This is a genomic window from Rubritalea marina DSM 17716, from assembly GCF_000378105.1.
GTDB classification, from domain to species: domain Bacteria; phylum Verrucomicrobiota; class Verrucomicrobiia; order Verrucomicrobiales; family Akkermansiaceae; genus Rubritalea; species Rubritalea marina.
The window spans coordinates 1-57,671 of record NZ_KB899262.1; the positions used below are offsets into that span (position 1 = coordinate 1).

Annotated in this window: 33 protein-coding genes (1 of these 33 running past the window's edge); 6 read left to right on the forward strand and 27 right to left on the reverse strand. The window is 51.7% G+C overall.

Annotated elements, in window-relative coordinates; translation table 11 throughout:
• The first annotated feature begins 225 nt into the window (after positions 1-225).
• Together F454_RS0111495 and lgt are read left to right on the forward strand one after the other, a co-directional pair.
• A complete protein-coding gene (locus tag F454_RS0111495; protein WP_018970807.1) occupies positions 226-804 on the forward strand; it encodes a flavodoxin family protein in 579 nt (192 codons plus the stop codon).
• 85 nt (positions 805-889) lie between these two features.
• The gene (lgt, locus tag F454_RS15895; RefSeq protein ID WP_018970808.1) at positions 890-1,951 is read left to right on the forward strand and encodes a prolipoprotein diacylglyceryl transferase; all 1,062 of its coding nucleotides are present in this window, start codon (positions 890-892) and stop codon (positions 1,949-1,951) included.
• A gap of 239 nt (positions 1,952-2,190) precedes the next feature.
• Here the strand turns inward: lgt and F454_RS0111505 are convergent, their stop codons facing one another.
• Positions 2,191-9,708 carry a sialate O-acetylesterase gene (locus tag F454_RS0111505; protein ID WP_083912999.1) on the reverse strand — a complete coding sequence of 2,506 codons (7,518 nt, stop codon included), beginning with the start codon at positions 9,706-9,708 and terminating at the stop codon, positions 2,191-2,193.
• 270 nt (positions 9,709-9,978) lie between these two features.
• Between F454_RS0111505 and F454_RS0111510 the strand changes: the two genes are divergently transcribed.
• A complete protein-coding gene (locus F454_RS0111510; RefSeq protein WP_169334389.1) occupies positions 9,979-12,177 on the forward strand; it encodes a beta/alpha barrel domain-containing protein in 2,199 nt (732 codons plus the stop codon).
• A gap of 29 nt (positions 12,178-12,206) precedes the next feature.
• Here the strand turns inward: F454_RS0111510 and F454_RS0111515 are convergent, their stop codons facing one another.
• From F454_RS0111515 to F454_RS16160, 17 genes are all read right to left on the reverse strand, one after another.
• On the reverse strand, positions 12,207-12,677 hold the full coding sequence (locus F454_RS0111515) for a nuclear transport factor 2 family protein (RefSeq protein WP_018970811.1): 471 nt from the start codon (positions 12,675-12,677) through the stop codon (positions 12,207-12,209).
• 98 nt (positions 12,678-12,775) lie between these two features.
• The gene (cynS, locus tag F454_RS0111520) at positions 12,776-13,222 is read right to left on the reverse strand and encodes a cyanase (RefSeq protein ID WP_018970812.1); all 447 of its coding nucleotides are present in this window, start codon (positions 13,220-13,222) and stop codon (positions 12,776-12,778) included.
• A 533-nt stretch (positions 13,223-13,755) separates the two neighbouring features.
• Positions 13,756-14,583, reverse strand: a complete 828-nt coding sequence (locus F454_RS0111530) for a formate/nitrite transporter family protein (protein WP_018970814.1) — start codon at positions 14,581-14,583, stop codon at positions 13,756-13,758.
• Between the two features lie 282 nt (positions 14,584-14,865).
• Entirely contained in the window at positions 14,866-17,049 is a 2,184-nt protein-coding gene (locus tag F454_RS0111535) for a ComEC/Rec2 family competence protein (protein WP_018970815.1), read from the reverse strand.
• Between the two features lies 1 nt (position 17,050).
• Complete coding sequence (locus F454_RS0111540; RefSeq protein ID WP_018970816.1) at positions 17,051-17,647, reverse strand: tetratricopeptide repeat protein; 597 nt, start codon at positions 17,645-17,647, stop codon at positions 17,051-17,053.
• Between the two features lie 213 nt (positions 17,648-17,860).
• Positions 17,861-18,439 carry a pseudouridine synthase gene (locus F454_RS0111545; protein ID WP_018970817.1) on the reverse strand — a complete coding sequence of 193 codons (579 nt, stop codon included), beginning with the start codon at positions 18,437-18,439 and terminating at the stop codon, positions 17,861-17,863.
• Between the two features lie 8 nt (positions 18,440-18,447).
• Positions 18,448-19,482 (reverse strand): hypothetical protein, encoded by a 1,035-nt coding sequence (locus tag F454_RS0111550; RefSeq protein WP_018970818.1) that lies wholly within the window; start codon positions 19,480-19,482, stop codon positions 18,448-18,450.
• Positions 19,483-19,597: 115 nt separating this feature from the next.
• Positions 19,598-20,266 (reverse strand): response regulator, encoded by a 669-nt coding sequence (locus F454_RS0111555; protein WP_033367934.1) that lies wholly within the window; start codon positions 20,264-20,266, stop codon positions 19,598-19,600.
• A 9-nt stretch (positions 20,267-20,275) separates the two neighbouring features.
• A complete protein-coding gene (locus F454_RS0111560; protein ID WP_018970820.1) occupies positions 20,276-22,270 on the reverse strand; it encodes a histidine kinase in 1,995 nt (664 codons plus the stop codon).
• 79 nt (positions 22,271-22,349) lie between these two features.
• Complete coding sequence (locus F454_RS0111565; protein WP_018970821.1) at positions 22,350-23,738, reverse strand: sulfatase-like hydrolase/transferase; 1,389 nt, start codon at positions 23,736-23,738, stop codon at positions 22,350-22,352.
• Entirely contained in the window at positions 23,735-26,179 is a 2,445-nt protein-coding gene (locus F454_RS0111570; protein WP_018970822.1) for a hypothetical protein, read from the reverse strand. Before F454_RS0111570 ends, F454_RS0111565 begins: the two co-directional genes overlap by 4 nt.
• Before the next feature lie 307 nt (positions 26,180-26,486).
• On the reverse strand, positions 26,487-27,161 hold the full coding sequence (locus F454_RS0111575) for a hypothetical protein (RefSeq protein ID WP_156817257.1): 675 nt from the start codon (positions 27,159-27,161) through the stop codon (positions 26,487-26,489).
• A gap of 20 nt (positions 27,162-27,181) precedes the next feature.
• The gene (locus F454_RS0111580; protein ID WP_018970824.1) at positions 27,182-30,715 is read right to left on the reverse strand and encodes a hypothetical protein; all 3,534 of its coding nucleotides are present in this window, start codon (positions 30,713-30,715) and stop codon (positions 27,182-27,184) included.
• A gap of 338 nt (positions 30,716-31,053) precedes the next feature.
• Positions 31,054-32,889 carry an arylsulfatase gene (locus tag F454_RS0111585; protein WP_205619040.1) on the reverse strand — a complete coding sequence of 612 codons (1,836 nt, stop codon included), beginning with the start codon at positions 32,887-32,889 and terminating at the stop codon, positions 31,054-31,056.
• 58 nt (positions 32,890-32,947) lie between these two features.
• Entirely contained in the window at positions 32,948-34,162 is a 1,215-nt protein-coding gene (locus F454_RS0111590) for an acetylxylan esterase (protein WP_018970826.1), read from the reverse strand.
• A 236-nt stretch (positions 34,163-34,398) separates the two neighbouring features.
• A complete protein-coding gene (locus F454_RS0111595) occupies positions 34,399-35,292 on the reverse strand; it encodes a PEP-CTERM sorting domain-containing protein (protein WP_083913001.1) in 894 nt (297 codons plus the stop codon).
• Positions 35,293-35,461: 169 nt separating this feature from the next.
• Positions 35,462-35,593, reverse strand: coding sequence for a PEP-CTERM sorting domain-containing protein (locus F454_RS16160; protein ID WP_018970828.1), 132 nt, complete (start codon positions 35,591-35,593; stop codon positions 35,462-35,464).
• 352 nt (positions 35,594-35,945) lie between these two features.
• On the opposite strand from F454_RS16160, the gene F454_RS15035 reads away from it, so the two are divergent.
• Together F454_RS15035 and F454_RS0111615 are read left to right on the forward strand one after the other, a co-directional pair.
• Complete coding sequence (locus F454_RS15035; protein ID WP_156817258.1) at positions 35,946-37,982, forward strand: sensor histidine kinase; 2,037 nt, start codon at positions 35,946-35,948, stop codon at positions 37,980-37,982.
• A gap of 21 nt (positions 37,983-38,003) precedes the next feature.
• Positions 38,004-38,657, forward strand: a complete 654-nt coding sequence (locus F454_RS0111615) for a response regulator (protein WP_018970831.1) — start codon at positions 38,004-38,006, stop codon at positions 38,655-38,657.
• 27 nt (positions 38,658-38,684) lie between these two features.
• Here the strand turns inward: F454_RS0111615 and F454_RS15900 are convergent, their stop codons facing one another.
• From F454_RS15900 to F454_RS0111635, 4 genes are all read right to left on the reverse strand, one after another.
• Positions 38,685-40,076, reverse strand: coding sequence for a GDSL-type esterase/lipase family protein (locus F454_RS15900; protein ID WP_018970832.1), 1,392 nt, complete (start codon positions 40,074-40,076; stop codon positions 38,685-38,687).
• 123 nt (positions 40,077-40,199) lie between these two features.
• Complete coding sequence (locus tag F454_RS0111625) at positions 40,200-40,979, reverse strand: hypothetical protein (protein ID WP_026292868.1); 780 nt, start codon at positions 40,977-40,979, stop codon at positions 40,200-40,202.
• A gap of 233 nt (positions 40,980-41,212) precedes the next feature.
• Complete coding sequence (locus tag F454_RS0111630; RefSeq protein WP_018970834.1) at positions 41,213-41,998, reverse strand: PEP-CTERM sorting domain-containing protein; 786 nt, start codon at positions 41,996-41,998, stop codon at positions 41,213-41,215.
• 81 nt (positions 41,999-42,079) lie between these two features.
• Positions 42,080-44,020 carry a dienelactone hydrolase family protein gene (locus F454_RS0111635; RefSeq protein ID WP_018970835.1) on the reverse strand — a complete coding sequence of 647 codons (1,941 nt, stop codon included), beginning with the start codon at positions 44,018-44,020 and terminating at the stop codon, positions 42,080-42,082.
• Between the two features lie 531 nt (positions 44,021-44,551).
• Between F454_RS0111635 and F454_RS0111645 the strand changes: the two genes are divergently transcribed.
• Entirely contained in the window at positions 44,552-45,205 is a 654-nt protein-coding gene (locus tag F454_RS0111645) for a response regulator (RefSeq protein ID WP_018970837.1), read from the forward strand.
• A gap of 106 nt (positions 45,206-45,311) precedes the next feature.
• Here F454_RS0111645 and F454_RS0111650 read toward each other — a convergent pair whose 3' ends face one another.
• The 5 genes from F454_RS0111650 to F454_RS0111670 form a co-directional block, all read right to left on the reverse strand.
• Positions 45,312-46,136 carry a PEP-CTERM sorting domain-containing protein gene (locus tag F454_RS0111650; protein ID WP_018970838.1) on the reverse strand — a complete coding sequence of 275 codons (825 nt, stop codon included), beginning with the start codon at positions 46,134-46,136 and terminating at the stop codon, positions 45,312-45,314.
• Positions 46,137-46,341: 205 nt separating this feature from the next.
• Positions 46,342-47,118, reverse strand: a complete 777-nt coding sequence (locus F454_RS0111655) for a PEP-CTERM sorting domain-containing protein (protein WP_018970839.1) — start codon at positions 47,116-47,118, stop codon at positions 46,342-46,344.
• A 116-nt stretch (positions 47,119-47,234) separates the two neighbouring features.
• On the reverse strand, positions 47,235-48,068 hold the full coding sequence (locus tag F454_RS15050) for a sialate O-acetylesterase (protein ID WP_018970840.1): 834 nt from the start codon (positions 48,066-48,068) through the stop codon (positions 47,235-47,237).
• 1 nt (position 48,069) lies between these two features.
• A complete protein-coding gene (locus F454_RS0111665) occupies positions 48,070-49,608 on the reverse strand; it encodes an MGH1-like glycoside hydrolase domain-containing protein (protein WP_018970841.1) in 1,539 nt (512 codons plus the stop codon).
• A 144-nt stretch (positions 49,609-49,752) separates the two neighbouring features.
• A protein-coding gene (locus tag F454_RS0111670; RefSeq protein ID WP_083913005.1) for a sialate O-acetylesterase crosses the window boundary here: on the reverse strand, positions 49,753-57,671 show its 3' portion. Its footprint extends 625 nt past the window's final position; 7,919 of the gene's 8,544 nt are visible here — the last part of the coding sequence; its start codon lies off the right edge, out of view; it ends in the stop codon at positions 49,753-49,755.

Sequence of the window (57,671 nt, forward strand, 5' to 3'; positions counted from 1 at the left end):
CGAAGAGGAATTGTCGGTCGACGACACGCGAGACACAGTGGTAGATGGCGGGCCTGAGTTCTTTACCGACCCAAGGCGCTAGGGTTCTAGGGGAGGACATAGAGCAGATTGTAACACGGGAAGCCCTGTGGCATCAACGATCCTCTCAATTTAGTCTGTCTAAAAAGAAAAAGAAAAAGAAAAAACCAAATTGTCTAAATACGAAAAACCTCATTACATCATCCTATGGGAAACATACTCGTACTTTTTCAGAGCAATACAGGTAATACCGCAAAGATGGCGGAGCTTGTCGCCGAAGGCGCTGGACGCGTGCCCGACATTGAACTGCGGCTAAAAAGCATCAAGGAGGCGGATGTCGAAGACTTGAAATGGTGCGACGGTATCGCGCTTGGGGCTCCAACCAACTTTGGCACCGTTCCTTGGGAAATGAAGAAGTGGTGGGACGATCTGGTCGATAAGAACATCTGGCCTTATATGGATGGTAAGATCGGCTGCTCTTTTTCTAGCGCAGGAGCTATCGGCGGTGGCCAGGAACTGAACTGCATGACCTTGAATGTCATTCTGATGAACTTCGGCTTCCTCGTCTTTGGCATCACCGACTACACGGGGCCGGGCATCTCGGCGCACTACGGTGCGGTGCAGCAGGGAGAACCACGTAGCGATGGCGAGAAGGAAGCCTGCGCCCGCCTGGGCCAGCGCCTCGCCGAGTGGGTGTCGACCTACATTGACCAGAACACCGCCTCCCACCCACTGAAGCAAAACTACAAAAGGCTACCGGATGAGTTCAAGCAGCGGAAAAGCTGAAGTGACTACCACACTCATCATTGTTGATAGCTGATTCCTGATCCGCTGCCTCGACATCTGCTTTGGATTATTCTAGCAAGTAATCGTGATTGCAACCTACATCCACGACCTCAATCCAGTGATTCTTGAAATCACTGACACGCTCAAGCTTCGCTGGTATGGTCTCGCTTATTTACTCGCCTTTGTCTGTGGCTATTTGTTACTGAAGTTTTTAGGGGATCGCAAGCTTTGGGTTCTGCCAGGCAAGGTGGCTGGTGACTTCATTGCTTATGCGGCGATCTTTGGAGTCTTTTTGGGCGGGCGCATCGGCTCGGTGGTATTCTACAACTGGGATAGCTTTGTAGCAGATCCGCTATCGATCTTGCGCGTGTGGGATGGCGGGATGGCGAGTCACGGCGGGATATTGGGTTTGATGATATTCACCTTTATCTATGCGAAGAAGCATCACCTTTCATGGACGGGCTTAGGTGACGGGCTTTGTGTGGTGGCCCCGCTGGGTATCATGTTTGGTCGCATTGCGAATTTTATCAATGGCGAGCTCTACGGTCGCATTGATCGGAGCTTCCACTGGGCGATGAAGTTTCCGAATACTCTGTGGGACTCCAACATGGTGGAATCCAAAAGTGCTGGGCTTAGCCAGCAGGTGGCAGCACATGCTGACGCTGGGGGTGAGTACGCGGTATTTTACCAGCAATTGCTCGATAGTTACGATCATTACATCGAGGGTGCTTATGCCGAAGGCAGCCCAGAGCACCTCGCCTTCCTCGAGCTGAACCAGCAGAAGGTCGAAATGCTCAACCAGGCAATCCGCGAAAATGAAGTGGTTCGTGAAGCGGTAGGCAACTACCTAGAGCCTCGTTATCCTTCCCAGCTCTTTCAGGCAGCGCTTGAAGGTCTGGCACTCTTCGCCATCCTTTTCACTCTGCGTATCACCTGGCGCAAGGCTCCGCACGGTGCTCTTACTGGCCTGTTCTTTATCCTCTACGCCATTTTTCGCATCAGTATGGAACAATTCCGCGAGCCAGAGATCTCTGGGATACGCTTTCTGGGTGGTAGCTGGACGATGGGACAGTTCCTCTCACTATTCATGATCGCTATCGGTGTGGGCTTTCTCATCCGTGCCTTCACGCGCAAGGAAAAGGTATGAGCCTCACGCACGCCATCCTCATCCTGAGGTGATCCATAGCTCACGGGCTTGCTGAGGCGCAGTGCCTAGCAGGGTCATTCTGGCGCTGGTGCCTACGCTGGTAGCGGCTGCCCTCCTGCATCTGAATTGCTGGCAGAGCGCCATTCTCTACGGCAGCATTGGAGTGGCTCTATCAAGCCACAAAAAAGGGACCCAGTACGCTGAGTCCCTTGGAAGTTTGTCTGGTCTGCTGTGTCTCGCTAGTTTTGCTCTACGGCAACTCGCAGGAAGAGATCATCCACCTCGACGCTTGACACCGTGGTGACGGTAGTGACGCCTCCCGAGGAGATGGTGCTAGCGTTGACCGTTGGGCCGCCATCTGGGCCATCCACGCCGTCTGCAGCGTACCAGTTCACCAGGTCAGGTGACCACTCGTAGCTTCCGCTGATTCCTGTTGGGAGATCGGAGTTGTGTGGGTGGGTGAAAGAGCTAGTGGTACCATCGGTGCTAAGGTTCTCAATACCCACGCTGTTGCTGGATGGGTCCGTACCGAAGTATGCTTCTACGATATTCGGGATGTTATCACCATCAGCATCGTCCTCTGGATCTAGCTGGTCAGCCGGTAGGTTCAGAGTTGGATCCTTTGCCCAGTAATCATAGCTTTCTGTGAGGTCGAGCGCCTCAATGGCATTGAACCATTGCTGAGCCATGGTGTCGTAGCCTGCACCGTCTACCGCGTCATTCCAAGGATGGTTGAAGTCATTGGAGTGTCTGCCTGTCGCAGGGGCTGAGGTGTAGTCACTCGGGTTCGTGAGGAACATGGAGTACATGTCCACGGTGCTTACCTTGTAACCATTGGCGGCGTAGGTTGGCACCAGAGTGTCACGAATGTAGACGTTGTAGTTGTACAAATCTGTGTTCTTCGATTGCTTGCTGTTGGGGTCACCGTTGCTGTAGTCACCATCGTAAGGAATGATCTGCGCCACGATGACGTGTGCATCTGGCTTGAGGGTCACGATCTCATTCACCAAAGTATTGAGCGTATCCGGGCTCGCAGAGCTGATGCCATTGATACCAATCTTGAGCAAGATCACATCGGGGTCTGACTGTGAAAGCCAGCCTGAGATCGCTCCGATCGGTGCGCCGCCACCAGCCTGGTGGTAGCCTTGATCGAGATCGCGCAAGTCAAAGCCTGGCTTGTAGCTATCACCAATCGTTGGGTTCGTTCCGAGGGTTGTTCCGTATGGTTGGTCAGAGGCTCCCACGTACTGGAATACATAGCCCGCATCGTTGAGCAAGTTGTAGAGGTGCCCTCGATAACCGAAGTTGAACGGATCACCAGTGAGATCATCGGTGTAGCCCACGGTGATCGAGTCACCGATACAGAGGATCTTGATCGGCTCTTCACCGCGTGTCTTGAAGGTCCAAGTAGCGTTGTTGGCGATGCCACCATAGTTGTTGCCTGATCGATCCGTCACGACGGATGAATCCAGCTGAACAGCATAACGTGTGTTCTCAAGCAGCTCCACACTTGGCTCAATCACTAGCTGGGATGCTTCGATAGTATCTATGGAAACTTGAGCATCCGGAAGGCTAATGACTGTTTGCGCATTGGTGTCGAGGTTGACAATCGTCACGTTACCCGAGCCGAGCTCGATAGCTTCGTCAAATGTTGCCACGAGCTTCGTCTTGGTGGAAATATTCGAACGGTAGCTGCTCTCGATGCTTGTGTCTGGAAGCATGCTTGTGATGGCCGGAGCCGTAGGAGTGGACTCAGCTGCGGAGTCTGATCCGAAGACGTCAATCTCACGCCACTGGAAGCTCCCACTATTCACGATGTTCGTCACCGAATTTGCAGTAAATCGGATGCGTTCAATCCCTGCGGCTAGCGTGCCACTCGGATCGTTCACAGTCACCTTGGAAGCACCTACTGTGATCGTATCAAATTCTTGGCAATCCACGGTCGCAAGAAGTTCCCAATCACCACCTACAGGCTTCACATCGACAGTCCAACCTTGATTGTTGAACCCGGCGCCAGCCCAGGCTGCGATCGACTGGATCGAGGTGATGTCATAGCCGGTACCATTCGCACCATAGCCCAAACGGTATTCAGCAATGGCACCCACCACTGTCGAAGCCGCAATGACGGCTCCTGGATCGTTGCTGTCGTAGGTTGCACCATGGACACCGTCGTTGAGTGCCTGAGGATTGATATACTTGAGGAATGGATCTGGATAGAGGTGACCCGGCTGCGAAGGAGTCAGTCCGTGAAGCAAGTCGCTCGCACTGACATCCGCCGTGTACTCGAGCTCGGTAGTACTGGACACACAGGTGATCTGTGGGCCACTCGCTGGGGCAATGCTGGAAGTGATCACCATATTGTCGACAGCCGCACCATAGAAGACATTCTCATCGAGATCTACAGAACTCACATCATCATAATCTACAGCATCTGCTGTGAAACGAAGCCCGAGGTTATTGCCTGCTTCTGAAGAACCTGCAGTGTAGGAGAGAGTGCGCGTTTCCGCGTTGTTGTAGTCACTCACCGCGGCAAACACCTCACTCGCCAACACCGTGGTGGTGTCCACATCATAGAGCTCTACTGTCAGAGCTCGTGCACCGACAGCGGTGTTTTTAGGCTGGTATTGTAGGAAACTCAGCGCATAGGTCGTGCCATTGGCCATGCTCACACCTGTGTCTGCCGAAGCCACCTGGCTACGACCCAGTGAACCATAGTATCTACCGCCAATGAAGGGCCCAGGGTTGTCGTTGTCTACGATGTTGTTGATGCTGCTGCTCGCCACACTGTTGGTGACGCTCACATCGAGCGTGAGACCAGTGGAGGTGAAGGACGTACCAGCCCAACCAACTGAAAACGCAGCATCTGACCAAGCGAACGCACCCGGTGATGAGGACTCAAAGTCCTCCGCAAATTCCTGTGTGGGTGTCGACTCAGTGGATGCGCCGAAGACATCAACCTCACGCCACACAAAACTGCCGTTGTTCGATGAACCCGCCACGCTCGCTGTGGTGAAGCGGATTGCCTCGATACCTGACACGAGGTCGCCAGAATCGCCAGTCAAGGTCACCTTGGTAGCTCCTACCCCACCAGATTCAGTGATCGGCTGATAGTTCACAGTCTCGAGAGTTTCCCAAGTGCCACCCACTGGCTTGACTTCAACTGTCCATGCTTGGTTGTTGAATGGATCAACGTAGGCTGCGATCGATTGGATCGATGAAACATCATAGCCTAGGCCATAGTCGCCGGTACCGAGATTGAACTCAGCCACTGCTCCTACAGTGCCCCAAGCACCCTCCACCACATTGCCTGCCGTGAAGAAGTTACGCCCATGGATGCCATCGTTGATTTGGCTGAGGCCAGAGTTCCAGCCAGTGCCGGTGGCCGTGAGGCCATGGAGTAGGTCTGTGGTGCTCACATCTGCCTCATACGCGAGTTCATCTGTGTCGGAGTAGGCACCCGTGACCGTATTGTCTGAACTAGTTCCCTGGTAGATGTTCAAGAAGGCAGTTGCCATTCTCTCACCTAAGGTCACGGTGCTTGGTCCATCAAAGTGGAGGGTGTCGTACAAGGTAAGGTCGGTGGTGAGAGCAATGCCCACCTTTTCATCAGCAGCCGCCACTGCGATCTGCGCGTCAGCCACCACACCAAGGGGGGCTTCATAGCCTGAGAAGACACGGCCGATCTCACCAATCACGAATGGCAGCTCTGCACCGTACTTTGTGCGGATGTCTGCGATAAAGTCAGTGAGGCGTACCTGGTATTCAGTCGCACGAGTGGCGTCCAAGCCATCGCTTTCACCCTGCATCCATAGCATCCCTGCGATCTCTGGCTCATAACCCGCCGCCTCTAGGGCAGCCAAGCCATCGCTGACCGTGGTCTGGAAATTGGTGTAACTAGCACCCTCAAGATACCCACCAGATCCGTTGTCTACGAACCACGCGCCATAAAGTGAGGTGCCATTTTCACCGTGCTTGATGATGGCCACCCTCTCGCCACTCAGAGTTTCAGCCACATCGTAGCCAAAGCTGACCTCAGGACCAAAGTAATCTGGGGTGCCCGGTGTGAGACCACCACTACCGCGGCGCAAGGTCGTGAGAGCTGGGCTGCTCACCTGATCGTGGAAGTAAAATGGAATTTCACTCTGCGGGTTGAAGAGGTCTTTAGGGCTCGTTGGCAGGGTGTAAACGACCGATGGTGCGTTCGAAATCGCCCCGTTGCCATTGGCTTGACCCACGGAGTTCGATTGCCCACCCAAAAGGATGACCTTGATCGGAGTCGTGGTGCCACCGCCGCCACCATCACTCGTGGTTGAGGTGCCAAAGACATCAAGCTCGCGCCAGATGAAGGCGCCTGAATTGGATGTACCAGTCACGCTGGCTGAGGTGAAGCGTACTGCTTCAATGCCTGTGGCAATCGCAGTACCATTGTTCGCGAGCACCGCCTTCGTAGATCCAGCTGCGTCACCCAATGGCTGGTAATCAACGGTGTCGAGTGTCGACCATGCGCCACCCAGCGCCTTGACTTCGACTGTCCACGCCTGGTTGCTAAATCCACCACCACTCCATGAGACAATCGATTGGATCGAAGTAAGGTCATAGCCTAGGCCATTGTCACCACTCCCAAGATCAAAGGTCGCAGAAGAACCGACAGCGGCCCAAGCACCTTCAATTTGACTTCCCGCATCGGCGTAGGTTCTACCGTGGGCACCATCGTTCAAATAGTTGAGACCGAGGATCCAACCTGATGATGCCGTTGGAGTGAGTCCATTGATCAAGTCAGTCGCACTCGCGTCATCTGAATAAGCCAGCTCTGAAGCGTCATTCACTTCAGCACTGGTGGTCGGAGCATCGCTGGCTGTCGACTCACCAATCACATCAAGCTCGCGCCAGATGAAGGCGCCTGCGTTAGCACTTCCAGTCACGCTTGCACTGGTGAAACGAATCCCTTCAATCCCTGAAGCGAGGTTGCCGCTGCTGGCAGCAAGTACCACCTTCGTAGCCCCTGCGGTGTTTAAGGTGTTTGGCTGATAGTCTACCGTGTCAAGAGTCGTCCAAGTGCCGCCAACAGGCTTCACTTCCACGGTCCATGCCTGGTTACTAAATCCATCGCCACTCCAAGCTGCGAACGACTGAATGCTGCTGATATCATAACCCAGGCCATTGTCACCAGTGCCGAGATCAAACTCAGCGGTGGATCCCACACTTGCCCAGGCACCTTCAACTTGGCTACCTGCCACAGTAAAGTTACGGCCATAATCACCATCATTGAGTAAATTCAACCCCAGTGTCCAACCCGAGGAAGCCACAGGAGTGAGGCCTTCAATCAAATCAGAATCACTTTCCTGACCGTCAAAAGCTAGCTCGTCCGTCGAAAATTCTTCGCTGCCGCCGCTCGGCGTACCGCCGCCGCCAACCGCGATCTCCACGGAAGCAAAATCGGCACCACCAGAGGCGTCTTTCGCCATCACAACAAATTTGTTGGTACCAGAATCACCAGCTGCAGGTGTGCCAGTAAGCGCACCACTGGATGCCACACTGAGCCATGCTGGGCCAGCAATCTTGGTGTAGCTGATCGCAGCAGCTTCTGGATCAGTGGCATCGCCAGCCAAGGTGTCAGAATATGCTGCATCTACGCTTGCTCCCGCTTTAGTCATCTCTTTCGAGCTAAAGGCTGGAGCCTCATTTGAGTTGGTAAGGTAGAAACCACCGGTCCAACGCATGTTGGAAATCACGGGCAAATCACCATTCCAGCCAGTTGCTGACATTTGGAATAGGACAATCGAATCCCAGTCAGTTAGAGTGCTGAAGTTCGTTTGATTGACCATCTCATTCATGGCGATGCTGACGGACGTTGTTCCCGCAGTGGGGAGTGAAACGGTCTTACGGTAGTTTGTGCTACCAGTTCCCCAGCCATCATAGCCATTGAAGTTTACAGTATTGCCGGTGCCTGTGGTGGTCACATCAAACTGAAGCACACCATTCAGTGGGCCAGTGTAACGTAGGTCTGAGAGCTTGAAGGTACCGATGTCGATAGTGCCTGGCCCAAGATTGCTGTAGTCGTGCCAATCAGCATAATCATCCGCAAAGTCGTCTACGACACGGCTGCGTGCGACATCTGGCACAATGCCATTGAGTGTCAGTTCATTCACCCCATTGTCTTCAGCATTGGAGAACTGAACTTCGGAGGAAATACTGTACTCGGCTGATGTACTGAAAAACCCAATGTCTACCGCAGTATCGGCATCGTAGGTCACTTCTGCATAGGCAACCAATGGGTAGCTCGTATCATTGACCGGGCAGGCCGCCTGCCAAACTCCTGGAGAAGTTTCAACTGCTACTGCCTTATGCCAGTAGCGTTCGAGCGGGAAATACTCATAACCGTAATACACATCCACTGACTTCAGCGTGTTGCCAGCAGTCGCTTGGTCCGGAGTCACGGTGAATACCGGAACACCACTCGCGTGAGTCAAATCAAGGGATGAAGTCGGCTCGGATGGGAAGGTGAAATCTTCTTGAAGATGCTCCTTCATCCACAGCACACTGGCAGTCGTCGATTTGGTATTGAGACGGTGATTTGCATGCGGTGTGGTCTGCATCAAGCCCTTCACATTGTTGGGCAACAAGTTGATCGAGCGCGGGGTCGCATCGAATGGCGCGTTGAAATCATTCGTACCATTCATGAACAATGATGGCACTTGAATGAGTGGCCAGTATGCCTCCTGACTGATCGTGCACTTGTACCATTCTAGGTTATCTTCATCCCCCACTGCTGGGCTCAAGCCAAGCTCAGGAAGCTGCCATAGATAGAGCGCTTTGCTTGGGTAATCTAGACCGTAATAATCTTCGTAGTCGTATGCCGTGCCGCCAACAGAAGGGATAATGGTAGTCACACGTGGGTCGGTACCAGTCACCGTGGTAGTAATGCCTCCCATACTAAAGCCCATCACACCAATCTTGGTGGAATCGACTTCTGCCTGCTGCGTTAAAAACGAAATCGCACGACGCGCTGCGTAGGAATTCAGCACAAAGCTACCATTCATCGGGTGAGGCGCGTGCTGGAATAGGGTAGCACCATCAGTAAAGGTCTTTTCGTCGACAGCTTCCGTAGCTGAGTGAACCGCATTGATCACCGGATCGGTCACATTGTAGGCGGTGCCCTGCGTAATGTCGCGAGCAAATCCTGCTGAAAGACCGTCCCAATCCGTGTTATTATAATTGGCTCCAGCCACTCCAAGAGATAAGCCATCAGTTAGAGTAACAAACTCCATGGCACCAGTTCCGGCATTATAATTGAGGGTTGTCCCAAGGTCTTTGGCACCCCAGTTGATGGAAATGACTGCGTAGCCGCGAGCCGCCCAAAGGAAGGTGTCCAATGCACCTGGCACCTGGCCACCACCATGAATATTGACAATCGCTGGAACCTTATTCACCGAGCTCGCGTCACTAGGATATGCGTAAAATGCAGAAATCTTAGGCGACACAGTCTTGCTTGAACCATCAGCATTCGTCCCCGTCAATGTACCTAAATCATAGCGGATTGTCTTGATCGTCACTTCGGGGTAACCAGCGTAGTTGATCGTACCTGTGTTGTAGGTCGTCGCATTCAATGCGTCGTTTTCAATCGCGGTCTGGAGCGCACTCCATAGCTCTGAAGGGTCTTCTGGGTAGCCAGCCCCATTGCTGAAATCAGCGCGTAGAATTTGCGTACACAAGGACACGCAGAGTAGTAAAATGGCAATTGGGGACAATCTATTCATAGTAAACAATAATTTCACTAATTATAGCGCAGGCATTCCCAATTGCATCAATTTAAAAACCACCCTTAATATTTAGTAGTATAAAAATACTAAAGTAAACATACTACCTAACCTAACATTTTATCATCCTTGAGATGGAAAAAGCCTAATTTTCAGCGGCTCTCTGGGGCACCCATATGCTCGACAGAAATATGGTTTGCAATGTCTCGCTTAGGGCACAATGATAGACCCACCATTGCTCTCATTGGAGACTTAGAATCCTCTAGTTTTATGACATCAAAGCCCACCCCAAAACTCACCAACCTCACCATGCGTGATGGCCAACAATCGACTTTAGATGCTAGCGACTGGCTCTTTGAGTCCTACAATTATGCTCGCGTGATTCGCGCCTCCAGAAAAGCAGGATTCGACGGAGCAGAAGTCTCGGGCGGGCAGAGCTTTCAAATCGCGATCAGCCGAGGCTACAATCCCTTCGTAGTCGTAGGCGCGGTCGGGCATGCCTTATGTCACGAAAATGACAACTCGCCATTTGAGCTACAAATGCTCATTCGCGGGGCCAATGCTCTCGGTTTTAGACATTACGATAAAGATCTGATCGAAATCACCCTCAAAGAATTCATCAAACACGGCATCACCAAGATCCGTTGTTTTGATGCACTCAATGACATCCAGAACCTCGAATTACCCACCTCACTGCAAGGGACTGAAGGAGTCACTTTCGAAGGCGCAGTTTGCTTCACCCATTATGCCGACCACCCTGAACGCTATAGTGATGCATACTACTGCAACTACGCTAAAGCACTCGTGGACGCTGGCTACAATGCCATCGCAATCAAGGATATGTCTGGCCAGCTCACTGCCCAGCGCATCCATCGCCTGGTGCCCGCGCTGCTTGAGGTCCTCGCGCCTCAGGGAATCCCCCTCACACTTCACTGCCACTCCACCAATGCCACCCTCTCGAGACAAGCGATCAGTGCCGCGACTGAATACAAGGTGCATGCAATCGAGACTGTAGAAGGTGTCCTCGCTGGAGGCTCGGCGCACCACGACCTAGCCTCGGTAGCACCACAGCTGATTCAAGACCAAAGCTCATACAACGAACTCACCCGTCTCACCGAGCGACTCTGGGGCAATGCGCCGGTGCGCCGCGATCAAGACATCCCACAGGAGTTGAAAGACAAACTATGTGCTGCCGGCGTCCCAGGAGGCGCCATGCCCTTCGTCATTCGTGACCTCCACATGCAAGAGCCAGCAATCCGCGCCAAATTCTCCGCAGCAAAGCACATCGATCAACCGGATTCCTTTCACTCCATCGTCGAGGTATTCATCAGAGAGCTCAAGCGCGTCTGCGTCGATGCTGGGCTCCCGCTACTCGTGACCCCCACCGCAGACATTTGTTGTAAACAAGCGATCATGAACCTCGCCATGGGTGCTGCGCCATACGAGGACTCTCTTGCACAGCGCTACCTCAACCGCAGCGGCCAACCGAATCCCGACCCCCGCTACGCCAAGCTCATTCTCGGTCATTACGGAGAGCTCAAAGCATACGATGAAGCAAACATGGTGCACGGCCCGAGCGATGAAGTCATCAAATTCTTCGAAGCGAATAATGCGCTCCAACTGAAGCAAGTAGAACACCATCCCTCGCAAAATCCGGGTGGCGACGACCTCAGCTCAGCGCAGCACTCCGCTTGGCAGCTGATCCAGAAAAAGGGTGCCAAGGCGCTCTCATTTGCCAGCTTTGACCAGCTCACGATCCTCTATGGCCAAAAACCCGCCACCGCTCAGCAAGGCGAAGACCCGATTGCCAATGCTGTGGAAACATACTACAAACGCGCCGAACTCGCGAAAATCGATGGCCGCGGTCGTACCTTCCCAGACTATGAAGCACTGATGAGCCCGATACTGAACTGTCTCGGCGCTATGTTCGCGCTCAATCCCAGCCTCGACGCTCACGTGATCCCGAAGATGGCACTGAGCGAGCTCGGCAACAACCTCTGCAATCGACTCTTTGATATTTATATCGATCTGCCGATCTGGGCCCAGGTCACAGTCCTCAACAACCACCTCTCAAAGCTGCTCTCCTCCGCCAACACCTCTGATGAGCTCAAGGCTGCAGTGCTCCACGTGGCGGGCTCACTCAAAGCACTCGACCTTCGCCCACACCGCCGCGGCACCGAGGACCTCCCTACCGCTTTAGCGAATTTCAAACAAATCACGATTGTCGAGCTCTTCAATAGCCTCGCGATCATCAATAGCTTCATCAATGATGTGGCAAAATACGCCACCAACCCAAAAGCATACGCCGAGCGCGTATTGAACATCCAAGATATCAGCACCCTCTCTGCACCAGAGAACGCTGGACTCACACTCAATGAGTGGGAAAGCAATATCCAGCAGAGCCTTGCAGGAAAATACCTCCAGCTCGAGGCCGACCTATTGCGCCGCGCCGAGCAGTGGAAAGCCTAGGCGCCTGAGCACTCGGGGCGCCCCACTACTTAAAGGCCGAGCTCAGATAATCCCGGAAAATCATCAGGGCGGACCGCACCATCCCAAAGGAATTTGCGGTCTGCAGCATCGATCTTTACATCATTGATGCTGGCGTGACGTTCAGCCATCAGACCAAGCGCGTCGAACTGCCAATTTTCATTGCCGTAGGAGCGGTACCATTGGCCCTGGTCGTCACGCCATTCATAGGCGAAGCGTACCGCAATCCGATTCCCTTCAAAGGCCCAAACCTCCTTGATCAACTTGTATTCATGCTCCCTCGCCCACTTCCGCTCTAGGAAGCCAACGATTTCTTCGCGCCCCTTGATAAATTCCGAGCGATTGCGCCAAGCACTCTCTGGCGTGTAAGCCATGGAGACCTTTTGCGGGTCACGATTGTTCCATGCATTCTCAGCCATCCTCGCCTTCTGTGCAGCAGTTTCCGCATCATAGGGCGGGAATGGCGGTTTTGATTCATCCATTGTTTTCTTGGTTTCTCGTTCAATAAAAAAAGGCTGGTAGCCCTCGGGGACCGTGCCTCCCCAAAGGAACTACCAACCTATTCTCATCCACAAAGCGACTACCACTTTTTGTAAGGGAGGAATTTCCCGTTCAAAGTAACCACCACACGGTCACCTTTCGGGTCTTCTTGCTTGGCAATGTCACAAGTGAAATCAATGGCGCTCATGATGCCGTCGCCAAATTGTTCGTGAATGCATTCCTTGATCGCCCCACCATACACATAGGCAATCTCATAAAAACGGTAAATCAATGGGTCTTTCGAGACGAGATCCGTGTCCGTCGCCTTCATCGGGCAAACCGTCAGCGCCTGAACCACCTCGTCACCTAAATCCAGAAAGCTAGCAAGCTTAGAAGCATCCTCCAGAATCAGGCTATTCTGCCCGAGACACACTGAGGAAACAAATACATCTGAGAGGCCAACTGCATCACCAATCTCTTTCCAAGTCACGCCCTTGGCTAACTTGGCTTCGAAGATTGCGTCTGTCATTTCTAATTTAGTCATCATTTTTTATTTATAGTACAAATTTATTATTATTTTGAATCATCCAAAACACCCATCAAGATTCATTGACCTAGAAAAAAAACTGCTGAATGATCACTGAATTGCGTTTAGTGAAAAAACTTTTTCATCATATGGATTGGCATCTTTGAGAAGACAAGAGCAGCCCAAAGGGCAAAGCCAATCATGATGCAAAAGGATACGGAAACTTGATGAGATGTTGAGGCAAAGAAGCCAAACAACTTACTTATTCTAAGGGAAGTAGAACCCATAGGACCTACACATTCATCAGCACTGTGACGATCTACTTCCATGTACGGATACTTATATTTAACATCAGCCATAACAATTAATCCTTTCACTACCATTGAATAGCAACGCGCGTGCCGATTCAATAACTCCCTATATTATATTTTTCATCAAACTCATGAATAACACATTCGTAGAACACTGATCCTAAATGATCTAGGACAATAAAAAGCGGCCCACCTCGTGAGATGGACCGCTCTGCATCGAGCAATAGATTCGATAGTAAAATATTATTCAGCAGCAGCCTCTGCCTTCTTCGCCTTGTAGTGCGTGAGGTAAATTGGAAGACCCACGAGGAAGAAACCACCGATGAAGTTACCAATGACTGTTGGAATTTCATTCCAGAGGAAGAAGTCACCGAGTGTGAAGTCAGCACCCATAGTCATTGCGAATGGGAACAGGAACATATTCACCACAGCGTGCTCGAATACCATGAAGAAGAAGCACATGATAGGTGCCCACATGCAGAAGAATTTGCCAATCGTTGATTGAGCATACATGGAACCGATCACTCCCATAGAAACCATCCAGTTACAAAGGATACCTCGTACAAGACAGGTGAACCACCCCATCATACCCCACTTCTCAAAGCCGAGCGTTCTGCCTTCACCCACCTTCGCTAGAAGCTTGTGGAACGCTGGGAAGATCTCTGATGTCTCACCAGAGTACCCGAAGCGAACACTGAAAGAAGCAAGGAATACAACCATTAAGGCACCCACGAAGTTGGAGCAGAACACCAAGCCCCAGTTGCGGAATACCTTTGCCCAAGTAGCACCTGGGTTCTTGTTGATGACCGGTAGAGGCGCCAAGGTGAAGACACCCGTGATCAAGTCAAACTTCATCATGTTCAACATGATGAAACCAATCGGGAACAGAATCGCTCCAAAGATAAGGCTACCCGTCTTGGTAATCACCGTGAGGGCGAAAAACGCGGCCAAAGTCAACAGCGCGCCTGCGCCAATACCGCGAATGATCGTATCTTTTGTGGACATGTTGAGCTTTTCCTCACCTGCCTCGATCATTTTTTTTGCCAATTCTGATGGTTGTAAATAATCCATAATTCTCGTTTTTTAGTAGTTACTGTAATTTTTCGTTTTCGTCTTGAGTAGGTTCACCGGAAAATTTGATTCATGCTCAACCTCAAAATTGATTCATCATTTACTATACTAACAATATCAACAATGAGGTAGATTCATTGAACCAATGCATTCGGAAAATACATCATAAACACATGCAAACTTCAGCACTTGTTATGCCAATCATTATATTCAACTGATATATGAAGAACTCCTAGAAATGAGTAACTTTCATGGCCACAAAAGTCCACGGAAAGATGAATCTCACTCATCAGTGTGCAGCGCACCCATCTCCCAGCCGGACTCAAGCGCATGCAGCATCCAAGCCCCCTGTTTGGAGAGGATGTGCTGGGACACCCCCTCTAGGCTCTCCATGGCTTGAGGAGTGACAATGAGCTTAGGCTCCATACTGCGCAACCATGACGCACTGGGCTCAGGGTCTCTGCGGTGTTTACCCAGCACCAAAACATCAGCTCTGAGCTTCGGGTAGCGTTTGAGTATGCGTTGGTGAGCACGAAAGCCACTGTCGCCAAGCACCAACACACGGAGCTCACGCCACCGAAGCATCAGCACGAGACAGGCATCATCCGCTATCGCGGCATCAGCACTACCCGCGTCTATCACTTCTACACTTGCATCCGGGCCGACTGGCAGCACTTGCCCCGGATGCAATGCTACTGGGTCCAGCCCCTGATCTGTGAGGCTACTCAGAGCATGGTGATAAGACTTACTCCTGAAGTGGCCCTCTGGGGTGGCAGCTTGCTTGAGTCTCCATTCTGTCGCGAGCTCTGCGACACCCCCACAATGCTGACTATCCGCATGGGTAAGGATGAGACTATCGATAGGCGCTCCATAAGACACCAGAGAAGGGCGCACACAGCGGCGATAGCTATAACTGCTTCCCGTATCAATCAAACAGCCACCCCCTAGGCTCCAATAAGCTGCCGCCCCATCGTAAGGGAGCGCGTAAACCACCAAGCGCTCGCCACGCTGCCACGGTTTCGCGCTCCAATGCCCAGCAGGCAACTCTGCCATCTGCCTCACCCAAGCATAACCACAATCCGCCACTGCGCCACTCAGACTATTCAGCTGAGTGGCAAGCACCGGCCAAAAGAGCCCAAGCAGCACCGTCGCCATGGCATTAGCAAGCAGGAAATACAGCATCAGCACCAATGGGATACTGGTGAGCATCGAAACAGGGGTGGCCAGCTGAAAGTAGTGCAATGACAGCGGAGTAGCCCCGATCAATGCACAAGCTGAAATACTCAATGTACCTTGCAAGCCACGCCTCAGCCTCAGCCCCAGATGCTGCCTAGGGCCCATCAAACGATAAGGCATGAACGGGTCATGGTAGGAAACCCATGCAAAGGCACGCTGCGTCCATTCCGAACACAGAGCAATGGCGACCAACACGATAAAAGACAACTGAAAGCCCACTTGAAAGAGCGCGTGGGTGTCACTCAGCACAATACACAGCGCACTCGCGGCGATGCTGTTCATCAACACCACACGGCGGTTCACCAAAATCCCTAGCAACAAAACCGCCCCCATACACGCCGCGCGCATCGCTGGAGGGCGCATCCCAGTGACCATCGCATAGGCGAACATCGCCCCAATGGCCCCGAGCACCCAGACCCTTGGCCCCCCTCCGACGAAACGCAATAGCAAAGCCACCAATGACCCCACCATCATCACATGCAGGCCACTCACCGCAAAGACATGCATGGCCCCACTGAGCCTGAAATGCTTGCTCATGGGGTCGTCATGGGCGGGCTTCTGCCCGAGCACCATCGCGGGCAAAATCACTGCAGCATCCTCACTCACCCCGTCACTCAAAATCCCCGCCACCTTAGCTCTAGCGCGCAAGGCCCAATCCTTCAACTGAGTCCGCGCCCTCCAGTACATCGAGACGCGAGCATCCCCACGGTATTCATAGTGCACCACGCGAAGCTCGGCCACCACCCCCTGGCGCCGCAACCAGGATTCTTGGTCAAACTCAGCCGGGTTAAGCGCAGGCTTCAAGGGATGCACTGCACCGTGGACATACAAGCAATCCCCAATATGCCTTGGGCCGGCACCATCCTCAAAGTAGGCACGCCACCTCACAGAAGGCGTCTCAGATTCCAATAGCCGCAACGTGACTTGACCGTAGCGGCCGATATCTACCACCTGAACTTCACCCCTCCACCACTGGCCAAGCCCCTCGGCAAAGGCATCACGCTCAAGCAACTTGGCCCGATGGATCCCTAGACCCAGCCATGCGACAAACAAAGTAACCAGCAGAACATGCCGTCGGCTCATCGCGCCCAGAACAAACGCAGAGGCAGCTATAGCAGTGCTCAACAGCACATGCTTCTCAGCAAAAAGAATTGCCGAAGCTAATGCCAGACTAACGGGCAGAAGCGGCACCTTCAGTGCGAATCGCTTCAGTCCGTTGACCCCCCTCATCCTACTGCAGTGCTTCTAACTCTTGCAAGCGGTCTGTAGCCTGCGCGGCGTAATGCGAATTCGGAAATAAACGAACGACTCGGCGAAACTCTTCCACTGCCCCATCGCGGTCATTGGCTTCCTCAGCTAGAATAGCCGCGATACTGACGCGAAAAAAAGCATCACTGTCGTCATCCCAATCGTAGCCATGCAAAGCCTCCCGCATCGTAGCCACCCCACCCTCGCTGTCCTTGAGGTTGTGCATCTGGATCTTCGCCATCGTCGACCAGGCCTCGCGGTCGCCAGGATTGGCAGTCACCCGATGACGTAGCTCTTCCAATGCAGCCACAAAGTCGCCCTGAGCTTGGAGCACGCGTACCTGACGCATGTCATCATCCTCAGCACGCATCGGAGCTGCACTGCCGTATATCAAGCTCACCAAGGCATCAGAAATGAGAGGCAGAATAAAAACCACAAAAAGAAGCCCAGCATAGAGGCCCGCAACCGCAAAGCTCGCCAAACGGATGAACACATCGTCATCCGGCACGTGACGAAACACATAGACCAAGGAACCTGCTACCACGCATCCCATCGCTCCATATAATAGTGCCTTGCTCATAGATTCTTTGCTTTCCGTATCATTGATTGCATCGCCTGCTGATGGGGCGTCGCAGACACATTCACCGCATTCTTATCTTCACACAGATTGAAGATCTTTCAAGAACAGCGGGAAATATATTGCCTAAGCTATATGGAATTCTCGCTAACGCTAACAATATAAATATCCAACTACCCTTAAACACTCGTTCTCTTCAGCCGTTAGATCGATGCTTCATTTCGACCAGATCTTCTGAACATCAGCAACATCTAACAACTTCCACCTCCCTGGGGCACTTTCAAGATCGAGGCGATATTTTCCTATACTTATCCGAACCAATCGCAATGTGGGGAAGCCTAGCGTTGCGGTCATGCGACGCACTTGGCGATTCTTCCCTTCTCGCAGCTCCATGAGCAACCATGAAGAGCGAGCCTCTTGAGCGGCATCGATGGGCACCTCCCTGGGCGGGAGTTCAGGCGCCTGCTCTAGCAAGGTAACAGCACAGGGTTTGGTGACATGTTTTCGGATCGTGAGGCCTCCAGCACGCCACTGCCTCAGATCCTGCTCACTCGGCGTCCCGTCCACCTGCACCCAATAGGCGCGTCTGTGAGCGTGCTTAGGGTCGAGCAAACGATGCTCGACCGAGGTGTCGTCGCTGAGCAAGAGGAGCCCCTCAGAATCCATATCGAGCCGCCCAATAGGCGACAATCCTTCCGGCAATCCAATATCCGCTAGGGTACGTTGCTTGGGATAGTCTGGGTTCTTGTTGAACTGACTCAGCACTCCGTAAGGCTTATTGAGAGCGATGATCATGCGATGGTTTAATGATACTTTAGATCCTCGATACCCAAAACATGCGCGATATGCTCCGCCGTCAGAGCGCCCATCGTCTTGCAGTCATCGAAGCGGTCCGTCTTGTGCATCCCGCCCAGCTGTTGCGCCAGCGAGATCACGTTCTCTTCCGGGCACACTTGTGAGCGGTTCATGGTACGCAAAATCGCCGAGAGCCTGCGATGCTCGGCGGTGGCTCGGCGTGCCATTTGAGAGCGTTCCTCCTCGGCATACTGCTTAATGGTCTGGCGGTTCAGCGCATCGAAGCTGAGTCGCGTGATTTGGCGGTTTGAACGGAAATTGTATGCGTGGTAGACCTTTGCCCGGCCTTCGTAGGATTGCTGGTCAAAATCGATTGGTCGCACCCGATACTGCACCTCCTCAAAGTCCGGCGTGATATCAACCACGTAGTTCACGGATCGCATGTCTCCGAGTAAGCGGATGAAGCAACGCTCATTAAACTTCGAAAATTCCTTGGAGATACGCACTCGGTTCAACTCTGGATTGTTCAAATAATCTTCGGAAAACACATCACCTGGAACCCCCGCAATGTGATCCTCAATCAAGGTGTCGCCATTGACCAAATAATTCATCCGATTCGGCGAAAGAATGTGCTCAAGCTCAAGCCCAAACAAACGTGAAGCATCTGCCAACTTCACATAGAAGTAATCGGAGTTGTCGTTAAATTGGTTGGTGATCTTGATCCGGAAAGGACGCGAATTGCCAAATTCACCAAAATCGATACGATCGACTGTGAGGTGTTCATGCACGGGCGTGTCGCCACCGATTTTAAGTGCGGTATAAATGCTGATCAATTGCTCATCGAGCACCGCTTGCTCCTGAGGAGGGTACATTACCGTGAGCCAAAGCGTTTCATTCCCCTGTGGGTCATCGTAGGGGATCGACCCGACAAAGCGCAGCAGATCTTGGTAAATCAATGGGATCTCAGAAACTCTCCCGAAGTGGTAGAGGTATTGCTGCAGCGAAGAGCTGATCGGATAGTGGACTTTACGTTGGAATATCATGGCTGCGGTTGGCACACATCGAGGATGGTCTCAGAATTAAAGCAAATCTGCCCCATTGGCGAGCCTACAAAAGCGCGCGTATGGGGCAGACAAAAACATGTGTTGCAAGGAAGCTCTAGCCCTTGTCGTCCAGTGTGAGCAAGCCTAGCTTGAAGGCTTTGGCAATTGCCGAAGGCGCGTTTTTCACGTCGAGCTTGGCGTAGATGTTGCACACGTGGGTCACCACGGTACTCACGCTGATGTTCAAACGCTCCGCAATCTCCTTCTTGACGAGCCCGTCTGCCAACAAAGCAAGCGTCTGAATCTCACGATCCGTGAGCATCGACTCCATCTGCTGCTGAGGAAGCTTAGACTTCAAAGTGGTCATCACAAACTTGGCCACCTTGGCATCGAGTGAGGCCCCACCCTTCATGACCATGCGAATCCCTTCGGTGAGCTGCTTCACCGTCGAGGCTTTGAGGAGGTAGCCTGAAGCTCCGAGCATGATCGCTTTGAGTACGTCCGCTTCTTGGTCGGACTGGGTCAGCACGATGATCTTCAAGTCTGACTCCTGCTTGGTGAAATAAGAAATTGCCTCTAGGCCATTCATCCCTGGAAGGTGTAGATCCAAGAGCACCACATCAGGCGCCTCAGCACCCGGATCATCCAGGCTTCTGAGCGCACGCTCAGCAGTACCAAATTGGCTGACAAGTTCCATATCATCCTGGCGGCCAATCGCCAGTTCCACGATTTCGCGGTACTCCGGATGGTCTTCCACCATCATAATTCTAATTGTTTCACTCATGGTAGTATCTTAGCTAAATATTCTTCGTCTTCGTGTAGGTAGTTTCAGGATAATGCGGGTACCGCCCGACTCGGGGTTTTCTGAGCTGACGGTCGCCTTGAGGAGCTTGGCTCTACGTTGCAATGAATGAGGAATATAGTCCTCACCACGATCAGAGCCAATACCATTGTCGGTAACTGTTAATACAACACGTTTTTCATCAGCTACCAGCACAGAATCAAATGTTGTGGCTCCAGAGTGCCTACTAATGTTCACCAAGCACTCTTTGTAGAAGAGGAAAAGGTCAAATCGAACGCTACCTGGCAGGGTGCGTAGATACTGCTCACCCTCCACTTTCAGAGTATAATCGAGCTTCGCCATGATCCGCCGGGCCGCCCTCTCCATGTCGTCTTTGAGGTCTGTGTATAGCTCATCGGCTTCCAGCATATTAATACAATACCGAACCGCCGCTCTGGACCTTTCGGTCTCCGAACGGATTCTGCGATGCAAGGTCGATAGCTCTTCTGGGTCGTCTTCAGTCTCTGATGCTAGGTCGCTCAAAAGGCCAATGGTGTGGATGTTGGCACCGAGCTCATCATGCAAGTCCGCAGCCAGACGCTCGCGAATCTGGGTGACCTGACGCACTCGATTCAAGCGCTCAATCAAAATCGTCACGATGATCCCAGCCCCAAGTAGCACCGCGAGCCAGCCAGTACGGTTTAGGATCTTAGTTTGGCGCGCGTAGCGCAGCTCCAGCTCAGCTTCGATGAGTGGCTTCTCCACCTCTAGCTCATGCCGCCTGGACAACTCCTGCATCCATAAGCGAAGCGGCAGGATGTCGCCATAGAGGTTGCGCCCATCCGTCAGTGCACTGATCGAGCGCACCGGACTATCCACCGGAAAGTCCGCATAGAGCTTCTTGCCCAACGCCACATTTTCTGCACCTGAGAAGACCTCGATCTCAGCAAAACCGATCTGCGTCTTCATCAGTCCACGCCACATTCTGGCGTAGGGCTCCAGCGCGACCACTCGGATGTAACGACAAACTTGTGGTTCAAAATCACGCATGATGATCGGCCCGGATTCATAGAGCGAAGTCATCTGGTACTCCGTAAGGCGATCGAAGGTCTTGAAATCAGGGTCATTCGATCCCTCTACCACTAGCCAACGAGGCATTCCAAAGTCATTGGTAATCACCTGCGGCACTGTGTCACTTAGGTCAAGTGAGTGGATATTGATCCGATCCAACAGGATATCTTCTCCCAAGTCCATCGTGATCACCGGCTCTTTACCGATGCCGATGCGGCTGTTGAAGGCCAGGCTTTGCTCACCGTGCGCTGCATCCATCAAGTATGGTAGGAATCCATCCACCAAAAATCGCTTATCGCGCGCTAGGTCACCATCATCCGCATTCGGAGAGGACACCTCAATAGGGCGCTGGATCGCCACGTTGCGCTCGCCATTGAAGATCAACACTTCAAACAGCTGGAGGATGTACATCCCATCCCACGCGCGCCTTGAGAGCTTGGTGGCCTCGACGCGCACCCAAGTCCCTTCCACCGAACCACAAGGAATGACCACAGGGGCGATACGCGGCAGCAGCTGGTCATCGGCATCAAACGACGCCACCACCGTACCCTCATCGTCTGGGCCATTGCCCACGATGATTTGAAACTCTTCTGGAAAGGCGTCCGCGACGAAGCCTTCTTTGGTATCGCGCCAGATCGAGGGCACGAGCACCACCTCATCCACCTGCTCCAGCTTGCCCATGTCAATCTGGACCCACTCGGTGTTGTCGCTACTTTGATGCGCTATGGTGCGGTAGCCTACCGCTCCTACTCCATTGCGAAAGCTGTAACGCGCGAGCGAGTCGAGCTCTTGCTTCACCTCAACCAGCCGTTGCTCCAGCTCGTGCAGCGATGATGCTTCGACCTTTTCAGAGATCTCGCGCCGAGTTGCCTCAGCCGAGCACAGGCTCAATAAAAAGATGCTGAGGTAGAAAATCTGTCGGACGCATGTGGGCATTTATAGATAACTAACACAGCAAATTTGCTGAATCCAATGCTATTCTCAATAGATTAGAAGGTCGAGGTGCTGGAGCGACTTATTGATCCGCTTTGATGTCCTTGCGGAGCTCAGAGAATGTGGAGCTATCAGGACCATCTGGCAGGCTGGCCTGCCAATCGATGAGCTTCTTGGTGAGACGCTCAAGCACCTCTGGATGCTTCTCTTTGAGGTCTACGTTCTCCTGCACATCTGACGCAATGTCGTAGAGCTCGAAATGCTTCATCACACGATCGGTCACAAGCTTCCAGTTTTGATCCACCACGGCATAGCCGACCCAATGATTGGGGCGACCCTTGGACCCTGGGTAAGCTGGGTTATCCATCTTCCAGAAAAGCGGCTTCTCACGCTTCGCCATCGTAGCCCCCTGAAGCACTTCCACCTGGCTCACGCCATCCGGCTCGTATCCAGCTGGGAACTTCGCACCAGCAAGCTCGATGAAGGTTGGAAGAAGGTCGACTGCAGAGATCAGTGACTGGTCGTCAATACGCCCCGCCTCTACCTTGCCTGGCCAACGCACCAGAAATGGAACGCCAATCCCGCCCTCGAAGAGAGACGCCTTGTAGCCCTTGCGGCCGCCAGTCACGCCCTTAGCAGCAGCAATCCCATAGCCGGATCCAGTCGCTGTGTCGTGCTTGATCCTGAGCGGTTCTTCACCGACAGCACGCGCTGGTCCGTTGTCAGAGGAGAAAACCACCAAGGTATTGTCGGCGATGCCCATGCGGTCAAGCGCGTCCAAGATCTCACCCACGCGATCGTCTGCGTGCGAAAGAACGGAAGCGTAGATGTTATCAGCCTCTGGCAGGTCGCGGAATCTCCAGCGGTACTTCGGCAGCGTGTGGAATGGTGTGTGCGGCTCGTGCATCCAGACATTCACGAAGAATGGTTTCCCAGCCTTGTGGCTCTTCTCCATGAAATTCACCGTGTGCATGGAGTCTTCAAACCACGGCATTTGCTCGCCAGCACAGTTGAAGGCACCGTACTCGTCGTAGCCATACTCACCTGGTACTGGTGAGTCGGGAATCATGTTGTTGGCGAGATGCCACTTGCCGTAGTGAGCCGTGGCGTAACCAGCTTCTTGCAGCATTTTTGGCAAGAGCGGCGCGTCCAAGCTCAACCAATCCGGCATGTTGCGCTTTGCATTACTTGGTACCCAAGCGAAATGACCATCAATACTATAGCGAGCCGGGAAATGCCCGGTCATCACTGCAGCGCGGCTTGGTGAGCAAACACCACTGGCCACAGTGAAACGCTGAAAATCTGCACCTTCTTTAGCCAAACGGTCGATGTTTGGCGTCTTGATGTATGGGTGGCCGTGGCAACTAAGGTCGCCCCAACCCCAATCATCAGTGAAGATAAAAATAATATTGGGTTTCGGCGCAGCCAAGGCTGTCGAAACCGTCATCGCAAGGAGCAGCAAGTATTTCATGGGTGTTTGAATTCTATGTGTATGTTATCTGAGGTTTTCACTTGGGTAGGAATGTTGTAGGTGCGGCTCCAGAGTTGGGTCGCAGGATCATAGTCAGTCTGCCAGAAGTCACTGCCATGCACACTTTGGTCCAATGGCTTGCCATCTACCAAAAGCTCACCTTGGTCAGGTGTTGGCAACGCCATAATAGTGATGGGCAAGTAGCCGATACCACCCTCCAATTGCATGCTAAGGTTGCCCTTGTCGCTCATCACGCGAAGGTCTGGGTGACGGCGTATCAGGCCGCCACGCTCTATGGAGACTTGATAGTTACCACCCATGGCCTCGCGGTATGCGAGTTCCCAAGTATTGGCGCTTTTCTCGAGCGCCGCCTTCAGCTCTTTGTTCGGGCCATAGTACTCATCTGCAGCTTTCGGGAACACCAGGTACTCGACAGTGGCTTCCACATAGTCGCCAGCTTCTAGACGCTTAACATCAGCAGGCGGCACGATATCAAAGGTGGAAAAGTCCATGTCTCTGAGACGAGTGCCGCGCTCAGCAATCCATGCCGGAGCTTCCTTGCCACCCAAGCGAGCTTTCCAAGAACGGATCACCAATCCACGGTTCGCCCAGGGGCTCGGCAGCAATTTACCGCGTTGCTCAGAGTCGTGCATCGACACCCAAGGCACGCGACCCACACACTTGATCGGCTCGCCGCGGTAGACATCGCCACCCCAAGTGGCATCCCACTCACGCTTCAGACCGCCTTCATCACCAAAGGCGAGCTTCTTCTCAGCCGTGTAATTGTAGGTATCTGAACCGATTTGGAAGATCACAAAGCGTGAGAAATCAACTGGCTTGTGCACGTGCATGCGTAGCTTGAAGGTGCCACGCACGATGTCGTCACTGCGGCTAATGCTGGTCGTGGTGGAATGCCAAATCGATTCTTCCAAATTGCCTCCGTAGGTGACCTCAGTGAGGCATGGACCCTGGCGGTGACGCAGCGCCTGCATCGCAGCAGGAACCACACGAGTGCCGTCTGGCTTAAACAATCTAAAGAAGTCGGCACCCCCCACATTGTTGGTCCACTGCCACACCCCGGATCCATCCGGCTTGCTCACCATCAAAGGACGCACATCCGTCACGATTGTGTCCGCCTGAGCCTGGCTTGGTTCGTAGCAAATGCTCTCGCCCCAGGCACCAATGGCACTTTCCTCCCACAGCTGGTTACTGCCCCAGCCGATCAATGATAGCTGCGCGTGCGAAGCCGCTGCCACGCCACCCCAGTGGCCGTAACAAATCGTCAGCTCCAGCTCCTTCTGGCTATTCGCCGGCATGCGCATTTGTGAAACTCCGTGAAACCATTGGTTGCGGTAGATGCCCGCCTCTTCCAAGGTGTGCCAATTCTTGCTCAACTGCACCGGAATCCCCGTTGGATTGCCCTCGGTGTCGCGTAGCATTGCAGAAATACCAGTGACTGGAGCACCAATCGGCTGCGCCATCCCTGTGTTGGTCTTCTCAAAAATCATCCGCACCATCTGCGGCTTGTCGCTCGGGTTCTTCAGCACCACACGCACGCGCTCAATAGCATCATTCTGGGTCGCCCCCTCAAAGCTAGGCACGATTGGCTTCACCTTATCCAAATCCACTCGATAACTCGCTAAGGATTGGTCGTAGCGCACCTTGCGCTCCTGCCCCGTAGCGATTTCGTTGGCGAGAAGCTGCACTTCGGTCTGCGGCTGCTTCACCAACATCTTCGCTGGGTCAAAGTTTAGACTCACTTGCTTCCACCCTTTTGAGTACACTGGATCAGCATTCTCCGGAGCCGTATCGGTTTGGATTAAGCCCTGCTGGTTGCCCAGCTGGATTTTCAGATCCAAGTCCTTGTATGCACCAACTGGCTTCACCGCCAACACGAAAGTCAATCGATCCGGCCAAGCCACCGTCTCAAAACGCGATTCAGTCTTCAACACCTCGCCATCAGCTGCGACAAACTCCAAATCAGTCACATCGGCACGCTGGAGCAACTTGCCAGAAACGATCACGCGAGGTCCCTCAAAACGCGACCACTTGCCACCTTTGGCACAGACATAGGTCTTGCCATCCACCACTGCCTGCAGCTTTAGCTCGGCCGGCTGAAATTGAGTCGCTGGTCCATCCACGTGGTGGTAAATGTTGTAGCCCCTCTCACTCGGCGCACCCGCTAGATGCACCACCTCAAGCGTCTCAGTATTCAGATAAAACGAATAATGGCCGGTGCGAATACAACGAACCCATGGCGCATTCTCAATCAAACCTGGAAAGCCTTCCGCCCACCACATGGAGGTGAAATCAGAATTCACAGGCATGAGCCTAGAAAGCGGTGCATCCACCATCTCGCCTGCCGCCGGAGCTGAAGCATCCTCAGCATGCGTTGACACCAAACCTGATAATAGAAGGAATAAACTGAATCGAAGTTTCATAATATTTGTGAATAACCGTGCCTAGATCATGAGACACAGAAAGCGAATGTTAGGTGACGCGCCCTTCACGGTAATCCTCATTTTATACGAGGAAAACCACAAGAAATATCAAAATCTTTTAGGAAATTCTCAGATCACTTCATAATCACCCAATAAAGTAACAAACACTCAAGTGAGCCTAGTACCAACAGCTAGCCCCTAAAGCCAGGTCTAACGCGCTTCATGAAGCAGCAAAACCTAACAGGTGGACATCACTAAGCTCCCCCCTTGAACAAGGAGGGTCTATGAAACAATTGGAGTATCTTACTTATTGCCGGCGAAGGACCAAGCCTCGTATTTTCATCCGCTTTGTACGAGGATCTTGATAGGCACACAGCAATGACTGCCGCCTCTCTTCCACCCAGCGAGTTCGTCCAAACGTTTTCCATTCTGGGGCCTGCTTGTATTGGAAGTGAACGTCCAACAACTTGCCATTAAAGCTAGGCTGAAAACTTGTCACTTTCTTTGAAGTAGCAAACACTTTTGTTTTACCTACCAGCCCACGTACGGGATATGGTGAAGCATTGATCAACTTGTAGCTTCCATAAGGGAAATTTGCCACAGCACGATCGAGCACCAGTGCATTGTATGCACTTTCCCCTTCGACAGGAAATAAGACTAGGAGTGGTTCTTGTACCCTCGTAGGTACTTTTACAGTGGTCAGTATTGGATACTGAACAATGCCATCCTCATCCACTTCTTTGCGACAGAGCGCAACACGTCCACCCTCGTTGATAACAGACTTAAAGGGTCCAAGTACATTAGCATTTGAAAGCCGAATCGCCTCCCCTTGACCCTTCTTATTTAGAATGTAAATGGTTTCATGACCCTTCGCATATTCAAATGCGTATAATGAAAGTGCCACCTCTCTGGCTTGAGCTCTAATAGATTGGGGCATACAAACTAGCATTAATGCTAGGATTGGTAATAGATTCTTAATCATGAAATTTGGTGTGACAGATATTAAAGCTCTGATTCCGAAAGCCAACGGAATGAAAGAATGTTGAAGCGACGACCCAACTCTTGGTTCGTAACATTGAGATTATCCAATGATGTTGTTGGCTGTTGAGAAGCATCGCTGAATTCATGGTCTCGCTGAACCACAGCCTCACACCATGCACGTGCCGTAGATTTACCATCGGAAGCCTCGCCATAGGATCGAATTTTAAATGTATCCCCTCGTACCGTGATCGATGGCGATATACGCGTGAGGATGTCCGCTTGGGTAAGTTGTGTTGGAGCACCATCAGATGTATTTGCTGTCCCTGCAGAATCTCCAAGCTCCGCAGCATTTTTGGGAGCGGGATCACCAAAGGGCGTATTTATGTCAGCCTTATCAATCGCTGATTGAATCGCCCCAGCGTCAGCGGTAGCTGAGTCTGATTCCAACCTTCTATTGACAAACTCCGCAATGGATTGGAAAGGTCCGCGCAACTCAACCTCCTGCACGATAAGCTCAGCTAATGAATATATTTGCTGTGCAGACAATTGCCTGTGACCTGCCCATCGATTTGGACCAGATTCATTCGCATCAACCACCTCGCCCAGCAACGGAACATATCTTGAGAAAACACTATTGCTCGTATTCCCGGTTGAAGTGATCGCCCCAGTTCCATTTAGCAATTCTATGAAAGGTAACGCATCGTCAACTCCACTCGCTAGGAATAACGCCCATGCATCAACCGATGTTGAGTTCACATTGAATGCACCATGGTTGTATAGATACTGAGCGAATGTCTCGTAATCGGACTCCGATACTTGTGCATTTGCTCCCTTTTTGGCCACGATATTTCTGTTTCTCAAGTACTGCACACCATCAAAAAAATCACTCACCACTTTACTCACATCGCGCCCACTACCATCGTATAAAGGACCAGATTCAGTTGCAGCTGACGACAGGAAATAGCTATCGAATAATGCCGTATTAGCCATGTAGGAGTGGTCCAGATGCCTACCGATACTGCCTGCCTTAGATTTCGAATTCAAAGGAATGAGCGGAGAACTAAAAGAATTGCCGACAATTTGGGTCGTCAACGGTGCTTGACCGCCAGCATTCAATGGCGCGTGCACAAACTGAGCAATTGAAGTAGCCGAACTCAGTGGGACTTGAGCAAAAGCGACCACGTTTACTCCGGACTCTGATGACACTCCTGTGCCGCCATACCCTCTATTGTCACTATCAATTTCGACTGCAGGAATGTTATTCCAAGAAGTCATTTTTTCCCACGTGATTTCATACTGGTGACTACTCTCGTTTTCATTCTGATCAGTAGGATCATTAGAGCCGTCGGTAATTCCATTGGTAAAGTATGTGTTCGTGATCCCATTGTGCAACCATTGTGAAGCGGTTGGCGATCCGTCGATATCATAGGAATCTCTCTCAGTTTTCAGACGAACTGAAGCAATCAAAAAGGGCTGCTTATACTGCGGAAAATTAGCTACCCCTTGTGTGGTACGGTTGGCATCCGTCACATAGAATGTGGATAGTTCATCAGGACCCCACGATGGCAGCATGTCCTCCATTTTATTGGATTCCATATCGATTTCTACAGCCCCAATCTGCGTTCTATTCTGATTCAGACTATCTTCGTAACTATCAACATTCGTCACTGTGCCATGGTTTCCTCCATCGCCACGGAATATTTTCATATAAGTCACTAGTTCACGATTGTTCGTCTCAGGCCAAAAGCTCGTAGTTCGCTCCACTTTTGCAGGGGAAACACCCACTCCAAAAGTATCTCCAGTTTTCCCCCATATTTGAAAAATGAAAGCTCCTGGTACTGTTGGAAGAGGAGACAAAGGAGTCTGGTCTTTACTCGAAGCAATGAAACGGTCAAATATACCACCGACAAGAGGATCATACCCTTCAGCCAAGACTAGGCCTCTAGAATAATTCCAATTCTGGTGGTTGTAGGTATAAGGTGGGCCTGGGTATTGCGGGTCAGCCACAGGAGCTCCAAAGACTCGATACTCACCAGGTTTCAAGATAATATCATTGGTTCCGGCGGCTGAGCTCGACCCAGGTATGCGAGCACGATATGGCAGAGCATCCTGTACATTATCTACACCTGTCGAATTATTCCCACCATTGAACATGAAGGCGGTATGAACGGGTGTATTCGATGTAACACTCTGCCACGGTGCATTGGATGTTTCTTTACGAAAAAATTCCACCTGCAGAGGAAAACGATACATCTCGAGCTCAAGGCCGTCAATTCTGATGGCAACATCATAGGGATTCCATAAGGTTACTGCCATATCTACCCAAAATCCTAAAAATGTGTTGTATGGTGGGGTCAAAGCGAAATCTTGAGCAGATAACGAAAAGATAAATTGAGCATTGGAAATGACCGGCAGTAATTGTTGTGAATCGAAAAACGCTGGATTATCTCTGGCCAAGATACTTGCATCTGCAGCATAACCACTAGAAGAGCCAGTTACCTTATCATACATTTTATAATGTGAATGCAGCAAAGCCCATTTGGGATCAGGGCTAGGGATCATTTCAGCTCCGTCAAACCTTGCGGGGGCATTCACTAATGGGCTGTTGCTCTCACTGTATAAATAGCGATTGTCATAGTCTGAAGGAAGTGAAGTGTTCTCAAACAAGAGCGATAGATCCTTTTGATATCCTCCATTCACAACATCAATGAGAAGGTTTTTTGAGTCCACCGTAAGGGTATTGAATGCATTCGCCGTCTTGGGCTGGAAATTTGAGCCTACGAGTGCTGAGGAACCAAAAGAGTGAAGCTTTTCTTTTTCTTCATCTGTCAAATCTTCTAACGCTTTATAGTCAACATTGCTCTTGGAGAGGGTTTCAAAGTCAGGCTTGCCAGTACCAGTAATCGCCGCAACACGGTCAGCTGTATTCTGAGGTTGGGGGTCATTGAGTTGGATGTTCGCCTTCAGCGACTCGTCAAACACATGCCAGGCGTAGCTTCCTTCTGTGAGCGAGCCGGACTGATCAGACACTGGCACCTTCGCGGCACGCACGCTTTGGCTCATTGGGTCGCCAGCAGTTTCGGTAAGGGTTCCATCACCGAGAAGCACCACAGAATCCTGTGGTGATTGTTCAGGATAATTGTAATCAAGATTATCGTCATCGGCTGAGGAACTGAGCCACTGGATAAAGTCATTCCTCTTTTGTGAATCGTATGAGATGCCTGAGTTGTCGCTATTATCCTGGGCGAATGACTTCCACACTCCCACCAATTGAGGTTGATCCACGTTCTTGCCTCTAATACTCGCTGGGGCTGTGATGCGTTGGTCTGGACCTGCAGCTTTTTGAAGCTCTCCTAAAGCTACCATTAGCCCAAGCCTTGCATTGGAACGCGCCTCCATTTGGAGCTTAAAATTCTCTGAACTCCGAATCTGTGAGGTGGATAAGCTCATCACGCCGAGGGCTACCATCACTAGTAATGCCATCACACTGATAGTGGCAATCAGGGCAAAGCCCGCTTGTGAGTCTCGTGTGTTTTTCTTTAAAAATGTGCGCATAACAGTACCTCCAATTCAACGATGAGGGTCATCCAACCAGCTTTCCTATCATTCAGCAAATCTTCTTTTTAAACTGCCTGAGCTAGGATGACCCATGTGTATACTATGTGATTACATTGTAATCACGCCGGAGGCAACACAAAATTTTTTAGCGAAAGGCTCAGCAGCAAAGAGATAGGGAAATTATCGGCCCACTTTACTCCCATTGGAAAGTGAGGGGACGTATGGATACCGAAAAATCATTCTCTAGGACAGAAAAAAGCGAAGGGTGATTCCCTTCGCTTTCTGTAAATGCTGCGAATCGAGACCAGAAACGCGGTGTCGTCACCTTGTGGCGCTTAGTTCTGATGGCCGAATTTGTTGCGGCCGTAGCTTGGATCGTAGACTGGAATCCCCATGCCTTCTGGGGTTTGCCAGCCATCAAATGGCTTATGGGTGATATAGGCGTAGTACGGTGTGGCCTTAAACTTCCCATCGATAAAGATTGGCGAGAACTTGGTGATGCCTTTCTTGAGCGTCACCTTGAAGGTAACTTCCTTGGCTCCGTAGGGAATCTCTACTGTTTGTTCGATATCGCCAATGCGCAGCATGGCCTTCTTGAATTTGAATGCTTTGCCGTAGGTGCCATCATTGATGGGTTTGTCTGCCTCTACTGGCCAGCGACGCAGCGAGATTTCGTAGTCGCCATCGCGCTCGACTTCGATTGCCCAGTGGGATTCGACAGCCATCTTGCCTTCAGCCACTTGTGGTTGGTTCCAAGACGGGTACTCTTTGAGCAACCAATCGTGCGAGGAAAGGGCGACGACCGGCGCCTGATCGGAACCGATGGCCATGTAGGTGGTGAGGTCGTGCTCTTGGGACACATCAGCCCAGAATGCATCGTATTGCGCCCGCATTTGTTGCACCACTTCTGGGTGCTGTTTTGCTATGTCGGTGCTTTGCTCTGGATCGTTCTGAAGGTCGAAGAGTTCCTCTCCATTGACGAGGCGATAGCGATCATTCATCACAGCGCTCTTACGCCACTTGATCGGGTCGATCACACGTTGGCTTTCCACCACTAAATTGCGCTCTGCCCATGCTGCTTTAGGGTCGTAGATGAGTGGGCGAATGCTTTTGCCATCAAACTCAATCTCTGGGGCATCAAGATCGCAGAGATCGATCATGGTAGGTAAAAAGTCTAGATGTGCGGTGAGGCGATCGATCGTGGAGCCTGCTTCTACCTTGCCATTCGGCCAGCGAATGATCATTGGCACGCGGTGGCCGCCTTCGTACTCAGAGTTTTTGCTCCCACGCATGCCACCCATGTAGCCACCATTGGTATGGCCGTAGGCGGTGCCATTGTCGGTCATGAACACTAGAATCGTGTTGTCGGCGAGGCCCTCCGTATCGAGGAAGTCCATGAGCTTTTTCATGTTGTCGTCGATGTTGGTGATCATGCCATAGAACCGTGGATCTGCGACACCTGGCTTATCCTTGTAGGGCATCCAATATTCTTCTGGTGTGTTGAGCGGGCCGTGTGGTGCATTGGTCGAGATGTAGGCAAAGAATGGCTTGTCCTTGTTGTCTTTGATGAATTTGATGCCTTCGTCGAACCAAACATCGGTACAGAATCCTTCAAAGCGCTGGTACTTCCCGTTCACCAGATAGGTGTCATCAAAGTAGTCATTGCCCCAGTAGTCGGGGGCTTGGCCAACGCCACCCGCACCATGGTAGACAGTGTGTTGGAAGCCTCGATCCTCAGGGCGGTACGGGTAGGCATCGCCTAGGTGCCATTTCCCAAAAATCCCAGTGGCGTAGCCGTTCTGTCCAAAAATGTCGGCCATCGTGATCTCACGGCTACGGAGCATGGAGCGACCCTGAATCGTGTGCCACACACCGACGCGGTTGGAGTAGCGCCCCGTCATCAACGCGGAACGTGTCGGCGCACAGGTCGGATCCACATGGAAGTTATCGAGCAAGAGCCCTTGGCTGCGAAGCGTGTCGAGATGCGGGGTGTTGATTGCCTTGTTTCCAGTAAAGTTGAGGTCGCCATAGCCTTGGTCATCGGTGATGACCACGATGAGGTTGGGCGCCTTTTTTTCCTCTTTTGCCATGCTGCTGCCAGCCACGGAAATCACACCAAAGGCCGCAAAAGCAGCCCCTTGAGCGATGCGCATCAGGTTCGTTGTTTTCATGTTATTGTGTGTGTTGTCTCACCCACGAGATGGGTGTTGGAGTGATGTTGAGTGTGACTTATTTTGCCTCTTGATAGTCTGAACTTACGGTGAGCTCAGACGCCTTCACATTGATAAACCAAGCAGTGCTTCCCTCAGGCACCTCCGCAGATGCTTTCCAGGTGAAACCCTGGCCACTCAGTGTCGCTGGGCTCTCTACCCACTTGCGTTTACCAGACACTCCAGTGTCTGTGGTGGAGATAAGCTGCGCACTATCGAGCTCTTTGGTCGACTGGAAGGTGGCGCTGAACGTGGCCCCCTTGTTTTCCAGCTGCACTTGCTGGCACCATGGCTTGCCTTCCTTGAGCACGCTCTCGGCAAAGGCATAGCTGTCTGGCTTAGTCCACGGCGGGCCATGACCGTGCCCCATCTTAGGAATCAAGGAAACCATATGCGGTCCAGCCACTTTGCCATAGCTCGATGCAAACTTGTCCATCGGGAAGTGCTTATCCTCCGGCCATGAGAACCAGAGTGTTGGCATCGTTACCGTATCCAGACGCAAGGCGGGATCCCAAACTTGCTTGTAAGTCTCATTCTTACCGAGTGCGCGGCCGTATTGGTTGAGCGCCTGAGAGATGTCACCGCAGCCATAGGTGGGGATGGCGAAGGCGAAGCGATCATCAATACCAATCACCGTGCTGGTAATCACACCACCCCATGAAATCCCCATGAGACCTACCTTTTCTGCATCCACCTCAGGAAGAGAACGCATCAAGGAATTGGCTAAAATCGTGTCAGCCACCGCATGGTACATCCATTGTTGCTCAAGCGGAGTTTCTGGTTTCGAATCATTGTAGATCCCGTGCCTGATCGGCCCAGCCCATTCGTGAGGCATCCAGTACCTCCCTTCTTTGGGCTTTTCTGGTCGGATGTCTGTCTGGCCTTCCACACCAATGCTGATCGCAGCGTATCCACGCTCATTCCACTTCTTGACCCACGCTTTAAATGCTGTGCCACCACCACCGTGCACTAGTACCATGGCCGGCACCTTCTGCTCCGCACTCGCAGACTCGGGCAGCCCCATCCAGGCGAATACCTTGGTCGCTTTCCCTTTCCAATCGAGTGCATCAAAATAGATAGCTCGCAACGCCCCTTCTGCTTCGAACCCCTCAGCCGGCTGCATCGCCGGCGCTTCTGTCAGCTTGGCCAATGCCTCGACCTGCTTACGCTGAGCCGCATATCCATCCTCTGCCTGAACTCCTCCAAGTCCCAACAAAACCGCCACACCGCTCATGACAGCGGCCTTATATCTTCTTCTATTTGCTAGCTGCATCCTCGTTATGTCTCAATTGAATCATCCCACCGCAGGCTAAGAATAGACTCAGCCACCAAGGCGGGCTAACAATTTATAACATAGGATCGAGATGTCCATCCACAATTTAGGAGATCTAGCGCCACTTCATCGACACAAAAATGCCCCAAGATCCTCAGACCTCAGGGCATTACATAGAAAAAAGCGTCAAGGCGCGTCTAGCGACGGCGCTTCATCAGAAAACCTAGGGTGCCAATGCTAAGTAATGCCGCAGATGTTGGCTCTGGGACTGCAGCCACGACATTCAGGTAAACACTATCTGAATCGTAGGCAATCGAGCCAGCCAAACCATTACTGAGCCCATCTAAAGTATAATTCCCATCATAATCACCCACCAAAGAATTAGAGAAGCTCATCAAGTCGTAACTTCCAACTCCCAAGCCCCCCAAACCGTTCAAACTGAGCATCGCTCCATCAACAACAGAAATATCAGCGGCATCCCAAGTGACCATCGAGCTTCCATCCAAGCCTCCGAAGTCAAAAGCCAGATTAGAGCTAGCACTAAATAAGCTCGTAGCAGAATCCATAATCGAGCCACCACTCAAATTCACCACCCCATGCACAGTAGTGCCCGCACTACTGTAGGAACCACCACTTAGATTGAAAACTCCATTCGTGTTAATGGTGGTGACTCCACCTACGGAGATCGCACCATCAGAAACGTCTAAGGTCCCTGAAAGCGTGTCCGATGGATTCAAGCCGAGAGTAGCATTGCCTGTCACAGTCAAATTAGCCGATGCTGAAGCTAAATTCAATTGCCCATTACCGTTGCTGCGCTGGAGCGAGAGGCTACCTATCGTTTGTGTGTGCCCTAGAGTCACTGTTGAATTCACATCAATAAAGACCAATCCATCATTTTCCACAAAGCCTGCTCCTGAGCCTGCTCCATTTCCGGAACCCCAAGTAATGCTATCCCAATTACCACTCCCGTACGCTTGGAACCAAGTGGCCGCCTGAGATGTGCCCATAAGCACCATTGAGGATAGCAATACAGCACTTGATTTTAATGTCGGGATGCTCAATCGGGTGGAGAAGTATTGGGGATTTTTCATATTTAATAGGATTTAGGCTATTTCAGCTAAACATCTCACCCCACCCAAACGTCATCCTCATTTTATAGGATTTTGAGAGTTTGTTTCACTTATTGGGGCACTCGGTTGAGTAAAAAAGAACCCCGAACTCTCGCGAGCCCAGGCTGAAGATGAGATTTTTCAATAACTCTTAGCGACGGCGTTTCATCAGAAAACCTAGGGTTCCAATGCTGAGCAACACCGCAGATATTGGCTCTGGGACTGCAGCCACCTGAACCACTTGGAAGGCTAGGCCACTGCCAATCACAGAATTTTTAGCCAAAGTAATCACGAGCTAATCGTAATCTGCCATCTCATCCAAGGCATAGCCACTGAGGTCGAGTGCCGCTTCCTTGCTGAAAGAAGCAGCCACAAAATCCTCATCGATCAAGCTGATCGTAGAGGCCGGAAGTGTCGGCGACGCTGCTTAGGACAAGGAAGCCGTTGCGCGTGGCAGCCTTCATCTTCCATGTGATAGTTGCTTTGCCGCTGGTGATTGACAGAGAGGAAGAGCTCTACCTTTCTCTGCGACCCCGTGTTTAAGGGATGCTAATGAGCTTGAGATCTTGATAGGTATAGCATTGCACCGCAAAACTCTTGGCCATGGGCTCGAGACAAGGGCATACTACGAAACGATGATCAATTCCTCTACTTTCCAGAGAGACCACAACGTGCAACGCGCCAGCCAGAGAGCATCGTGCCTGTGCATCGTCTTCTACCTCCTGGCGGGCTATTCCTACCTTCTCGCCGCCTCACCTAATCTCGCGGAGCTTCAGAAAATGAGCACTCCTGAGCTGGAGAATAGGCGCACGCAGGTGAACCAAACCCTCTCAGAAATATCGAGTTACACCATGCGCGGCGGCGTGGGCGGTGTCGGCTACCGTTCTATGGTGCACAACGATGGGGCTGACCAACACTGGGTACAAATCAACCTAAGTACCAGCTCTTTGATTGATTGTGTCGTCTTGGTACCAGAGATCTGGCGAGGATGGGACCAAGGCTTTAAAGCTGATGCATTCCCGGTCGCCTTCAATGTATTGGCAGGCCTCCACGGTGACCCGAAAGGAAAGATCATCGCCAAGAGAAGATTGGAAGACAAGATCCTACCTCGTGTCGCACCAGAAATCATTCCATTTGCCCCAGTAGAGGCCGACTGGGTGCGTCTCGAATTTATCACTCTCAGCCCCAGAGGCTGGGATGGCAAACGATGTGTGCAACTCTCCGAGATGTATGTCTTTAGTGGCGCAACGAATGTGGCACTGAATCAAAAAATCACTGCCTCATCCAGTGAAGACTCCCCCTATGGCTCAAGGCATCGCAAATGCCTCACGGACGGGTTCACCCCCTTCATCATGGATTCCAATCTTGGAGACCGGAGCGTGGCCTTCCTGGCACCGGTTCAAACTGATGAACAACCATCGATCACCATCGATCTGGAGTCCCCCCAAATGGTCAGCCAAATCAACATGCACACCGTAGAAGTCAGTGACAGTATCCCCCAGGTGCTCTCTAACGACTTTGCCATCCCCCAAGAACTCACCGTAGAAGGCGCCAATCATCCCGACTTCCGTGACTCCAAGGTCCTCACCACCTACTATCGAAACTCCATCTACGACACTGGACCTATTATTTCTAGGAGCTTTGCACCCCACCAGTGCCGATTCCTCAGAGTCACCGCGACCAAGCCATACGTCGACAAACAATATTCCCTCACACTCTCCGCTCTCGGCTTTGCCGAACTCGAATTTTTAGATTCCAATGGCCTCAATGTGGCACTCAATCAGCCCGTAGAGGTCACCTTCCTGGAGACATATTCTAACCGCCCAGAAGCCTCATTGACAGATGGGCTCAACATTTATGGGCAGATTCTACCCGCGAGAGAATGGTTAGAACAACTCGCTCTACGCCACGATCTCGATCGAGAGAAGCCGATGATTGCGGCGATTTTAGAGGACCGATACGCCAAGCAAAAAGCCAACCTCATTCTCCTGCAATGGATCGTGGTGATACTCGTGGCTGGCACGATCATCATCATCCTAATCACTCGCATTGGCCAACAACGAGCCATTCATATGACCCGCGAGCGCATTGCCGCTGACTTGCATGACGAACTTGGGGCAAACCTTCATGCTCTGGGGCTCCTCAGTGAGCTCGCTCAAAAATCGCAATCCAATGATGCCAAGCTCAGTAGATTGCTGGAACGGATCGGCCACCTTACAAGACGCTGTGGATCATCTGCACGCTACTGTACCGACATGCTCGAGGAGAGGCATCTCTACCAGAATGTTCAAGAGGAGATTACGCGCTGCTCCCGACGCTTCCTAGCAGATATCAATTACACACTGGAAATCATTGGCGAGGAGCATTTGGAAAAGTTAAGCCGTAAACAACGTGTGGACTTTTGCCTATTCCACAAAGAATGCTTGGCCAACATTCTCAAACATTCCGAAGCCAACCGTGTGACGATGCTTCTGACAGCTACCGAACACCATCTAGAATTCGCTATCACAGACAATGGTACGGGCATCGACACTGAGAGCGCGGCATCCATTCCAGAAGCCATCCAGCGGCGCTCTAGGTTGCTGGGCGCGCAAGTCAACATCCAGACACCTGAGGGTGGAGGCGCCTCCATTGTCCTCAGCCTCAAAATAAAAAAATTAAAGCTGCTCTAAGCTCACTAAGGAAATCACACCATGCAAGACACCATCAAAGTTTCCGTCATCGAAGACAACCCTCACTATAGAGAAGTCATTAGCCTCGCTCTAGAAGATGAAAAAGACATCCATCTCATTAGCGAATTTGGCACAGCCGAGGTCGCGCTTCGCGAGCTTCAAGCACCAAAAAACCAAGTCACCCCCGATCTCATCTTGCTGGATTTGCAACTTCCGAGCATGAGCGGTCTTGAATCGATCCCCTTCATCAAGCGCATCGACGCAAATGTTAAAATCATCATACTTACTCAGTCTGATAGCGAAGCAAATATCCTAAGAGCAATCTCGGAAGGAGCAGATGGCTACCTTTTGAAATCTGCAAGTCTCGAGGAAATCACCACCAGTATTCGTGAAGTCATGGCGGATGGTTCCTCGTTGGATCCCAGTGTGGCCAAGTTCATCCTACAAACACTCAAGCAACAACTCCCACAAACCTTGGTAGAATCAACTCTCACCAATCGTGAAATTGAAATTCTCGAACACTTAGCCGATGGCTTGGTAAAAAAGGAAATCGCCACGGCACTTCGAATCGGGTACTCCACCGTCGATAGCCATGTGAGTAATATCTATAAAAAGCTCAATGTGAAAAACGCCCCAGCAGCAGTGAGCAAAGCCTTCCGCCAGGGTATTCTCTAGCGGTGCATCAGGCGTTTCCCTCAATGCTTAGGGTTGTACTGGTTCATCATTGAGAAGTTTACTGAGTGTCGGCTCCATCGCCTCTGCCCAGATTGCGTAGCCCTTGGTATTCGGGTGCAAGAGATCCGGCATCACTTCGCTTGAAAGGGTGCCATCAGCCTCAAGGAAAGCTTGATTGATATTGAGGTGCGTGATGGCTGGGTCCGCAGCAGCCAGCTCGGGCAGACGCGCATTGATTTGCTCGTTGATCCTCCGCAGCGGGTCTGCAGCATTCTCACCACGTGGAAAAATCGAGAGCAGCAAAACCTTGGCATTGGGTAGACGTCTGCGGATGTTGTGGATGTTGCTGGAGATCCCAGCTATCGTTTCATCTGGGCTGTACTTCCCGATGTGGGTGTTGTTGGTGCCAATCATGAGAACGACAAGTTTGGGGTCCAATCCGTCGATCTCACCATTCTGCAGCCTCCAATTTACAAATTCTGTGCGATCCCCACCGAAGCCGAGGTTGAATGCCTTGCGATGGCCGTAGTATTTCTCCCAAACTGGCATACCAAACTCGCCTTCACGCTCCCAAAAGTGCGTGATCGAATCGCCCACGAAGACCAGCTCGTAATCTCCACGTTTCACCTCTTCGAGCTTTTGCTGATGGCGCGGGCCATCCCGGGTGCCTGAGAGTACTGCCATGGGCGGGTTCGCTGGCAGGGGCTCTTCATTCAATGCCTTGCTGAGGTATGGCTCTAGAGCATCCCACCAAATTTGGTAACCTTTGGTGATCAGGTGCAACATATCACGGTGGTACAACTCTGGATTGAGCTCGCCATTTGCGAGATAAAACTTTGGACGAATGTCCACCAACGTCACCTTCTCACGCGCATCAAATTGCGTGAGCAGTTGGTTCACCCTATCCAGCGTGTTCTGCTCCTTGCCCGCCTTGCGGGGAAATACTGAAAATAGAATCACTTCTGCTTCAGGAGTGCGGACTTTTAATGCATCAAGGATCGCCCCGATACCTGCCACAATCGCTTCTGGACTCTGATTTCTCGCATCATTGGTACCGATCATTAAAGCCACTAGCTTTGGCTCAACACCGTCTAGCTCTCCATTCTGCAATCTCCACAGCACACGCTCTGTTCCATCACCACCGAAGCCCAGATTCAGTGTCTTGCGGTTACCAAAGTAGTATCCATAAAGGCTATCACGCTCAGCGTAGTGGGTGATCGAGTCACCAATGAGGACCACATCGTGCGCCCCTTGCTTAGCTTCTGCTACTTTCTGCTCGTGGCGCTCGCGCCAGCTCTCGCTGGAGCCTTGTGGGACTTGAACTTGTGGCGATGCCGTAGCTGCTGTGACCATCAGCGAGCCCATCGCTGTCAATGCAATGCCACGAAAGCGGCATTTGAGGTTTTTTGTGATATGCATAAAGAATATTAGTTTTGTGATGAATCAATAGGCTCTTGGCCCAGTTGCTCGAGGTGAAATACGCCTCAAGTTCTCAGAAGAACCTGGGCAGATTGAATGCTAAGTTGTGGCTCGATCACTCCATCAACGCTGCTTGATACTTAACGCTCCGATAGTTAGCAAACTTCTACCGGTCGGCCGCCCCTGAAGGTGCTTCCTGACCTTGAGTACCAAACTTCTCTGTGGCTCATCCCAATGCAGGTATGAGCCAATAAACTCACCTTTGCCTTGGATGCGTTGCGAAACCTTGGTGAACCAGTCACTCCCCGGGTCTGAAATTGCTTTCTGGTATCGAACCAGTAGGACATCGGCTTCTGGCCCCTGATAGGCAGCCATATCAACAACATAAGTGGACTCTTGGTGGACACTCGTTTTAGCCTGCATCATAAGCTCCGGTTCGAGAGGCTCGAAGCCATCCGCTCCGAGCTGGAAGGTAAAGCTTGGCTGTGACTTCGTCTCCCATATCAAAGAGCCCTCTACTGAGGCGCCGTGCTCAAAGGTGACCTTCGCACCCAGCCAGTCGAGAAACACATTCCCACCCGAGCCACTCAGCGTGGCCTGCGGCCCAATAAAAACTTCAGCATGATTGGCCCGAAACACACTAAGCAATCTAAGGTGTGCCTTGCCCAGCAAATGGAGCGAAGAAGCCAGAAGGTTGCCATGCTCATTTGCATCCTCCCAAAGCACCTCGGCATCTTTGATGAACACTGCATCCCCAACGCGAGGTAAGCGATCGCTCGACCAGTTTGCCGCCGTGCTCCAGCGCCCGTCCCCTGCGTCTCCATCCCAAGACACGCGCTCGGCGTGAATCAGAGAGACACTCAGTAACCAGCTGGCAACAATCACAAGTTTCAAATCATTCATTGCTTTGATAGGGGGTGAAGCATTGTTTTTCGTATGCTTCTGGGCTGAGCTCAAGGTCAGGACAAGCAAGCCGTGAGAGTCAGCACGAAACAGCCTTCTATCAAAAAGTAGGGAGAAGGTTTGCTAAAAAACAGCAGTGCCATCGATGCGAGTCATAGCACTGCTGTCTTGTGGGATAGTCATGACTCTCGGATGGGTGGAATAGTCGCCCATCTCGGAGTCAATCAGGTCGATTATCGACGACGACGAAGGAGAAAGGCAAAGCCGCCCAGGCCGATCAGCGATGTCGATGCTGGCTCTGGCACCGCAGTGACGTTGAGCTGAATCGCACCAGAGTCGTCATAAGCAAGGGCTGCATTGAGCCCCGCTCCGACGTTGCTAATGTTGAGCGTAGCCAACTGAAAATCAGCATCATCAATGGCATCGTTGGCAAACTGCATCAAGGTGATGGTTCCAACGCCTCCAGTGTAGGAAGCCATGTCGACATTGTAAGTAGCATCAGCCATGGTAGCAAATCCTGAACCGTTGTTACCGAATGCCAAGTTGCCTGCATTGATTGTGGTGAAGCCTGAGCTATCCAAGGAGAAGCCGAATGCATTACTGCCCTTATGTTCCCAATGGCTAGCGCTGATTATCGCGCCAGATGTAAAGTTGAAGGTGCCGCCATTGAGGTCGTGAAAACCGCCAGATCCGAGCGTCGATAATGCCTCAATATTGAGTGTCGAGTGATTTGCTCGGAACACACCTGTGTCGGCGAGTGTCGATCCGCCAGAAATGGTGATGATCGAGCCGAACGGCAGATTACCAGAACCAAGATCGTTGGTAACCGTGTCACCATTTGAGATGGTAATCGTGTCACCAAAGGTCGGCACTGTATCGTTATCCCAGTTGTTGGCACTGGACCAAAGTCCATCACTAGCACCACCATCCCATACGACGGTGGCCGCTTCTAGGCTCGCAGTACTCGCCATTGTGAGGGCAATAGCTCCGAGCAAACTATGTTGTTGTTTTACTTTCATTTGTTTTTGTTTTTGTTTTCTGGGCTTTTTGGGGGGTGTTTCCCTCACAGCTCCAAATCGTTTTAAGTGAATAACTAGCTGCTATTCTTGTGCTTTTTTGACTCCATCCACAGCCTCTTCGAGCTCAATGGATTCATCAATTTGATCAGCAAATTGTTTTTCGTAATCTTCCGGGCTAAGTTCGATCCCTCCACCATTCATCAGAATCGTTTTAGGGTACGCACCGCCTACCCACTGCATCATGCGAAGTTGCTGTCCATGGCCGTGCTTGTTATTGCTGTGGAAGGTTTTTTGATGTCCATCAACACGCACATCCAAGCGATGTGTCAGCGTGAGATGATCCAAAGTCTGCCAATCTTTTGGCATGCCTTTTTGATCCGACTTGACTGGCTTGAGGTCCGCAATGTCGATCTCGACTGACTGCCATTCATCCGATTGCTTCAGCGGCACCACGGCATAGAATTCACCTTGCGGGTATTCACGCCCATACTTTGCGTAATCATTGAAGCGAAATTCCAAGATGAGATTCTCGGCATTTGGGTCAAGAACCTCCACCGCGAGCTTCGCCCCCACTGGCCCACGCCACTTAGGGTCGCGAATCTTACGCGTGTTGAGACGGTTTTGAGAATAACGATACCAATCTGGCTTGGCGTAATTTTCAAAACTTTCCTGGATCATACGAGTCGAACTATCAGTGACGGCTGGATTCGCTGCCTGAACTTCCGGGATTTCAAATTTCTCGATATTCGTCGATATGAAGTATGTCTTTGCTGGTGTCGCACTCCACCTAGGGCCCTTAAGCTTCAAGTGCTCAGGGTGCTTGTAGTTCACATTCGCCGTAGCAAAGAAGCCAAGGTTCTTCGATGTGATGGGAGTGGAGGCCACGTAGACATCTCCTTGCTTCTCCACCTCAGCCGAACGGTTGAATCGGAACTGACCATTTGGGTCCTGCGAGTAAAAGATTTCAACACTCTCGATTGCCTGAGACGAGTCTGGGCGCACGGTGATGATCGGACCATTGGCATCGCCCTTCAAATCGACTTCGATCTCCGGTGTCTTCGGAACGGTGTAAGTCCCCTTCAGGTATTGCTCAAACATCAAGAGATCCACAAAATCACCTTCAAGCGCGTGGCGGTGGTTCATATGCGGCGTCATCGAATAACGCACTTCTGTATCTGCTGGGATGTTGCGCCAGTTGAATGCCATGCTCGAGACCAAGCCATTGAAGTCATTGTGTGGTCCCTTGTACATGATGGGAGCCGTGATCAATGGAAGCATCTGTGCATCGTCGATGTATTTTGCATATAGAGGCTTCATTTGCTGTGGGCGCGAGGAATTCCCCTTGCGTTGCTTCAGTGCCTCTGGCGCGGCACCAGTACCACCACAGGATGGCACGGCAACTTTCACACGATCATCAGTGCCAGCGAGCATCACAGAGAGCTTTCCTCCCATCGAATGCCCGTGTACTCCAATCTTCTCTGGATCTACCATCACGTGCTGCTGCAGGAGGGTGATGGCGCGTTTATTGGCCAGGTTGATTAAAAACCAATTGTTGTTTCGCGGTGAATCAAAGTCGTCATAACCGAGTGGGCTAGGATCGGTACGAGCATACCAGCCATTGTTTTTTTGGGTCGCGTCAAGTGGTGACCAATCGGTACCAATGGTGCCCTCTGCTGGCTGCCCAGCTTCTTGATGTTGCATCAATCTACCACCCCAATTGGTGGCGAGCACCACATAACCATTTTGAGCAATACCGAGTGCGTAGTCGGCTCCTGCTCGCTGACCACCGCCGTGGATTTGTACAATGCCAGGAAGCTTCTCGTCACTATTGCTTGGGTAGGCGAGGTAGCCGCCCATCCATACTTTCTTCCCTTTAAATGTCCCTACTAGGTAAGATATCATCTCCACCTTCACTCCATCTTGTTCATAACTGTGGAGTACTTTTTTCTCTAATGGATCCTTACTGGCATCAAACCGAGCCCACAATGACTTCACATCCGCTGGCAATGAATCTGCACTCATAGGCGCCAGTGTATCCTGGAGTTTATCTTCTGCCTTTGCACTTAAAACAGGCAAGAGCGTCATTGTACTTAATATCACCCACTTATACATATAACCCTAATTTACACGAGTAAGTCTCAGCGAGTATCCTGTATTCACGGGATGCCATTCTACAGGTATGAGATCCACGCCACGAAAAACACTCAAGCTGATCAGAATGGCAGATGATGGCTCCGGCAAAGCCACGGAAGTCACATCACACCAATACTCAACGCGAAATGGCCGAACAAGAAATGCCAGAGTATCAAATATTTCTATACATCATGCGCGACATCATGAAATCATACCTACTCGTTGGTCATGGCTCTCTTGACAGATGCTTCTGACAGCTCCCAAAAACCATCTAAGTCGCTATCACAGAAAATAGTGGGGACATCATCACTGATGACCTAGACATCCATTCCAGACACCTGAGGGTGGGGCCACCTCCACTGTACTCAGCCTCAAAATAAAAATTCAAAACCTCTTCAAGCTCACCAAGGAAATCACACCATGCAAGACACCATCAAAGTTTCCGTCATCGAAGACAACCCTCACTACAGAGAAGTCATTAGTCTCGCTCTAGAAGATGAAAAAGGCATCAATCTCATCAGCCAATTCGGCACTGCAGAGGTCGCACTGCGCACGCTTCAAAATGCCAAACCTAATGATCTTCCAGAACTCATCCTGCTGGACCTCCACCTACCCAGCATGAACGGGATCGACTCCATCCCCTTCTTCAAACAAATCTCCCCCGAGATCAAGATCATCATCCTCACCCAGTCCGACAGCGAGGCAGATGTCCTCAATGCCATTTCCGAGGGAGCCGATGGCTACCTGCTCAAGTCCGCAGCGCTCGATCAGATCACCCATAGCATTCGTAAAGTCATGAAAGGGGGCGCCACCCTCGACCCAAGCGTGGCCAAGTTCATCCTCAACACCCTCAAACACAAACTCCCCAAAAGCGAAGTCGAGGCCACCCTCACCAGCCGCGAGCTCGAAGTCCTCGAACTCATCTCTTCGGGCCTAGTGAAAAAGGAAATCGCCGCCAAACTCAACATCGGCTACACCACCGTCGATAGCCACGTCGGCAACATCTACAAAAAACTCGACGTCCGCAACGCGCCAGAAGCGATTAGCAAAGCCTTCAAACAAGGGATTTTGTAGAAGTGAAACGTGCGAAGTCAAAAGTGTGAAGTGCCTTCACCAAGAACGCTCGCCCCTCCACAAAGCTCAGGCAGCGACAGAGACGCATCCCTGCCACGGTACAAAACTAGCGCTTGCGGCGCACGAAAAGCGCGAGAGCTCCGAGACCTAGGAGACTCGTAGTAGCAGGCTCTGGGACGGCTGTGACATGGAGTTCGATCGCCTCAGTGGAATCATTCCATTGGAATTCCGCTTGAAGTCCAGCACCCAGCCCGCTCACACCAAAGTTGGCACCAGTCGCAGCATCTGTGAAAGTTGCGTTGTCCATATTTGCGCCGTCACTACTGAAATCCACTAATGTGATCACCCCCACACCGCCAGTATAAGCGGCCATGTTAGCATTGTAGGTAGCATTAGAGATCGCTCCTGTCATGCCACCATTACCGAGTCTAAATGTACCTGGTGTTAGCGTGGTAAAGCCAGCAGCCCCTAATTCAAAACTGAAGACATTGAGGTCTTTCTGCTCCCAGTTACCCATGTTCACGGAAGCTCCGTTTTGGAAATTAAATGTACCACCATCAAGATCCCAGAATCCTCCTCCGTTCAAAGAAGATCCTGAGCTCACGTGATAGGTCGCATTGTTAGCCCTAAATACAACTCCATCACTAGAAAGGTTTGAATTGCCTGAAAGGGTGAGATCGACACCAAAGGTAATATTGTCACCAGCTAAGTCCATGATAACCGTATCGCCATTGTTGATGGTTACAGTGTCACCGATTCCGGGAGCTCCAGAAGTTCCGCTGCCATTGCCATCCCAGTTTGCGGCATCCGACCAATTACTATTCCCAGCAGCGCCGCCAGTCCACACGACTGTGGCCGATTGCGCCGCCATTGGCAAAATGGCGAAGAGTGCGAATGTTCCTAGTAGTTTGGATTTGGGTAGGTTTTTCATCACAAATATCAATATGGTGTTAGCTTCCTCAGTTCATTGAGGCCAAAGAGTATATTGTTACATGACTCACTTAATATCAACCTAAAAACACCCTGTATATGTAGGAGTTCGCTAACAGATCGAGTTCTAGGCCGCAGCACACACAAAGATGCCGTCATTCCCGAAGGAATGACGGCATCTGAAATGAGAATATGTTTCGTAGTGCCTAGCGCTTGCGGCGCACGAAGAGCGCGAGAGCTCCGAGGCCTAGGAGGCTCGTAGTTGCTGGCTCTGGGACTGCCGTAGTCACCACTAAGTTGACGTTACCAGAGTCGTAGACCAACTCCCAATCACGTCCACCATCAAGGTTTTGCACATCAAGGGTTGCAGTTTGGAAATCTGAATCAGTAATGGCATTATTCGAGAATGACATGAGCGTGAGTGTGCCGATCCCCTTGAACGCATCGGCATTCACGGTGTATGAAGCATCAGCCATGGTAGCTCCTCCACCTAATAATAAATTGCCAGCATTGATGGATGTGAAGCCACTACCACTGAGTTCGAAATTAAAAGCATTGGTGCCTTTATGCTCCCAAAATGATGCATTCACCGATGAACCATCAACAAAATTGATAGTGCCACCACTGAGGTCAAGAAAGCTGCCACCACCAAAAGTCGAACCAGCACCAATGTTCACTGTGGTACTACCTAGACGTAAAACACCACCCGCAATACTAGTGGTAGGATCTATTAATGAAGATCCGCCTGAAAGGTTGATTGTATAAGAACCGTTGAATTCCGTAGCTGTGACAGAGGATCCATCGGTGATGAACACATCATCGCCAGCTACAGGAACAGCATTACCGTCCCAGTTAGCACTATTGTTCCAATCGTTATCAGCTTCGCTGCCATCCCAGGTGACTGTCGCAGCATGAGCTCCCATTGGTAGTATTGCGCTCAGGGCTATGGCAGCGAGCAATTGAGGAGTGGATTGTTTTTTCATAATTTCAGGATTATTTGTATGATTGAATGAACTGGCTCCTTAGAATCGGCAGTTCGGATTAATAACTATGTCAAAGTGGTGGTAATTTGTCTTTCCCGTGATCACAGGGTCTTTCTCTAGTGCTGGATCGCTTGAGCAGGGAATGAGAACACTGGCCAAGAGTTTTCATCCTGTAAATTCGGGATCGCGATGTCTGACCACCCCATTCTGACGAAGCGTGGCTTGGGGCAAGCTTCAGCGCTGAGTAAGACGGTATTTCCCTGGAGGATGGCAGAAGCTGGCACGAAGTCTGTGCCGTCGGCTGAAACTTCAAAGAACGATGGTTCCTTGCCGTCTTTTGTCTGCAAGCCACGGTCAACCTGAGAAAATTCGACCTGCACCTTGTCCCCCACGAGGCGCGCATAAGCGAAGCTGGGGCCAGCGCAGACTACGTCTTTGGCATAAATTTTGGCGAGCGCCATGGAAGCGAGCCGCTCACCGACCGGTTGCTTGCTTTTGGGGTGGATGTCTTTGACATGGATGTCTGTATCGTGGATGGCCACCAGTTCGACGCCTTCAATTTCCTCGGTAGCTTTGTACTGGGCAGCCCAGATCGTATCGCAGAGTGTGCTATTCTTTGGCTGCTGGCCATTGCTGTAATCATAGGGTGCGATTTGCACTTGGTAGAGCGGGATGTTAGGCACACGAAATGCTTTCGACCAGCCGTAGGACAAGGCTTGTAGCTTTTTAAAGTACTGAGTATCTCCACGATTGGACTCCCCTTGGTACCAGATACTTCCTTTGATCGCATAGGGGGTCAGCGGGGCGATCATGGCATTGTAGATGATGTTATCCGCCCAGCTATAGACTATATGACTGGAAATCACCTTCGGCAGAGAAACCTCAGCTTGGGCATTCATTGCCATAGCTAGGGTGCAGGCTCCGAATAGTTTTGCGTATTGGTTCAACATCTTAGTTTCCTTGCTTTGGCATTGCTTTCAGCGATTGCTTTCCTGGTTTGATCTGGTGGTTCTCGCCATTGATCACAAGCTCGAATGCGGTATTGCTTTGCACGGTGACACGGCCCGCTCCATCGTAGAGGATGTCTGCCACGGTCTCACCAAACTTAAAGTTCTTCAGGCCATGCTTTTGCTCTTGGTGGAGCCTCCACTCGATCCGCTTTTCCTTCGCATCCACTGTGTGAAAGCCCATCACATTTTCTATAAACATAGAAATGGGGCCAAGTGCTGACCATCCGCAGAAGTCTTTGCGCACGATGTGACCATTCCTACGCACCACTGGGTAGTCGCGAGTCGGGCTGTAGCATTCCCAAATTGTGTGCGGCTCCACGGCCTTGTAGGTGCGGTACATGTGTGCCAATAGATTCTCAGCCGCCTCGTCTGCTTCTTTGTGGAAGCCATATTTTTCCAAGGCCTTGGTGCCCATGTAGGCAGTGGGCAACCAAATACCACCACGCCAGTAGGCTCCATCTGGTGCCACAAAGCTAGGGTGATCACGCGCCACCGTGGCCCAGGGTCTCTCGCCGCCAAAGGTATTGGGGTCAGTGATGTGTTTTACCATCCGCTGCGCTTGCTCAGGCGAGCACATTTCAGCAAGCATCGGCCAAAACGATGCGGGAGTCTTCACTTTGTGAAATGTCTTCCCGTCCTCAGAAATATCGTAGTAAATGCCATCTTCTTCGTCCCAGTAGTAGTCATTCACCATTTGCTTGACCGACTCGTACTTGGCTTGCCACTTGGCAGCGATTTCCTTCTCTCCGAGTCGTTCCGCCATCCGCTGGATTGCCAATGCTGAGAGCCCTTGCTGGGCAATGGCATCGACCCAGAGGCCATCACGATTGCGGGAGGTGTTGTCCATGCCGCTGGAACATCCGGTCCACTTGTAGCCGAGCTTCTTTGGTTCCAATGTCACCTCAGCACTCGGGCCTTCTTGGGTTTGCAACTGCCAGCCATATTCTAGTTGGTTGAACCAATGGTGGTGCTTCTGCAGGTACTTGGTTTCTGTCAGCAATGTCTTTGCGTGATCGTCATCCCCGGTGAAAAGGTAATTTCCGTGCTCAGCCCATGCGAACAAGGGTGGATTGTCTGGATGGCGGATCCCCAAGGGAAAGGTCCCACCTGCATATTTATCAGAATGCAGGGGCTCATAAAAGTTGTTCAAGGTCTCCACCCCGGGGAATTTCTCAGGTGAGTACTTGCAAAAGAGGACCATGAAACACGTATCCCAAATCCACACATGGCTATCCGAAAATGCTTCATCCATGTAGGGTGTTTGCGCGATCCCTTCTTTGTGCGCCACGTGATCGTAGGCTTGCTGCCAGGCGGTCCAGTAAAGTTCTACATAGCCAGGTTCTTTCTCAAAAACCGGCTGCGGCACCCAGGCTCGATCGAAAGGCTCCTTCTTCTCAGGCTTTGCTTCCAAGCCAGTCCCCAGTGCCGGCGCCACCAGCGCCAGTGCCATCCACTTTTTCCATTGATTTGCTCGCATCATATTTTTGCAATTTTGATGCCATAGCATAGACTGGCCAGCTGGGTTTAGTCTGCCCTGTGATCACAGGACTAGGGAGCACATCTAGAGAATAAACAACCCTAGGTTTCACGCATATGCTACAAACCTAGGGTTCCAAGTTAGGGGCTAATTTTCTTCAACAATGGTGAGGACCAATGACGATGTGACAGTGTCGAAACCTAGGGTGCCATTGAGCCCGCTAGACCCTGAGTAAACATTGACTGCTGCTGGAGTAAATGGCTCATCATAAGCGCCAGCATGCATGCTGTGATCCATCAGAACAACGGTGGTGCCATTGCTTATATCGTAATCAGATAGATCCACTTCATAGGTCACATTGTCCCATCCCGAACCCATCAGGCTGCCTGCTTGGATTGTGGTGAAACCTGCAGCCGACAAGTTAAAGGAAAAGGTATTCTGCCCCTTATGTTCAAAGCTCATGTTCGGGTTAGCAAAGGCTGCCCCATCGTGAAATTCAATGAGTGCTCCATTGGTATCAAGGAATGTGAGGGAAGCACCAAGGCTGCCACGGAGCTCGAGCACCGATGCCTGCAAGCGGAAGACTCCAGACTTATCGATTTCCCCATCCACCACAAAGTAATTTGAATCCATGAACTCATCAGCAAAGGTGACCGATGCCCCCGCTTCCACAGTGAGCGAGTTGAAGTCACGCTTACCATCCACAACGGCAGCACCCTGGCTCACTCTCACCCAATCATCCATATTTGGCAGGGAATCTCCCTCCCAATTGCTAGCACTGAGCCAAGAATTATCTCCAGCATCACCATCCCAAGCAAGCTCCACGAACAAGTCAAGGACGAGCTGGGAATTTGCCGTGTCGAAGTAGAGAGTGGCCGCCAAGCCTGAGTCGCCACTCACGATCACCACATTCGGGTTGAAGACGCCATCAAATACCGCATCGTGTGACAAGTAGTCCATCAGGATGATGGGTGAATCCAAGTCCCCCGCGTACTGCGAGACATCCACATGGATCGTGATGTCCGACCATGAACGGTCAGTGCCATCCAAGTTATCTTCTTCGACCGTGATGAAGCCAGACTCATCGAGCACAAAGTGGTGGGTATTTCCATCTTCACTCAGGTAGTGGTCAATGACCAAGGTCACAGCTGAGCGCGCGACATCGAACTCGAGCACCGCAGCAATTCCGCGCCCACCATCGTTGATGTTCACGCTAGGGTTGAACTCGCCATCATAGGCGGCAGCGTGGCTCGCGTAGTCGATCAGATCAATGACCAAGCCATTCTCTAGCTCGTATTCAGACAGGTCGACATTGAAGGTCACATCCGACCAATCTTCATCCACACCATTGTAGAGATTCCCAGGAGTGAGGGTGGTGAAGCCCGCACTAGAGAAGTGAATCCCGTAGGTGGTCGTGCCACGGTGCTGGATGTTGCTCGGGCTGAAGGTGGCTCCATCTTCAAAATTCAGGGTGCCATCCTGGAGATCAATCCAAGCCCCATCCATCCCGCTGCCATCGTAGAAGTGGAAAGTCATTCCACCATACAATCGCGCAGCTGCCGCGCTATTCGTGATCTGAGCGCCATCCACCACGTGCATGGTGACCCCAGTTGGGAGCGACCAATCGTTGGCTGGGATGTCAATCGTCTGACCATTTGCAATGACCAAAGTCTCGCCATTCGCTGGTACCACTCCACTGCTCCAATTACTAGAAGATGTCCAGAGTGAGTCACCTGATCCACCGAGCCACATTTGATCTGCTGGTGCTGCAAGCTCTAGGTAGTGCGCTGTGTAGGTGACAGCGCCACTCGCAGGTGCCACCACAGGCCAGCCCGCAAAGTAACGGCTACCCGAATTCAGCCCGATTGGTGGTGCGGCCGTTTGCCCTTCAGCCACCGTCTGGGTGCTCACGGAGCCATCCACATTGACGAAACTAATCTCATAATTCGTATCAACCGTGAAGACCACCATTGAGTTTTCGAGGTCGAATGTCAGCGAACCTGTGATTCCAGCACCAGCATCCTCGACATTCACCACGGGATGGAAGCTGCCGTCGTATGCTGCCGTATGGCTAGCGTAGTCGATCAATTCGAGAACCTTACCATGGCTCGTGTCATAGGCACTCAAATCGATGTTGAAGGTCACATCTGACCAATCTTCACTACCAGAATCCTTGAGGGCTCCGGGAGTGAGGGTGGTGAATCCAGTCGCTGAAGCCACCAATCCATAGCTTGTCGTACCACGGTGCTGGATATTGCTTGGCGTGAAGGTCGCACCATCCTCAAAATTCAGAGTGCCATCGTAGAGGTCAATCCAAGCACCTGACATGCCTGAGCCGGTAGCAAAGTTGAAAGTCATCCCACCGTAGAGACGGGCTGCAGCCGAGCTGTTGTCGATCTGTGAGTCACCCGCAACATTGACCGTAATCCCAGCTGGGAGTGACCAATCATTGGCTGGAATATCCACAGTATCTCCATTCGCGATGGCAATCACATCACCCTGAGCTGGGAGCAAATCTTCAGTCCAGTTCGCTGCAGAAGTCCATACGCTATCCGCAGCACCACCGTCCCAAGTTACATCCACAGCACCTAGGTCTACTTGGTATTGAGCCACGTATGTCGCATTAGCAGATGCCGGAGCAACCACTGGCCAAGCCGTGAAGATTTTGTCTCCATCACTCACTCCCGCGGGAGGAACAGCCACTTCACCAGTCATCACCCATTGGCTGCTTTCTGAGCCATCGACATTGATAAAGGTGATCTCATAACTAGTGTCGAAGGTGAATACCACTTTAGAAGTCGCCACCTCAAAGCTGAGCGCACCACTGAGCCCAGAATCGCCGGCGGTGACATTCACCACTGGGTCGAAGCTTGCTCCGTATGCGGCGCTGTGGCTTGCGTAATCGATCAAGTCCACAGTGAGTCCATTGGCGATGTCGTAAGCTGACACATCGATGTTGAAGGTCACCTTTGACCAATCTTCATCACCCGCGTCGTGCAGCGCCCCCGGAGTGAGGGTTGTGAAGCCTGCGCTTGAGAGCGTCATCCCATAGCTCGTCGTCCCACGGTGTTGGATATTGCTTGGCGTGAACGTGGCTCCATCCTCGAAATTGAGGGTTCCATATAGGAGGTCAATGTAGGCTCCGCTCATACCACTTCCAGCAGCAAAATTGAAGGTCATCGATTCATACAAACGAGCAGCGGCAGTGCTGTTGTCGATCTGTGAATTTCCGGCCACATTCACGACAATGTCGTTTGCTAGGTCAAAGAAATTGGCAGGGATGTCAACGACTTGACCATTGCTGATTGCGATCACTTGACCAGCACTCGGCAGGACTGACCCCGACCAATTTGCAGCAGATGTCCATAAATTATCGCCAGCACCACCGACCCAACTGATGTCGACTTGACCGACATCGATCTGATAATTCGCCGTATAGGTCGCATCTGCAGCCGCAGGCAAAATCTGCGGCCATGAGGTGAAGATCTTGTCACCACTATTCACTCCGGCTGGGGCAGTCGCCACCACGCCCGCGTCCACAGTCTGAGTGCTCACTGAGCCATCCACATTCACAAAAGTGATGGTGTAGGTGACCACCATCTCTTCATAGAGTGCGGTGTAGGTGGCATTGGCCGTAGCAGGTTCGATCGTTGGCCAAGCAATGAAGTTACGAGTCTCCGTACTCACACCAGTTGGTGCTTCAGCAATCTCTCCTGCAGCTACTGTCTGGTTCGTCTCAGTTCCGTTGACATTGACAAAGGTGATAGTGAAACTATCGAGTGGCCCAACGAGGGCTCCATAGATGGAATCTGCCTCAATCTGCTCACCATTAGCATTCGGGTGAACCCCGTCGTAGTAGACGTCAGCAGCCGTATCGAAGGTGCTTGCTAGATCTAGAAAGCTGACTTCAGAGCTCGCCGTAGATTCATCGGCAGCTAGGGTGCTCAGCAAACCATTGATCGCCACATAGTGCAGGTTCTCAGCCTTTGGTACAGTGAAGTCACCATTCACATCAGCATTGAAACGTGGAAGAATCGACACCAATAAGATACGGATATTCGGGTTACCATGACTGCCGACATCCCCCTGAAGGTTGTCCACGATGGACTTGAGGTTATCTCTGACGTCTTCAGCAGTCGTCGTATCATCGTGACCAATGTCATTCCCGCCCAAGAAGACAACCGCTGTGTCAGGGGTCTCATCCTGATCTTTCAGGGTGCTCAGGAATGATGGAGCCATGTTGGCAAGATGAACTGCCCCCAAGCCCCAGTACCCTTCATGCCTATTGACAAAAGTCTGACCACTGTAGTCGGGGTAGACCGAGAACGCGTCAGGATTTACTGGATCGTAATTGTTCGTGCTCGTGCCCACAAATTCATGGGCAATCCCTTGATCCACTAGATGCTTCCAGAATGGATAGCGCCACGACCAATTACCGTCACCGGCAGTGTGAGTGGCTGAGGCTTCGGTCAGGGAATCACCGATACAGATGATCTTGCCTAAGCCTTCCACCGGCTCATGCACACTGACTGCTGCCAACGAGAAGGCCTCGTAGGCAAAGATCGCATTATTGCCACCACTTTTCACTAAATCTAGTGTCAAGGTGTCTGCGCCATCAGTCGTGAAGTCGATGGTGTATTCGTACTTCTCAGTGCTATTGCTCTGATAGTTACCAGCAATCGTGTCAGTGGTGCCACTACTCGCTAGGCGCACCGTGGCATCGAGGTTCAATTCATAGGTTGTGGCATAGAACTTCAGCTGGTACGTGCCCGCATTAGCCACATCTAGGGTGAGACGTACTCCATCACCAACAGCGGCAATCGTTGCATTTCCAGCAAAACTGGTACTTCCTGAAGCGGTAGGAGAACCATTGCTCCAAGAATACTGGTTCTGGCCATAAAACGAGCCACCATCAAAGCTGGTATTGCCAATCGCCGTCAGACTGGTGAATCCAATGCCACCATCCATGCTCTGCCCAGGAACCGTAAGCGCACCATCCCAAGCTCCCCAATCTAGAGTGCCATCAGCACTGAGATCAATTGCGGTGCTTCCCTGCGCCCCACTAGCACTCTGGCTCAGCGATACGGCCAAATCAGCGGAACCACCCACCAATAGATATTGGGCTAAGTAGCTTGTATCCTCAGTCGCTGGAGCGATGCTTGGCCAGGCAGTGAAGGTTCGATCTGGGGTGCTCACACCCGCTGGAGGAATCGCCACCACTCCTTGCAGAACCGATTGAGTTGTCGTAGAACCATCCACATTGATGAAAGTAATCTCGTAGCTTGAAGGCGTGGCACCATCGACAAAGCTATTGATGTAGAGCTGCACATTGGCCTCACCGACTGCGAAATGATCGTAGCCGTGAATGTCCGCAAAGTTGGTCCGGTAAGGAGCCACTTGGGTATTAAAAAGCGCAGCTCGGGAGTCCGTATTCGTGATCGAAGCGAGGACATTATTAATCCGTTGCCCCGAATTGCCTACAGTGTTCATCACATAGCGGAAGTCACTGCTTCCTACATCGCCAGCCAGCTCATTGAGCATGCCATTCCAACGTTCGATATAGACCGAATCTGGGGTGCTTACCCCCGTGGTGGCTCCATCACCATCCGCTTCTCCTTGGAACCAGAAGAGGCCCTTGAAGTGAACGGTTTTACCTTGGCCTTCGAGCTCAGCTATCTTGGCTTCGAGTGCTGCCGTCCCACCCTGATAGGTGCCGAAGAAGTTCTTCTGATAGGCCCACTGCGGAGCACCATCCTTGAACCAATTCTCAATTGCCATGCCCGGCTCGCCTTGGATCACGACCGTCGGATTGGTAAAGCGACCAGAAGCGGTCAGTGCCGCCTGCACGCCCGCACCAAATTGGAAAGTACCGACCTGATTCACGGAATCCCACGGCCAAGCAGCATTCGACTGACCAGTCGCGATGAACAAATCCACAATGTCACCACTTGCTTCAGTATACTCTGCGGTGTAGGTGGCATCTGCGGTGGCCGGAGCAATTGTCGGCCAGCCTGTGAAAGTACGGTTACCCGAGTTCACTCCCGCTGGTGGGGTCGCTACCACTCCTGCAGAAACCGACTGAGATGACTGCGATCCATCAACATTAACGAAGGTGATCGTGTAGCCAGTTGGCGTGTTTTCGAAAGTATCAATGAAGAGCTGAGCATTTGCCTGCCCCACCGCGAAGTGGTTGTAATCATGAAGATTGCCATATTCCGCTTCCACGATGATATTTTGATTATGATACGGAGAATTGAGCGCATCATAAATGGCTCCACGCGGGTCAGCGTCAGCCACAGCATTGAGGATCGTGTTGATTTGGTCTCCAGACTCAGCCACAGTATTCACCACGAACTTGTATTGAGTGTGGTCCAGCCCAGCGGCTTGGAGATCGGCATCTAGCTTTGCCAGCAAGCCGTCCCAGCGGGTTTGATAATCTGCCTGTGTGGTATTGGCAGTGGCATATGGGCCAAGTCCATCGCTCTCACCCTGCCACCAAAAGACGCCGCGGAAGCGAGGTGTATTGCCCGCTGCGATGATCTCATTGATCTTCGCCTGGAGGCTTCCTTCACCACTGCCATCGATGTCAAAGAAGTGACGGTCATATCCGGTGTAAGCAGCTCCGCCAGCAGCCCAGAATTCTGCCCACCAATAAGCAATCGGGCGGCCACCATCCCCCTGCAATACCACCGTCGGGTTGGAAAATTCGCCAGAAGCACTCAGAGCCGCTTGAACCCCTCGGCCAAAGCCGTATTGATTGTCCATCGGGTACACCGCATTCGACTGCCCAGTCGCGATGAAGACATCCACGATGTCGCCACCCGCTGGCGGAGGCGTTACTTCGCTAGGCTCTACCACAGTAGCCAAAGCATCCGCATAGGCTTCACCAATGTCGTACATGTCATTGGTGCCATTCCCAGTGTTATCGGACGATCCTTCACCGCTCTTGCCTACGTGAACTTGGCTATTCGATTGGCCGTAGTGATCTGAGTTAACAAAGGCGATGTCGTCATCTGGATTTGCAACTCCAGCCTCCAAACCTGCTCCCCAGCGGTTGTTGCCAGTGATCACCACTGGGAAATTTGCAGAATCCTGCAAGCCATGCTCACTCGCAAGGTGAGCGCGCACTGCTGTGATGAACTCATTCAAAGCCGCTGCTGATGTGCCATTCTCACCTTGCCACCAGATCATGCCTTTAAAGTTCGGGGTGTGGCCATCCGCTTCTAGCTTGGTGACCGCATCAGAAATCGCTGCTTTGAACCCGCGCCAAGCATCACCCTGTCGGTAGCCCGTCGCAGTTGTATCCCAGTCCGACGCGGCAGTGACCTCCGTCGAGGTGCTGAGGCCGGAACCATCCACACCATATTTGATGATCCCGATCGGGTTACCCGTCAGATTGATTTCATTGGCACGAGCGGCAAAGCCAATCTCAGGACCAAACCACGCAGCTGGCCCTAGGGCACCGGCAGCCGTATCACCACCCAAGGCGCCACCATTACCAAATCGATTGTCGTACCAATATGCGCGAGTGTAGCCAGCCTCAGTTTGCTCCGCCCAATCGGAGAAATTCTGAGTGCTCTCGGCATTGTAGCCATCGCTGTGCCACGAACAATAGAACATCACATCGTGCGGTCCTGACTGTGCTGGGCTCATTAAATTGGAGCGCTCCCCTTGCCCATTCGCATTCGATTGCCCAGCAATGATGAAGAGGTCCACTACCTGTGCCACATCGCCAGAACTCACAGCAATGTTCACCACAGTGTTGGGTGCATCTGAGTCATTGGATGCAATCGTCAGCGTGGCATTGTAGACTTTGTCTCCCGCGCCTGGGTTGAAATTGAGCGCAATATTGCCTGCAGCGCCCACGGCGAGCGATGAATTGTAAGCTCCCACCGTGAAGTGTGCGGCATCAGCACCACCAACAGTGACACCAGTCACCGACAATGGCTCCTGCCCATTGTTGTTGTAGGGAAGCTGGAACGTCTCGGCTGCTGAATCGTTATCGAAGCCAAAGCTCGGATCGATGTTAAGGTTCGGCACTGGAGTCACATCCACTGCAGACAAAC

Coding starts and splice junctions, on each gene's coding strand:
- F454_RS0111495 (WP_018970807.1), top strand. CDS start 226: ATGGGAAACATACTCGTACTTTTTCAGAGCAATACAGGTAATACCGCA.
- F454_RS0111505 (WP_083912999.1), bottom strand. CDS start 9,708: ATGAATAGATTGTCCCCAATTGCCATTTTACTACTCTGCGTGTCCTTG.
- F454_RS0111510 (WP_169334389.1), top strand. CDS start 9,979: ATGACATCAAAGCCCACCCCAAAACTCACCAACCTCACCATGCGTGAT.
- F454_RS0111515 (WP_018970811.1), bottom strand. CDS start 12,677: ATGGATGAATCAAAACCGCCATTCCCGCCCTATGATGCGGAAACTGCT.
- cynS (WP_018970812.1), bottom strand. CDS start 13,222: ATGATGACTAAATTAGAAATGACAGACGCAATCTTCGAAGCCAAGTTA.
- F454_RS0111530 (WP_018970814.1), bottom strand. CDS start 14,583: ATGGATTATTTACAACCATCAGAATTGGCAAAAAAAATGATCGAGGCA.
- F454_RS0111535 (WP_018970815.1), bottom strand. CDS start 17,049: ATGAGGGGGGTCAACGGACTGAAGCGATTCGCACTGAAGGTGCCGCTT.
- F454_RS0111540 (WP_018970816.1), bottom strand. CDS start 17,647: ATGAGCAAGGCACTATTATATGGAGCGATGGGATGCGTGGTAGCAGGT.
- F454_RS0111545 (WP_018970817.1), bottom strand. CDS start 18,439: ATGATCATCGCTCTCAATAAGCCTTACGGAGTGCTGAGTCAGTTCAAC.
- F454_RS0111550 (WP_018970818.1), bottom strand. CDS start 19,482: ATGATATTCCAACGTAAAGTCCACTATCCGATCAGCTCTTCGCTGCAG.
- F454_RS0111555 (WP_033367934.1), bottom strand. CDS start 20,266: ATGAGTGAAACAATTAGAATTATGATGGTGGAAGACCATCCGGAGTAC.
- F454_RS0111560 (WP_018970820.1), bottom strand. CDS start 22,270: ATGCCCACATGCGTCCGACAGATTTTCTACCTCAGCATCTTTTTATTG.
- F454_RS0111565 (WP_018970821.1), bottom strand. CDS start 23,738: ATGAAATACTTGCTGCTCCTTGCGATGACGGTTTCGACAGCCTTGGCT.
- F454_RS0111570 (WP_018970822.1), bottom strand. CDS start 26,179: ATGAAACTTCGATTCAGTTTATTCCTTCTATTATCAGGTTTGGTGTCA.
- F454_RS0111575 (WP_156817257.1), bottom strand. CDS start 27,161: ATGATTAAGAATCTATTACCAATCCTAGCATTAATGCTAGTTTGTATG.
- F454_RS0111580 (WP_018970824.1), bottom strand. CDS start 30,715: ATGCGCACATTTTTAAAGAAAAACACACGAGACTCACAAGCGGGCTTT.
- F454_RS0111585 (WP_205619040.1), bottom strand. CDS start 32,889: ATGAAAACAACGAACCTGATGCGCATCGCTCAAGGGGCTGCTTTTGCG.
- F454_RS0111590 (WP_018970826.1), bottom strand. CDS start 34,162: ATGAGCGGTGTGGCGGTTTTGTTGGGACTTGGAGGAGTTCAGGCAGAG.
- F454_RS0111595 (WP_083913001.1), bottom strand. CDS start 35,292: ATGAAAAATCCCCAATACTTCTCCACCCGATTGAGCATCCCGACATTA.
- F454_RS15035 (WP_156817258.1), top strand. CDS start 35,946: ATGATCAATTCCTCTACTTTCCAGAGAGACCACAACGTGCAACGCGCC.
- F454_RS0111615 (WP_018970831.1), top strand. CDS start 38,004: ATGCAAGACACCATCAAAGTTTCCGTCATCGAAGACAACCCTCACTAT.
- F454_RS15900 (WP_018970832.1), bottom strand. CDS start 40,076: ATGCATATCACAAAAAACCTCAAATGCCGCTTTCGTGGCATTGCATTG.
- F454_RS0111625 (WP_026292868.1), bottom strand. CDS start 40,979: ATGAATGATTTGAAACTTGTGATTGTTGCCAGCTGGTTACTGAGTGTC.
- F454_RS0111630 (WP_018970834.1), bottom strand. CDS start 41,998: ATGAAAGTAAAACAACAACATAGTTTGCTCGGAGCTATTGCCCTCACA.
- F454_RS0111635 (WP_018970835.1), bottom strand. CDS start 44,020: ATGAGTGCAGATTCATTGCCAGCGGATGTGAAGTCATTGTGGGCTCGG.
- F454_RS0111645 (WP_018970837.1), top strand. CDS start 44,552: ATGCAAGACACCATCAAAGTTTCCGTCATCGAAGACAACCCTCACTAC.
- F454_RS0111650 (WP_018970838.1), bottom strand. CDS start 46,136: ATGAAAAACCTACCCAAATCCAAACTACTAGGAACATTCGCACTCTTC.
- F454_RS0111655 (WP_018970839.1), bottom strand. CDS start 47,118: ATGAAAAAACAATCCACTCCTCAATTGCTCGCTGCCATAGCCCTGAGC.
- F454_RS15050 (WP_018970840.1), bottom strand. CDS start 48,068: ATGTTGAACCAATACGCAAAACTATTCGGAGCCTGCACCCTAGCTATG.
- F454_RS0111665 (WP_018970841.1), bottom strand. CDS start 49,608: ATGATGCGAGCAAATCAATGGAAAAAGTGGATGGCACTGGCGCTGGTG.